This is a genomic window from Achromobacter sp. GbtcB20 (genome assembly GCF_019091095.1).
Classification (GTDB): Bacteria; Pseudomonadota; Gammaproteobacteria; order Burkholderiales; family Burkholderiaceae_B; genus Achromobacter; species Achromobacter mucicolens.
Genome location: NZ_JAGXJZ010000003.1, coordinates 1 through 57,516, shown reverse-complemented (window position 1 = coordinate 57,516; position 57,516 = coordinate 1). Strand labels below are relative to the sequence as shown.

The following is a 57,516-nucleotide window of genomic DNA, read 5'->3' as shown; positions in this document are numbered from 1 at the left end:
CGCCGCTGGCGCCGCCGTCGATCCGGCTCAGCATGGCCTGCAGGTGCGCCAGCAGCCACGGCGAGGCGTCGCGCGCCTGCACGGACAGCGCGTGGCGCAAACGCGTGTCGGCTGCGCCGTGCTGTCTGATGAGCACGGCCAGCAGCGATAGAAAGCGGATCGCCTGGAAATCGCGATACAGCCGCCACAGCAGCCAGCGGTCGAGCACGGCGCGGAGATCGCCCGTGAAGTTGGCGAGCGACCAGAGCGCCAGCATGACCGCGCCGAATATCAGGACCACCCACAGCGCAAGCCACTGCTTCAAGCCGCCCGCCAGCGCGAACAGGCCACGCGTGAGCGGCGCATAGTCTTCGGCGGGCACGGCCTGGAAAACCTGCTGCAGCCTAGGCACGCTGAAAAACGGTATGGCGCACAGCAATGCGAAAGCGACGATGGCCGCGATCACGCCCGTGGCCGCCGCCGACAGCAATGCCGACCAGGCCTCTGACGCCAACCTGACGGCGCGCGCCAGATCGCGCAGTGCAGCGGCCAGATCGCCGCCTTCCTCCTGCACGCAACTGAGCAACAGGCATTCGCCGTGCGGCAGCGTGTCCGACCACGCAACGCCCAGGTCGCCGCCTGCGCCCAGATAAGCGGCGGCCCAATGTTGGCAGAGGCGCCCGCGCACGGTGTCGGGTCCGTAGCGGCTGGCGTCGTCCTCGAAGATGTCGCGCAGGCTCTTGCGCCCTTGCGTGCCTTCGACGACATCGGCCAGGTATTCGTAATAGTCCGCACGCTGCGCGCGAAATCGCAGCGCATCCAGCCGCAGCCGGTGCTGGCCGGCCGACGACGCAGGCCAACGCGATGCGCGCGCTATGACGTCAGCCATGACGGACTCCCTGGGACACGGCCGCGCGGGTCGGCGCAGGCGCTGCGGCCAGCACTGAAACGGCCGACACCGAACCCAGCGTCGGCAAGACGGGCAGTTCGAAGCGGCGCAACAGCGTGCGCGGATCGATTTCTCCGAGGCTCGTCCGGTACAAGGCGCAATCCAGCGCCCGCGCGCCGCGCAAGGCGGCATCGCGCCAGGCACCGCCTATTGCGGGCTGGAACTGCTGCTTCAAGCCGTGGTTGTCGCGCCGCCGCACTTGCTCAAGAAAGCCCCGCACGCGATCCGGCTCGATCATTTCGGCCGCGACACTGCGTCCCGCCGTGCCGTTCAGTTCCGGCATGTGGTCGCGCCGGCACGCGGGGCAGCCTGCTTCGTTCCTGACCTTGAGCGACGCCGCGTCCAGGTCATAGGTGCCTTGCATCGCGCGCACCCAGCCGCGCCAGTCCCAACCTTGCGCCTGCCGAGCCGGGACGCCCGACCACAGGCTGTCCACCGGTAGCGCGCAGCCGGGACACAGGCGTGGCAGCAGGGTCTGGTAGATGAGCAGTTTCAGGATGCCGGGCGAAGCCAGAAACTCTCGCGACACACCGATGGCGTCGGAGGCCAGGCGCTCGGGAATCATCGCGGCCGACCCGGCGTGTGTGGTGGCGTACAGGCTCACCCCCGAACTGGCGAGGTCCATGAAGGCACGGCCCGTCTGGATATCGCGGACCTCGCCGATCAATAGGTCGTTCATGGCCGAGCGCTTGATGGTCTTGAGCTTGGCGTCCAGCGTGGGCCACGCCGCGTCCGCCAGCGCGCCGCTCAACGTGTTCTGAAGCGCGTTGCCGATGTGGTATTCCACGGGATCTTCAAGCGTGATGACCTTGCGTGTTGGCGAGATGCCTCTCATCAGCGCGGCGATGGTGGTGGACTTGCCCGAGCCGACCACACCCGCCAGCACGATGGCGCCGCCCTCGCGCTCGCGCGCCCGCAGCAACGTTTCGGCCTGCGCGGGCAGGTAACCCAAGGCCAGCAGGTCGCCGTTGACGGTCGCGTCCAGCCGCAGGATCCGCAGGCACACCGAAGGCCCCGCGTCCGCGGCCAGCGAGGCCCAGCGCAACACGATGGGCGCGGCGTCCACGGTCAGCGAAATGCGCCCCTGTTGCTCGAGCGCCGGATCGAACACCGCGCCGTTGCCGCCGCGCACGTCCATCCACGCCACGGCCAGGACCTCGAGGAGCGTGGCGCTGGAAAGACCCACGAACCGCTCGGCGCCGACATACTCGCCGTGGATGGTGTAGCGGATGTCGCCGCCGTCGCGCCGCTGGTCCACGTTGATATGCACGTCGCTGGCGCCTTGCACCACGCCCCAGCGGATGATGTCAAGGAACAACGCAGCCAGCGCCGAGGCGCGTTCGGCCGGGTTGGCCTTTGCCAGGCGCCCCGGTCCTGCCGCCGTGTACTGGCCTCGCGCGATCATCAGCAGAAGCGGCGCGGGAACGGCGTAGCGCGCGGGCCGCGCCATGCGGTAACCCGCTGCTTTCACCATCCGTTCGACCTCATCGATCGGGTCGCCAACGGTGTATTCCTTGACGGCGAAGATCGCAGCCTGGCCGCCTTCAAGCAACACCGGGCAGAGGCGGCCGGCCAGCGCCGCTAGATCGAACTGGCGGCTCAGCGCGCGCACGAAGGCCGGCTCCATGCCAGCAACGTCTTCAGGCGTATGCAGTTCGGGCGGGCAAGCGGGCAATGCCGAAGCGGGCAAGGTGTGCATCGTCATCACTGGCCCCTTGCTGCGTCCAGGCACGCCGAGCGCTCGCGACCGTCGCGCTGCAAACGCACGCAGGCGCCGTCGACGGCCAGCAGGCGATACGGCGCCATCAGCGCGCCGCCTGCCACGGGATCGGCGCGGCCGGCCCGGTAGCGCAGCAAGGTCCCGTTGACGACGATGTCTACGCTCAAGGCGCGCGCCGTGCCGAATATCGCGGTCACGCGGATGTCGTCTGCGCCGTGCGCAACGGATGGCGCCGAGGCGCTCTTCCCTTCGCCCACTCCGCAAAGGCCCGGTACCCGGCAGTCCGCCAATGCGGCCGCGGCATCCGCCCGCAACAAGGTGCGGACAGTCTCGACCTCCGGCCAGGGTTGGGGCGTCTGCGCGTGATCCGCGGCCCGGGCTTGGCCTGCCGACACCGCCGCGGCGCTCAATGCAATGCGGGCCAGCATGCGCCCGGTTGCGCGTCTGCGCTGGATGCAAAACTTATTCCTGTTCATAAAGATCCCCCTGCAATTCAGCGACAAGCGCACTCGCGACGAGGCTGGGCCGCGGTTGCGGCTGCACATTCACCACAAGGCGCGACCAGCGGGCAGCGGGCACTGGCCCCGGCAGCAACGCCATGGAGCGCAACGGGCCATGCAAGACCAGGCTGCGCCTGCGAACAAGCGGCGTTCCCCAACCGTCAGCGCTGCCGGGCGACGCAACGGCACGCGCCGCGGCAGGCAACCGCGGCATCAGCGGCACGGCCGGCGACAGCGCAACGGAAGCGAATGCGGGACGCAGCCCTTGCAGCCCCCCTGCCACCCGCGTGTCCACGTGCATCGACGTGGGCAACGCCAGGTCGGCCACACGGATGGGCGCCGACGCCACGCGCCAGGCCAGCGTGGCTTCCTCGAGCGGCTTGAACGACACCTGCCAGCCGGCGGGCAGCAGCGCGTGCAGCCCGTGATTGGTGGCAAGCGGGTGAGCCCTGGCATATACAGCCGCGCAGTCCCATTGCTGCGCGGCGGCCTCGCATTGGGCGCGGCGCAGCGCCCAGCCCTGCACCTGCACAGGCAACGCCGCCACGCTGGCGAGCAGGCGCGTGAGGTCCGTGGCGGGATGGACCGTCGTGCCTTGCAGCATCGCCTCGTACGCGTCGGCCATCGGGTCTCGAACCGCGGCTGGCGCGGATGGGGCCGCCGGTTTGCGCGCGAACGGGGCGACGCTCGCGTTCCACAAAGATGGCGCGATGGCGGCAAGACCGATGCAGGCAAGAAATAGACGCAGCGCGGCAGGCAGTTCGGCCCAACGCGAAGGCAGCACCGTCAGCGCGGCGCCAGACTCCACCATCTGCGCCAATGCCGCCCACACCCGATCCGGCGAATGTTCCGTCAGCGACGGACGCTGCGCGAGCAGCGCGCGCTGTTCCGACTGTGCATCGTCCAGCGAATCGAACACCCTGTCCGTCTGCGACAGGACTGCGCCGCCATGTGCGGCAACCAGCCAATGGCGTCCATCCGGCAGGCGAACCAGACTATGGCCGCCCTCGGGATACAGCAGGGCGAACAACTGCGCGGCCGATTGCAGCGGCGTGGCGCCCGGTAACCGCGCGCGGCGCCAGGGCCGCGCCGCCCGCCGGCCCGGACGCCCCCGCCCATACCCCGCGACCATCGCCGGCGATCCGCCCACGACGTAGTGCGTGGCGCGCAGGCGGCGCCCGCGGGATCGGGCGAGCTTGGGGACATTGGAGCCGATAAGCGCAAACCAGCGCAGGCCGAACGCCAGCATGCGATCCGCACCGGGGCATTCGATCAGCAGAAATTGAGGGGCCCGGTTCACGATCAATACCCTTCCTCGACCTGGGCTGTCACCAGGATGAGTGTGGTATGGCGTTCGGTGGCCGCGCTGTCCAGACCGCCGGCCACGAGCGGCAAGCCGGGCGCGAGCCGTTGGCGATCATGCTGATCCTGCTTGCGGTCAAAGCCGGCCACGATCATGGGTTGCCCTGGGCGCAGTTCGATCTGCTGCACCGTGCCACTGCCATCGATGGTGATCTGCTGCACCTGAACCTGATTGGCGTTTTCACCGAACGTGATCGTCTTCAAGGGCTGCGCGACTGCGTTGTCATATGCGATCGAGAGCAGGATCTGCCCGTCTTCCTGGATGTCCGGCACCAGCGTGAGGAATGAACCGACGGTTTCTTCCTTTTGGCTGATGGACACCGCAGGCAGCGACCCATTTGCGCCGTTGGACGTCATGCCGGGCATTGCCGTGCTCTGCACGCGATCGATGTACGAGAACGTGGTTCGCACGGCGTGCGAGACCGGCCGGCGGTTCAAGGTGAGAACCGGGATCTTGCTATGCCGCACGACCGCCCCCATCGTGCTGAGCGCGGAGACGATGGCCTGCGAGCCCTGGAATGGCCCTTGGGCCGATGCGGCCTGAAGCAGGCCCGCGCCGGTGATGGGCACGCCCGGCATGGCCAGTCGTGCCGTTGCGCCCGCGGCCGCATACAGCGCGTTCCAGTCCATGCCGCCGGCGGCCTCGGAGTTGGCAATGAGGGTGATCTCCTCGAAAAGGAGGCGGACGCGGCGTGTCAGCGCCTTGTTCTCGCGCTCGAGGTAGCGCGCGACCCGGTCCAGCGCGTCGGGCGTATCGGTAACCACCAGCGCGGCCGCGCCTTCCACGGGGTCTGCGATCACGCCGGATCGCGTGAGGAATGGCAGGATGTTTGCGCGCAGGATGGCCAGCGCGTTGTGCTCGCCCGCGGAGAGCGTGGTGTTGGATGTGCTTTCGAATCCCTCGCCTTCCGCGCTGCCGGACCGGCCGAGCCGCACGTCGACCTTGCTGGCCAACGTCAGCGCGCGCAGGACGAAGACACGCGTTTCGGTGCGGTAGAACTCGAGCGCGTTGTGTTCGTAACGCCAGTGCACCGAGAAGCGTGCGGCCAGCGCATCGAGCAGATCGGCGAGCGGTTGCGGATCCGCTCGCACTTCAATGCGCGCGGGCGCGGCCACGGCTACTGAGCCGCTGACGGCCAGACGCGGCAGGAAATGGTCTCGGGCCAGCAGCGCTTCCGGACGCACGCGCACCGCGATGCCGGTAGCGGCGGTCAGACGCTGTGCCAGCGTGGGCAGGTCCGCGTCGTCAGCCAGCATGAGCGTGGTTTTCACGTTCTCGCGCAATGCAGGCGGCAGCACGACCTCGCGCGCAAGCGGTTGCGGCTTGCCCGCAAGCCAGGGCGTGGCGACTTCCTGTGCGGCGATGCGCGCCTGACGATCGGTCAAGCCGTCGGCATAGGCCGCGTGTCGGGAAGCGGCATCCGCATGCTGGGCGCTGGCCGCGCGTCGCATGTCGGTGACCCGTTCAGATACCGAGCATCCGGCGAGGACGCACGAGAGCGACACGCACGCGAGAGCCCTGCATTTGCGCAAACGAGCGGTGCAGACAAACAGGCTGAGGTTCATGCCGCGGCTCCTTTGGGCGTGGCCGCGCGTGAGCACGATTGCGCAAGCGGCACCACACGCAGAACACGGTTGCCGTAGAAACAAGGTTGCAGGGGCCGGTCCGCCAGTTCGGTTGCGCCAAGCAGGCCGCGCACGGCGGTCTTGAAGTCACCGGGAAATTCGGCCGTGGCAGCCAACGGAATGTCGACGTCAACCGCCCAATGCTGCGGTTGGAACGTCCAGCCGGCCGAGTCGGCCCAGCGCGCAAGGACGGCGCGCAGCGTGGCGTCGGGCGGCGCCGCGCGGAACGGGGCGGCTTGCGGGGCCACCAGCGCGCCGGCGTTCCCGGCCTCGTGCGCGGTCGGCGGTGCGATGCCGGCGGCTTGGGTATTCAGCATCTGCGGGCCGGCCGGCGCGTGGCCGTCCGATCGCGCGGGCGTGTCAGCCGAAAGCGTGATGGCCGCGCTGGCATCTTGCGGCGGACGCTGCGATGGATCGGGTCCTGCCGCCGTGGGCAGCGCCAGGCGGGCGGCGGATGCCGGTTCGCGCGCCGGGTTGGCCGCGGCATGCGCGCGCCGCGCCCGCGCGGTCAACCTGCCGCCGCGAAAGGAAAGCCCATTCCATGCGCCAGCAACCACGACGTAGGGGTCGCGCCGTACGTACGGCAAGGGGTGCTCGCCACCGTCGCCCATGCCGAAGATGGCCGGCAACGGTTGTCCCGGCAAGAACTGCAACCAGGTCTCGCGGCCGTCGTCGAAGACCTGCAGCGGTGCAACGGCGGGATCGCCGGACAGTTGCCAATCGAAGCGGAACCCCTGAGAAGACGGGATGCCGGACTGCCAGGAAGATCCGCCCGCCGGACCGGGGCCCGACCACGAGCATGCGCCAAGGCAAGACAGCCCGGCCGCCAGAAAAAGGATTCGTACCATGCCTCACCGCGAACAAAGGGCGCATCGGAAGCGACACGCATGAGCGGCATGGTGGCCGAGCGCGGAAGGCGCCGCCAGACTGGCATGTACGTAGGGATGGAATCATCCCCACTGATGGAGCTACGAATTCAGGCGCAAAAAAACCCGGTCCGAAGACCGGGCTTTGCTTGCTGCGCGTGGCGTGCGGCTTTGCTTGCCGCACGGATGCGATCAGCGCTGCGTGGCGATGGTGCGGGCCTGCGCGGCAGCGTTGTTCAGTGCGGCAACGGGCGGCACCTTGCCGTCAAAGGCGTCGGTGAGCTCCTTGTTCAGCACGGGCTCGATGCGATCGTAGTTGGCCATGCGGAAGCCGCGGCTGTTCTGGACGGGCTTGGCGCTCATCGAGGCGACAACAGCCTGCGCGCCCGGGATCTTGCTGTAGAACGACACGTCGGAAGCGCGGAACGCGGCTTCTGTCAGCGGCAGGTAACCCGTGCGCTGGTGCCATTCGGCTGCGACGACCGGCTTGGACAGCCACGCGAGGAACTGCGCGGTGGCTTTTTCCTGCGCCTGCGGGTGGCCTTCCAGCGCCCACAATGCCGAGCCGCTGACGAAGGGCTTGCCGCCTTCCTTGGTGACTTGCTCGTAGTAGGGCAGCGGCGCGACGCCGAAGTTCAGCGACTTGGTGGCCAGGAACTGGCCAAACGCGCCCGAATTGGCCGTCAGCACGGCGCATTCGCCCTTGGCGAACAGCTTGTCGTTGGCGTTGTCGCCGGAATAGGCAGTGAACAGCAGCGAACGCTTCCAGCTCACCATCAGCGAGATGTGGCGCATGTACAGCGTGTCGAACTGCATGGCGGGGGCAGCGGACTTCTTGGTGACCGCATCCAGGCCGTTGTTGTTGCTGGTGAACTGCTGGTTGTTGATGGGCGCCAGGTTTTCAAGGTGGACCGCGACCTGGTCGCTGGACGCGTAGGGGCAGTCGATGTCGGCCACGTCGCGCAGCTTCAGCAGTTCAGCCTGCAACGCGGTCCACGTGCGCGCCGGCTTGTTGGGATCGAGACCGGCCTTCTTGTAGGCGGCGGTGTTGTAGAACATCACGGGCACTTCGGCCATCCAGGGGAAAGCCAGCAGACGGCCCTTGCTGTCGCGCGTGAAATTGCTGGTGGCCGGGATGAACCAGTTCAGGTCCTTGATCGGATACTTGGCCAGCAGTTCGTACAGCGGCAGCACCGCCTTGTGCTGAGCCACGATTTCGGGCGAATGGTTATCGGACAGTTGCAGCAGGTTCGGGCCCTTCTTGGCCTTTACCGCGGACACGGCCTCTTGTTCCAGGGCGGACGGCGAGGCGAAGCCGCGCAGCGTCACTTTGACGTCGTCCTGTTCCTTGTTGTATTGCTTGGCGAGCTTTTCGAACTCGGCCTTGTTTGCGTCTGTCAGGGTGTGCCAGACCTGGATCTCGACGGGTGCGGCATTTGCCACGCCGGCCATCGCCATCGCGGCGCCAAACACCCATGCGCGCCGGCTGGCGAACATCGCGCGGGCAACGCCCGCCAATTGCAGTTTCTTCATAGGTTCACAGACCAAGAAAAGGGAATTCCGGTTCTGGCCGCCGTCCACTGATCAGATCGGCCAATGCCCGGCCCGAGCCAACACCCATCGTCCAGCCAAGCGTACCGTGTCCTGTATTGATATACAAATTCGGAATGCGGCTGCGGCCAATGATGGGTACGTTCGAGGGGGTGGACGGGCGCAAGCCCGACCAATAGCTGACGCGCCCGAAATCGAGCGCGTCGGGAAAGAGTTCTTTGGCGAGGCGGGTCAAGGCCTCGCAACGGCCGGTATTCAGACTGCGGGAATAGCCGGACAGTTCCGCCGTGCCCGCCATGCGCAGCCGATCGCCCAAGCGCGAGAAGACGATCTTGTGGCTGCTGTCGGTCAGGCTGACGGTGGGGGTCGCACCCGGATTCAGCACCGGGAAGGTGGCCGAATAGCCCTTTGCCGGATACACGTTGCACGGGATTCCGAGGGGACGCAGCATCGCGGGGCTGAAGCTACCCATGGCGACGACATAGGCGTCGGCCGAGAGCGTGGCATACCGGCCATCGGGCTGGATGATTTCGATGCCCGTGACCGCGCCCCCCTGAGTCAGGAGCCGGGTCGCCCGCGTGTTGTATTGGAATTCGACGCCCGCGCGCGCGCAGTGTTCAGCCAGCGCGACGGTAAAGAGGTGTACGTCCCCGCTTTCGTCTTCGGGGGTGTAATCGCCGCCCACGATGGTGGCGCGATGCGGCGCCAGCGCGGGCTCGATGGCGATGACTTCGTCGGCGGTCACGACACGGCGTTCGACGCCGAAGTCGCGCATCAGGCCGGCGGCGCGCTGCGAGTTTTCGAATTCGTGGGGATCGCGGTAGAAATTCAGGATGCCGCGCTCGAGGTGGTCGTACTGGATGCCGAGTTCGGCGCGCATCCCGCGCAGCGTGGCGCGGCTGTATTCGGCCATGCGAACCATCGCCCGGATGTTGGGAGCGAGCCGGCTGGGAAGGCATTCGCGCAGGAAAGCCAGCCCCCACATCCATTGCCGCCAGTCGAGTTGCGGGCGGAACAGCAGCGGCGCGTCGTCGCGGAACATCCACCTGAGCAGCTTCATCGGCGCCTGGGGATTGGCCCAGGGTTCGGCGTAGGACACGGAAATCTGCGCGCCATTGGCAAGGCTGGTTTCCTGTGCGGGACCGGTGCAGCGGTCAATGACCACGACGTCATGACCCGCCTGGCTGAGCCACCAGGCGCTGGAGATGCCGATAATGCCGCTACCCAATACCGCTACTTTCATGCCTGCATCGCTCCTTGCATGCCGATTGCGTGCGCGGACCCGATGTCCGCGTACCCCCGGCAGGCCGCTGCCAAAGCAGTTTACCTTGCCGTTTTGCAGCCGCCTAAGTAATAAAAAAACATATTACTTACGAACCGGCCTTCGCCAGATCGGCCTCGGACGTGAACGCGTCCGCGTAGAACTCTTCGGGTGGCAGGCCGTTCTGCGCGCTGAACTCACGGCGCGCGGCATCGACCATCAGCGGGGTGCCGCAGGCATAGACCTGATGCCCGGACAGGTCCGCGATGTCTTGCATCACGGCTTCGTGGACAAAGCCGGTGCGGCCGGTCCACTTGTCTTCCTGCAGGGAGTTGGACACCACCGGGACGTAACGCAAGTTCGGCAGCTGGGCCGACCAGGACCGCGCCAGCGCGTCCATGTAAAGGTCTTGCGGACGGCGGCCGCCCCAGTACAGCGCGACGGGCCGGGTGATGTTCTTGTGGATCATGTGTTCGACGATCGCCTTGACCGGCGCAAAGCCCGTGCCGCTGGCCAGCAGCACGATGGGCTTGTCGCTGTCTTCGCGCAGGAAGAACGATCCGAAGGGCCCTTCCAGGCGCAGGATCTCGCGTTCCTTCATCTGCGTGTCGCCGGCGCCGAAGACGTGATCGGTGAAGAGCCCGCCCGGCATGTGCCGGATGTGCAGCTCCAGCGGGCTGCCGGTGTGCGGCGCGCCGGCCATCGAATAGCTGCGGCGGCGGCCGTCCTTCAGAATGATTTCGACATACTGCCCGGCGTAGTAGCGGAACTGCTCGGAGGCCGGCAGTTGCAGCTTCAGGACCGTGACGTCCGGCGCCACGCGCTCCATGGTCTGGACACGCGACGGCAGCTTGCGGATCTGGATGTCGCTGGCCAGCCGGACTTCGGTGGACTCGACCACGAGGTCGGACTCGGGGCGAGCCTGGCAGAAGAGCGTGTAGCCGTCGGCCAGTTCCTCGGGCGACAGGATCTGCGCGGGGTACTGGCCGGCGTCGAACTCCCCGGAAACCACTTTGCCCTTGCAGGTGGAGCACGCGCCGTTGCGACAGCTGTAAGGCAGGACGATGCCCGCCGCCAATGCGGCGTCGAGCACGGTCTGGCCGGGCTCGACCGGGAATTGATGCTTGCTGGGTTGAATGATGACCTGGAAGCTCATGATGAAACGGTTCAGAGGCGACGAAGCGCTATCCGGGTATGCCGGAAAGGCGCCCCGCCCGGCCCGGCGTCATGCCGGGAACTTGCGGATTTCCTTGACGCGGTTGGCGTCGTCCACCAGCACCACCTGGGGCTTGTGCGTGGCTGAATCTTCTTCGGACATGGGGCCGTACGTGCAGATGATCAGCAGGTCGCCCACCTGCGCCCGGCGCGCCGCCGCGCCGTTCAGCGAGATGGCGCCGCTGCCGCGCGCAGCCTTGATGATGTAGGTGTCGAAGCGTTCGCCATTCGTCACGTTGTAGAGTTCGATGCGTTCGAACTCGCGCATGCCGGCAGCGTCGAGGAGGTCTTCGTCGATGCCGCAAGACCCTTCGTAGTGAAGGTCGGCTTCGGTGACCGTGACGCGGTGCAGCTTTGCCCGCAGCATGATGCGTTGCATAAAAAATTCCTGGTTCCGCGGCCCGGACCGCGAAGTGTTGCATGGTTGATGCCCGGCATCCGGATTTGCCGTCGAAAGCCGGTATTCTATAATTTTTGCCGCAACGGGACGGCCCGTTGCTGCGCACAGTCAAATGGCTGGCGCGTTTTCCGGGGACGACCCCATTTATGCCGGCGGCTTGCCGGCAGCGTAACTTGGGAGTCGTGAATGACCTGGATCATCCTGGTATTGGCCGGCCTGTTCGAAATCGTCTGGGCCGTCGGCCTGAAATACACGCACGGATTCACCCGGCTGTGGCCGTCCGTTGGCACCGTGGCCGGCATGCTGGCCAGTTTCTGGCTGTTGGCCTTGGCCATGAAATCCCTGCCGCTGGGCACCGCCTACGCGGTGTGGGTAGGGATCGGCACGATCGGCGCCTTCGTGGCAGGCATCGTGCTGTTCGGGGAATCGGCGAACTGGCTGCGCATTGCCAGCGTTGCGTTGATCGTGCTGGGTCTGGTTGGCCTGAAGCTGTCCACGCCATAAGGCTCAGGCCGCTCAAGGCATAAGGCTCAGGCCTAGCCCAGGCCCATCGGGGCGGCGCGTCAGAAATCCAGTTCGATCTCGACCGCGTCGCCCACCTTTAGCCGCGCGCCCGCCGGCGCATCCAGAATGGCGTTGTGGCCGAACACCACCCCGATGTCCAGATTGCGGTAACCCGCCAACGTGCGGCCCGGCTCCTCGTACTGTCTGGCCGTGCGCTGGTCGATGTCGGGAATCGAGCAACGCGTGCACGGCTTGACGAACGCCATGCGCACGCCCGCCGCCGTGATCATGGCGGTGTGGTCTTCTTCGAAGGCTTCCCATTCGCCTTCGACCACGATGTTGGGACGGAAGCGGTCCATCGGCACCGGATCTGCCCCCTTGGCCTTCAGGCGGCCATTCAGGTCGTCCAGCGACGCCTGGTTGGCGATCAGCAGCGGAAACCCGTCGGCAAATCCGAAGCAGTGCTCGCCGACGAAAGCGTCGGCCAGGTCGGGGTGTGCATCAACCCAGCGTGACACCCAATCGGGCTTGGCGTCGCGGCGCGCCGCGGCGTCCACCTTGAGCAGGCCGCACGGGGTCTGCAGAAACTGGGACAGCCACTGGGCGGCGGCCTCGCTTTCGCGCCGGGCCGTGGTGGTGTCGCTCCAGACGCCGACCGAGAGCGCCTCGCCGTGCAGACCCGACCCGTCCAGCGGAACGTCCAGGTCCGCCATGCCGGGCGCCGACAGCCGCAGCGCGTGTGCGGTGAGCGCCGTGCGGATGAGCGCCATGGCTGGCCATTGCCGCTGCGTCATGAACTGGCCCGCCGCGTCCACCACCATCCAGCGCCGGTCATTGGCCAGCCCCGCCCGGTCGATGGGCGATTCGGTCAGGTCGATGCCCGCGCAGGATTTGACGGGATAGATATGCAGGCTGAGGATACGGGCGGGCATGGCGGCGATGGCTCAACGGGTGACGGATGCCGCAGAGAATACAAGAAATGCGGCACGCCGGGCCGCCCGAAAGAGACAAAAAAAGCCCGGGACTAGCCCGGGCCAGATCAGGTGGCGGTTGCTCAGCCGCCCACCAGCTTCAAGGTGTCAAGCGGGGTCACCGCCTTGAACCCCTTGCGCGTCGCGATGTGCTCGGGACGCGGGGTCAGCCCGTACTTGGGCGGATTCAGGGTGTTCTCCATGCTGTTGTAGACCATGAAGACGTTGGACCGCGGCCACGGCGAAATGTTGCTGTTCGAGCCGTGCATGGTGTTGCAGTCGAAGAACACCACCGAGCCGGCCTTGGCCGTCATCGTGCGGATGCCGCCCTGCTCCACCAGCAGCTGCAGGCTGACGGGATCCGGGACCCCGTACTCCTGCTTCTTCAAGGACTGCTTGTAGTGCTCGTTCGGCGTCTCGCCGACGCACGAAATGAACTGGCGATGCGAGCCGGGCACCAGCATCAGCGGGCCGTTGCACTCGTTGTTGTCGGTCAGCAGCACCGAGCAGCTGAGCGCGCGCATCGACGGCATGCCGTCCTCGACATGCCAGGTCTCGAAGTCGGAGTGCCAATAGAACTCCTTGCCCTTGAAGCCCGGTTTCATGTTGGCGCGCGACTGGTGAATGTAGACCTCGGAACCGAGAATCTGGCGCGCCACGTTGACCAGGCGCGGATCCCGCACCAGGCGGGCGAGCATGGGATTGAGCACGTGCACCATGAAGATGGAACGCACGGCGTTGCTGCCCGGCTCGGTGATGGCCTCTTCGCGGCGCACAATGGACGGGTCGCGCGTCATGCGCTCGACCTCGGCCGACAGCGCACGCACTTCGGCCTCCGAGAACAGGTCTTCCAGCAGCAGGAAACCGTCGCGGTCGTACTGGCCCACCTGCTCGGTGGTCAGCGCGCTGGCGTACTTGCCGTCTTCATAGACGACGGGGTCCTGGCGGGAAATGATGGCGGAACTGCGATCCGTACGGGAGGCGTACGGATCCTGCGCGGGTGAGATCATGCGTACCTCCTTGTTCAGGCCGCGACCGCATCGGGTAGCGCGTAGACACCTTCCTTGTCGTGCACTTCCTGGCCGGTCAGCGGCGGGTTGAAGACGCAGATGACGCGCAGCGGCTCCTTGCCGCCGCACAGCCAGTGCTCGTCGTGTTCGTTCAGGGCGTAGACCACGCCGGGGCCCAGGTCGTACTTCTTGCCGTCGGCAATGGTCTCGATCGAACCGTCGCCCTCGATGCACCACACGGCCTCGAGGTGGTTCTTGTAGTGGATGTGCGTGCGGCCGCCCGGAAAAATGGTGGTCTCATGGAACGAGAATCCCATGCCATCCTTCTTCAGCAGCACGCGGCGGCTGACCCAGGTGTCGGTACGGACTTCGTCGGCGGTGCCGATCACATCTTTGACATTACGTACGATCATTGACGTTTTCCTCCAAATTTCAGGATGCGGGCGGACTGCCCCTCATCGGCCAGCGCTTCTGCCACGCTGGCCTCGATCAGATCCAGGCCCTTGGCCAGCAGCTCTTCCTCGATCGTCAGCGCGGGCAGCAGCTTGAGCACTTCATCGTGCGCGCCCGACGTTTCGATCACGACGCCCTTCTTGAAGGCGCATTGGGCGATGCGGTTGGACAGCGCCGGATTGCCGTTGGAAACCAGACCCTGGATCAGGCCGCGGCCGCGAGCCGACAGGCCGGCGTTGGGATAGCTGTGCACCAGGTTTTCCAGCCAGTCGCCCACCAGGCGTTCCTTGCGCTGGATATCAGCGGTGAACGCGGCGTTGGTCCAGTAGGTTTCCAGCGCCTGGGTTGCGGTGACAAACGCGAGGTTGTTGCCGCGGAAGGTGCCGCTGTGGGCGCCGGGCTTCCAGATGTCCAGCTCGGGCTTCATCAGCACCAGCGACATCGGCAGGCCGAAACCGGATAGCGACTTGGACAGCGTGATGATGTCCGGACGGATGCCGGCGGTCTCGAAGCTGAAGAACGTGCCGGTACGGCCGCAGCCGACCTGGATGTCGTCCACGATCAGCAGCATGTCGTGGCGCTTGCACAGCTTTTCCAGTTCCTTGAGCCAGCGCAGCGTGGCCACGTTGACGCCGCCCTCGCCCTGCACCGTTTCCACGATGACGGCGGCCGGCTTGTCCATGCCGCTGCTCGGGTCTTCCAGCATGCGTTCCATGTAGGCCATGGTGTCCACGTCCGGACCGAAGTATCCGTCGTAGGGCATGAACGTCGTGTTGCCCAGCGCGTAGCCGGCGGCGTCACGGAACTTCATGTTGGCGGTCGCGGCAAGCGAACCGCCGCTCACGCCGTGAAAACCGTGCGTGAACGAGATCACGTTGGGACGGCCCTTGACCTGGCGCGCGATCTTCAGCGCGGCTTCGACGGCGTTGGTGCCGGTCGGGCCGGTGAATTGCAGCGTGTATTGCCAGTTGCGCGGCTTGAGCAGCACGCGATCCACCGTCTCCAGGAAACGCTTCTTCGCGCTGGTGGCCATGTCCAGGCCGTGGACGACACCGTCCGCCTGCACATACTCCAGCAGCTTTTCCTTGAGAACAGGATTGTTGTGGCCGTAGTTCAGCGTGCCTGCGCCGCTGAAGAAGTCGATGTATTCGGCGCCATCCTCATCGATGAGCGTCGAGCCCCGGGCCTGATTGAATATCACGGGAAACGACCGGATGTAGCCCCGCACCTCAGACTCCATACGGTCAAAGATCTTCAAGTCCATGATTAATCCTCCCTTTTCATCTCATAAATTGACGGACGGCCTGATCCACCCGGGTGCGGCAAGCGCACCCGGACAGCAGAATCGTCCCGGTAAACCGATAAGACCGTCAGGCCTGTACCACCCCTACGGGGATGGCAAGGCGAACGGGCCTATCCTCAAGAGCATCTCGTCGTCGTGATCCGCGCCGCCGAACAATTGCCGGTCGAAGAACGGCTGTTCGGAAACGTGGGCGCCCACCTCGGCGGCCAAGCCGGCAAAGGTGCGGCGCGAAGCCTGGTTGTCAGGCCCCACCGTGGTTTCAAGATAGCGGACGTGCGCCAGGTTCTTGCGCTGCAAGAGTTCCCGGAGCATGGCGCGGCCAAGGCGTTGGCCGCGTGCGCGGGCGTGCACCGCAACCTGCCAGACGAACAGAACGTCAGGGCGGGACGGGTCCACATAGGCGGAAATAAAACCGTTGATACGTCCTCCGGCGCTTTCAGCCAGGACGCAGGTGTCGCGAAAGTGCTCGCACAGGAGCAGGTACGCGTAGAGGGAATTCAGGTCGAGTGGCGGGCACTCGGAAATGAGGCGGTGGATCGCGGCGCCGTCTTTGCGGTCGGGCAGACGCATGGTATGGGTCTGCGCGCTGACCGCCGGCGCCACGGCACTTGAGAGTGTGGGGGTGTCCAGTTCGTTTTTCTTCATGCGACGATTCCCGATTCTGGTGGTGCCCCGCCCGTGGGCACTTCTAGGATGGGCGACGACACGTCTCCATGCGTGTCGACTGCGGCCTGACCGTCCTGTTCCATGAGCGTCACGATGCGCTCCAGGGACAGGGTGATGGTGGCCTGTTCCAATTCCGGCAAGGCATTGAGCGCGTCAGCCAGATGCTTTTGCAGCGGCGACGGCGCGCCTTGCGCCAATTCACGTCCCGCCTCCGTGGCGGTGACAAATACGATGCGGCGGTCTTCACGGCCCCGCTCGCGGCGGATCAGCGCCTTGTCTTCCAGCCGATCCAGGATGCCGACCACCGTGCTGGGGCTGACATGCATCTCGCGGCTGATCGCCGTGGCCGTCATCGGGCCATTGGCGATCACGGTGCGCAGGCACATCAGCTGCGGAGCGGTGATGTGGCTGACCGCGGACAACTGTCGCGAATGCAGCGCGATCGAACGCGTGATGCGGCGCAGGGCTCGCAAAATGCGCAGGTCGTACTGCTGAGATGTTTCGGATTTCGCGGCGTCAGTCATGGGTTGCGATGGGTTCGGACAAAATCATTTCTACACGAATGATATGCGCCCGATTTATTCGAGTCAAACAAAAACGCCGGCACGATGTAAATAAATGAACGCTGATTTGGCGAGGATGACGGCACTATGACTGGACTTGGCACCCAGCGGAGCCAACGTGGATGCGGCTCAGCGCGGGATTCAGCCCAAGTCTTACCCGGATAAAAAACATATGTTTTGTTCAAGATGTTTTATTTATCATATGTTTTTACGCGAACGAACGACGCTGCCCTCTCATGCCTCTGCCCTCCTCCCTGCTCTCTGCCCTACAGGAAAAGCTGGAACATCTGCCGCCTGAACTGCAGCGGGCGGCGAAGTGGGTAGTGGCCAATCCCGCGCAGGTGGGGCTGTGGTCGATGCGCCGGCAGTCGCAGGCGTTGGGCGTGGCGCCCGCCACGATGTTGCGATTGGCCCGTGCGGTGGGCTACGCCAGTTACGAGGATTTCCGCCGGCCGTTCCAGGACGCGCTGGCGGGACGCGACGAGCCGGGAATGCGCGACCGCGCCGCCGCCCTGCAGGCCGCGTCAAGCGACAACCCGGAACCGGGCCCGGGCACGTTGACCGACCTCCAAGTCCAGGCCCTGTCCTCGGTCTGCGCGCAGAACTCGACGCAAGCGTTCGACGCGGCCGTGCAGACCCTGCTGGACGCGCGTCAGGTCGGTTTCCTGGGAACGCGCTCGGCCTTCGGCATCGCGTTCCAGATGCGATATGCCTACCAGCTCGTGCGACGCAACAGCGTCCTCATTGACGGGCTGGGCGGCGCGCCCGCCGAGCAGGCGGACAACCTGGGCGCGGGCGACGCGCTGATCGTCATCTCGCAGGCGCCCTATCCCACGGCCACCGTCCAGCTCGCGCGCCAGGCGGCCCAGCGCGGTGTGGCGCTAGTGGCGCTGACCGACGATCCGCTCTCGCCGCTTGCGCTGGACGCCCGCCACACCCTGCGGTTTGCCCCGCCCGACCGCGACGGCGTGCGCGCGCAGCCCGCGCGCCAGGGGCCGGGCTCGTTCCTTCACACGACGGCCGGGCTCTTGGGACTGGCCGAACACCTGATCGCCCGCCTGACGGCCCGCGGCGGCCAAGCCGTGCTGGACAGGCTGGCCGAGGTGGAACAGCGCCTGCAAGCCGACAACGTTTACTGGAATGGCGCGCTCGCGCGCCGCCCGGGCCGGGCCTTCGGGCCGGCAACCTCCTCAACCTGACCCAGGAACTTCGCAGCATGAGCCAATCCCGCGTCCTGCATCGCTCCCTTCGCCATACGCCTGCCGTCGCCGTGCGCGGCCAGGGTGTCTGGATCCATGACAGCGCCGGCCGCGCATATCTAGACGGCTCCGGCGGCGCGGCAGTGTCGTGCCTGGGGCACAACCACCCCGACGTCCAGGCCGCGCTGCACGCGCAGGTGGACGCGCTGGCCTACGCCCACACCAGCTTCTTTACGACCGAGGTCGCGGAAAAGCTGGCGGCCCGGCTCGTGGCCGACGCCCCGGCAGGCACATCGCATGCCTACTTCGTGTCCGGCGGATCAGAAGCGGTGGAAGCGGCGCTGAAGATGGCGCGCCAGTATTTCGTCGAAATCGGCCAGCCGCAGCGCCGCCACATCATCGCGCGGCGGCAGAGCTATCACGGCAATACGCTGGGCGCGCTGGCGGTCGGGGGCAATGCGTGGCGGCGCGCGCAGTTCGCGCCGCTGCTCATCGAGGTCGAACACGTGTCGCCCTGCTATGCCTATCGCGACCAGCACAGCGGCGAGACCGCCGACCAGTACGGCGAGCGGCTGGGCAAGGAACTGGAAGCGGCCATCCAGCGCCTCGGCCCCGACTCGGTGATGGCATTCGTGGCGGAACCCGTGGTGGGCGCCACGTCCGGCGCAGTGACGGCCGTGCCCGGCTATTTCCGCCGGATCCGCGAGGTCTGCGACCGTCACGGCGTGCTGTTCATCGCCGACGAGGTCATGTGCGGCATGGGCCGGACCGGCACCCTGTATGCCGTCGAACAAGAAGGCGTGACGCCGGATCTCATCACCATTGCCAAAGGCCTGGGCGGCGGCTACCAGCCCATCGGCGCGGTCATGGCGCAGCAGCACATCGTGCAGGCCATGCAGCAAGGCAGCGGCTTTTTCCAGCACGGCCACACTTATCTTGGCCATGCGCTGGCCTGCGCGGCCTCGCTGGCGGTGCAGGACGTGATCCGGCGCGATGGGCTGCTGGAGCGCGTGCGGGTGATGGGCGCAAGCCTTACGCAGCGGCTGCAGGAGGCGCTGGGCGACCATCCCCACGTCGGGGACATCCGTGGCCGGGGCCTTTTCATGGGCGTGGAACTGGTCCGGGACCGCGCCACCAAACAGACCTTCGATCCCGATCTGGCGCTGCATGCGCGGATCAAGCGCGAGGCCATGGCGCGGGGGCTGATGGTCTATCCCATGGGCGGCACGATCGACGGCCGCCAGGGCGATCACGTGCTGCTTGCGCCGCCCTTCATCATTTCCGAGGACGAACTGGACCAACTGACCGAACGGCTGACCGGCGCCATCGACGCCGCCATCGCGCAATCGGGCGATTAGTCGCCGGCCGTTGAAGCGGGATCGAAAGACCCGTTTTGCGCAGGTTCGGTCAGCCTACCGCCGCGCGGCGCCAGGGGGGCCAGGCACCGATCGTAAGCGCGCGCAGGAACCATTCGACGGGTCCGTAGGCGTGGCGCCGCAACCACCATGCGGACAGCGGCAGCTGGGCGGCAAAGATGGCCACCGCGGCAAGGAATGCGGCCAGGGGCGGCACAGCGGCATACAGCCGCAAGCCCCAGGCCGTGAAGAGGAATGCGCAGACGACCGACTGCATCAGGTAGTTGCTCAGCGCCATCCGTCCCGCTGGCGCCAGCCACGCCCCCATGCGCTCGCCCGGCCCCGTGCGCAGCGCCAGCAGGAACGCCGCACCGTACGACAGGCTCAAGAGCGGAGCCGTGAAAAGGCCCACGGCCAATCCCGGCAGTTCCCACACCACGCGGGCCTGTGGCAAGGCGCTGGTCGCGTAGGCAGCGGCGCCGGCCAGGCCCGGTAAGAGGCCCAGCGCGCAGAGCAGCCCAAGCGCGCGGCGCGAGCGCCACGGGTCCGCCAGCGCATTGCGCCGCCCCAGCGCATATCCGGCCAGGAACATGGCAAAGACGAAAGGCCCCTGCACGAGCAGCACGGTGAACCAGATGGTTTCCGTGAGCTCTTTGATGTGCTGCGCGATCGTGGTGCCGATGGTGCCGCGATACGCCTCGATGGAGGCCAGCGCCTCGGCCTTGTACAGCGCGGCGTATCCAGCGGGCGCCGGATCCAGGAATGTCAGTGCGCCCAGGATCGCCCACACCGCCGACGCCAGCGCGATCAGCCACAGCGCCACGCGCAGCGCACGACCCGGATCCATGCGCCGGCACAGCAGCAACGCGAAGCCCAGCAAGGCATAGGTCACCAGGATGTCGCCCTGGTAGAACAGGATGGCGTGCGCAAAGCCCAGGACGGCCAGCCCCGCCAGCCTGCGCAGGAAGCGCGGCGCGAAGGCGGCATCGGCCTGTTCAGCGGCCGTCATCTGCAGGGTGAAGCTGTAGCCGAACAGGAAGGAAAATAGCAGGTAGAACTTGGTCTCGAATAACCAGGCGATCAGCCACCGGACCGTCACGTCGACCGGGCGCGAATAGACCGGGTCGGCCACGCCCCCGCCATAGAACGGAAAGGCGAACACGCCGATGTTGACCACCAGGATGCCGAAGAGCGCAAAGCCGCGCAGGGCATCGACGTGGGCAAGCCGCGGCCGGACGGCGTGGCCGCCGGTCATGCCCGCCCCCGGATCGCATACCGGCGGCGCAACACGCGCGCGCCGCCGGGCCTTTGCTGCGTCAGGCGGCGGGCAGGCCTCAACCCAGCACCGGAGACAGCAACGGCTGCTTGGGCCGCACGTCCAGTGCGCGCCCCTTGCGGGCCCGCTTGCCGACGTAGACCGCCAGGTCCGCACCCGCCAGGATGTCCTCGGTCATCTTGTTGCGGTAGATGCCGGTGGCGCGCAGCCCCAACGTGCCGATCGGCACGGTCTGATCGAGCTTGTCCGCGCCGTCCAGCCCCATCAGGATGGTGCCGCGTCCGCCGCCCGCCAGCGACTTCACTTCGTCCAGGCCGAAGACCAGAAACTTGCCCTTTTGCGACAGCAGCGCCAGTTGCTGGGCGCCGGCGAACAACGGCACCGGACGCAGCAGTTCGTCGCCCGTCTCAAGGGTGATGAACTGTTTGCCGGCCCGCTGGCGGCTGACCATGTCGGACAGCTTGGCCGCGAACCCGTAGCCGCCGCGCGTTGCCAGCAGCCACCGGCTGTCGGCCGAGGCCGCGATGGTGTGGACGATGCGCGTGCCCGATTCCAGGTCGATCATCGTGGTGACCGGCTGGCCGTCGCCACGCGCCGACGGCAGGCCGGACACCGGCACGGAATAGACCCGGCCGTTGTCGCCAACCGCGATCAGCGTGTCGGTGGTGCGGCACTCGAAGGCGCCGTACAGATCGTCGCCCTGCTTGAAGCCGAATTGCGCGGCGTCATGGCCGTGGCCCTGACGGGCCCGCAGCCAGCCCTTTTGCGAAACGATCACCGTGACAGGCTCGTCCAGCACCTTGGTTTCAAGCACGGCGCGCTCGGCCGTCTCGATCAGGGTGCGGCGCTCGTCGCCATATTGCTTGGCGTCGGCTTCGATTTCCTTGACCAGCAGGCGCTTGAGCGTTGTGGGGTTGTCCAAAAGTTCTTGCAGCGAGACCTGTTCCTTGCGCTTATCGGCCAGTTCCTGCTCAATCTTGAAGCCTTCCAGGCGGGCCAGCTGGCGCAAACGCATTTCGAGGATGTCCTCGGCTTGCCGTTCGGACAGCTTGAAGCGTTGCATCAACGCGGCGCGGGGCTCGTCGGATTCGCGGATCGTCTGGATGACCTCGTCCACGTTCAGGTAGACGACCATGCGCCCTTCCAGCACGTGGATGCGGTCAATGACCTTGTCCAGGCGGAAGCGCGTGCGGCGCACCACGGTGTTGGTGCGGAACGCCAGCCATTCGACCAGAATGTCGCGCAGGCCCTTCTGGCGCGGACGGCCGTCGGTGCCGATGCACACCAGGTTGACGCTGGCGCTGCCTTCCATGCTGGTCTGCGCCAGCAGCGTGTTGACGAATTCGTCGCGGTCGACCCGCGAGGTCTTGGGTTCGAAGACCAGACGAACGGCGGCGTCCTTGCCGGATTCGTCGCGCACCGCATCCAGCAGGTTCAGCATGACTGCCTTGGCCTGCGTCTGCTCCGGCGTCAGGCTCTTCTTGCCCGTCTTGACCTTGGGATTGGTGATTTCCTCGATTTCTTCCAGCACCTTCTGGCCCGAGGTGCCCGGCGGCAGCTCGTTGACGACCAGTTGCCACTGGCCACGCGCCAGTTCCTCGAACTGCCAGCGCGCGCGCACCTTCAGGGACCCGCGGCCCACACTGTAGATCTGCGCGATGTCGGCCGCCGGGGTGATGATCTGGCCGCCGCCCGCGAAGTCCGGGCCGGGGATCATGGCGTACAGCTCTTCGTCGGGCAACTGCGGCTGCTTGATGAGCGCCACGCAGGCCTGCGCGACTTCGCGCAGGTTGTGCGGGGGGATCTCGGTGGCCATGCCCACGGCGATGCCCGAGGCGCCGTTCAGCAGCATCACGGGCAGGCGCGCCGGCAGCATCTGCGGCTCTTGCTGGCTGCCGTCGTAGTTGGGCACGAAATCCACCGTGCCTTCGTCCAGTTCGTCGAGCAGCAGCTTGGCGATCGGCGTGAGGCGCGCTTCCGTGTAACGCATGGCGGCGGCGTTGTCGCCGTCGCGCGAACCAAAGTTGCCCTGGCCGTCGATCAGCGGATAGCGCAGCGAAAAGTCCTGCGCCATGCGGACCATGGCGTCGTACGCCGCCTGGTCGCCGTGCGGATGGTACTTACCAAGCACGTCGCCCACGACGCGCGCCGATTTGACGGGCTTGGCGCCGGAGCCCAGCCCCATCGCCTGCATGGCGAAAAGGATGCGGCGCTGCACGGGCTTCTGCCCGTCGCCCACGTCGGGCAGCGCGCGGCCGCGCACCACGGACACCGCGTAGTCCAGATAGGCCTGCTCCGCGTAGCGCGCCAGCGTGATGGCGGCGTTGCCATCGCCGTCGCCGCCGGGCGGAGTGGAGTCGAACAGGCCGGGTTGATTGGTGTCGGTCATGTTGTATTCAGGTAGACAATTTCATCGAAACGGCGTCAATGCGCCTCAGGCGGACGGGGCCAAAAACTGCGTGTCGGCGACATGCGCGCGCATCTGGGTGCGCACGGCCTGCAACGTGGCGGCGTCCTGCCCGCGCTTGGGGATGATCACGCCTTGCAACGTGCCCAGGATGACGTAGAGGTGCTCGGGGGTTTCCTCGACCCGCCGCACATCGGACCACGCCATGTGCCCGGAGGCGGTGGCAGTGGTGTCCGTGACGCCGTCCGGCCCGAAGTCCAGCTCGTGCCGCCCCAGGTAAAGGGTGTCGGGCTGCTTGGCCAGCATGCGGCGCGTGTTCATCTTCACGAGGCCGGGCAGCACGTATTCGTACGCCAGGGCCAGCAACGCGAGGATGCCCAGGCCCACCGCCAAGCCCTGGAAATACACCGGCAGCAGCGCGCCCCAGTTGGGCCCCTTGCCGTCCCAGGTCTGCCAGATCAGGTAGGCAAGCAAGGCCACGATCATCAGGACGCCGAAGCGCAGATGGGACCGGTAACGGCGGCGGCGCAGTTCCGGCCGTTTGTACACATAGGCGGCGAAATCCGCGTAGTCGTCGGCGGTCAGGTCGACGACCATGCGGGCTTGCCCGGGCACGGTGGCGGTCATCAGATGTCGAGCTCCGCCAGGTTGCCCTTTTCCTCGATCCACGCGCGGCGTTGCGAGGACTCGCCCTTGCCCATCAGCATGTCGAACATGCGGGTGGTGTCATCGGGCGTCTGGTCGCCATAGCCCACCGGCAGCAGGCGGCGCGTGTCCGGATTCATGGTGGTTTCCCACAATTGCTCGGGGTTCATTTCGCCCAGGCCCTTGAACCGGCTGACGGCCCACGCGCCTTCGCGCACGCCTTCCTTGCGCAGCTTGTCCTGCGCGGCCTCGAGCTCGCCTTCGTCAAGACAGTAGATCTTGCGGGCGGGACGCTTGCCCTGCGCCGGCACGTCCAGACGGAACAGCGGCGGCTTGGCGACGTAAACGTTGCCGGCCTCGACGAGCTTGGGGAAGTGCCGGTAGAACAGCGTCAGCAGCAGCACCTGAATGTGCGAGCCGTCGACGTCCGCGTCCGACAGGATGCAGATGCGGCCGTAGCGCAGGCCGGACAGGTCGGGCGTATCGTTGGGACCGTGCGGATCCACGCCGATCGCCACGGAAATGTCGTGGATCTCGTTGTTGGCAAAGAGGCGGTCGCGGTCGACTTCCCAGGAGTTGAGCACCTTGCCGCGCAGCGGCAGGATGGCCTGGAATTCCTTGTCGCGGCCCATCTTGGCCGAGCCGCCGGCCGAGTCGCCCTCGACCAGAAATACCTCGGTGCGCGTGGCGTCGCTGGACTCGCAGTCGGTCAGCTTGCCGGGCAGGACCGCCACGCCGGAACTCTTGCGCTTTTCGACCTTTTGGGCGGAACGCTGGCGCGCCTGCGCCTGCCGGATGGCCAGTTCGGCAAGCTTCTTGCCGTATTCCACATTGCTGTGCAGCCACAGATCGAGCGCGCTCTTGGAGAACCCGCCCACCAGGCGCACGGCATCGCGGCTGTTCAGGCGTTCCTTGATCTGGCCCTGGAATTGCGGATCGAGCACCTTGGCCGACAGCACGAAGCTGGCGCGGGCAAAGACGTCTTCGGGCAGCAGCTTCACGCCCTTGGGCAGCAGGCTGTGCAGCTCGGCAAACCCCTTCACGGCGCCGAACAGGCCTTCGCGCAGACCGGACTCGTGCGTGCCGCCGGCCGGCGTGGGGATGAGGTTGACGTAGGACTCGCGCACCGCGTTGCCGTCCTCGGTCCAGGCCACGACCCATTGGGCGCCCTCGCCCTCGGCGAAGTTTTCGTGGTCGGCGCCGGCGTATTGCGCGCCTTCGAAGAACGGCACCATCAGCTCGGCGCCCGCCAGGGCCTCTGCCAGGTAGCCGCGCAGGCCGTCCTGGTACTGCCAGGTCTTGGTGTCCCCGGTTTTCTCGTTGACGAGCGTGACCTTCACGCCTGGCAGCAGCACGGCCTTGCTGCGCAAGAGGTGGGTGAGCTCGCCCAGCGGAATATTGGGGCTGTCGAAATACTTGGCGTCCGGCCAGACGCGCACGCGGGTGCCGGACTTCTTGCGGCCGCCCTGATCGTAGGGTGCGAGGGGCTCGGCGACGTCGCCGCCCTTGAACACCAGGCGGTTCACGGCGTTGTCGCGCCAGACGACGACTTCCAGGCGGGTGGCCAGCGCGTTGGTGACGGACACGCCGACGCCGTGCAGGCCGCCGGAGAAGGCGTACGCGCCGCCGCCGGCCTTGTCGAATTTGCCGCCGGCGTGCAGGCGCGTGAACACGAGTTCGACGACGGGCGCGTTTTCTTCGGGATGCAGCCCGACGGGAATGCCGCGGCCGTCGTCTTCGACGGACACGCTGCCATCGGCGTGCAGCGTGACCTGGATCTGCTTGCCGTAGCCGGCCAGGGCCTCGTCTGCGGCGTTATCGATGACCTCCTGCACGACGTGCAGGGGGTTTTCGGTGCGGGTGTACATGCCCGGGCGCTGCCGCACGGGTTCCAGCCCCTTCAGGACGCGGATGGACGCCTCGTTGTAACGTGGAGTGGCCAAGTTATCCCCAACATCTGTGGAAAAAAACCGACATTTTACGGACAAGCCTAGATTCTGCGCGGCTCCGGGTGGGATGCGCACGACCTGACCAGGTCCGATTTCGGTAGGATGATGACAGTCACAACCGCCGTTCCGGACTTTGACCGCCCGGATCGCGACAGCTGCGCCGCAACATCCTACACAAAATCCTGCAAACCCTGTTGTTATTAACAGTGGTATGCCTGTTGTTATTGACAGTGGTATGCTTGAGTCCATTCCACAAACAAGAACAACGGCAAGGCGCGTCTTAACGCGCCTTTTGCTGCCGAACCGAGAATCACCATCATGAGCGACCAAATCAAGAACGTCAGTGACGCCAGCTTCGATGCCGATGTGTTGAAATCCGGCCAGCCGGTGCTGGTGGACTACTGGGCTGCCTGGTGTGGCCCCTGCAAGATGATCGCCCCCATCCTGGAAGAAGTCGCCGCCGAATACGCAGGCCGCTTGACGATCGCCAAGCTGAACGTGGATGAAAACCAGGGCACGGCCACCAAGTACGGCATCCGCGGCATTCCCACCCTTATGCTCTTTAAAGACGGCCAGGCTGCCGCCACCAAGGTTGGCGCGCTGTCGAAGTCGCAACTCACCGCATTCCTGGACGGCGCGTTGTAAATCGCGTGCTGTAACCGAGGGCGCCGCTGCATAGGCGGCGCTCATTCAGTACCGCGCGAGCCCGTCCGTGGCGCGCCGCCAGAGCCCTCCTTTACTTTTCCCCCAACACCCACCGCGATGCACCTCAACGAACTGAAGGCGCTGCACGTCTCGCAGCTGCTCGAAATGGCCGCTGGCCTGGAAATCGAAAACGCCAACCGCCTGCGCAAGCAGGAACTGATGTTCGCCATCATGAAGCGGCGCGCCAAGCAAGGCGAGCAGATCTTCGGCGACGGCGTTCTTGAAGTCCTGCCCGACGGCTTCGGTTTCCTGCGCTCGCCGGAAACCTCGTATCTGGCCAGCACCGACGACATCTACATCTCTCCGTCGCAGATCCGCCGCTTCAATCTGCACACCGGCGACTCCATCGAAGGCGAAGTGCGCACCCCCAAGGATGGCGAGCGCTACTTTGCCCTGGTGAAGGTGGACAAGGTCAACGGCGTGGCGCCCGAGGCGATCAAGCATCGCATCATGTTCGAGAACCTGACGCCGCTGCACCCGAATCGCGTCATCCGCCTGGAACGCGACATCAAGAGCGAGGAAAACCTCACTGGCCGGATCCTCGACGTCTTCGCCCCGATCGGCATGGGCCAGCGCGGCCTGATCGTCGCCAGCCCCAAGTCCGGCAAGACGGTGATGATGCAGCACATTGCGCACGCCATCACCACCAACTACCCCGACGCGGTCATGATCGTCCTGCTGGTCGACGAACGCCCGGAAGAAGTGACCGAAATGCAGCGCACGGTGCGCGGTGAAGTCGTGGCCTCGACCTTCGACGAGCCCGCCACCCGTCACGTGCAAGTGGCCGAAATGGTCATCGAAAAGGCCAAGCGCCTGGTCGAAATGAAGAAGGACGTCGTGATCCTGCTGGACTCGATCACCCGTCTGGCCCGCGCCTACAACACCGTCGTGCCGGCCTCCGGCAAGGTGCTGACCGGCGGCGTGGACGCCAACGCCCTGCAGCGCCCGAAGCGCTTCTTCGGCGCGGCGCGCAACCTGGAAGAAGGCGGCTCGCTCACCATTCTGGGCACCGCGCTGATCGAAACCGGCAGCCGCATGGATGAAGTCATCTATGAAGAATTCAAGGGCACCGGCAACTCCGAAGTCCACCTCGAGCGCCGCCTGGCCGAAAAGCGCGTCTACCCGTCCATCAACCTGAACAAGTCGGGCACCCGCCGCGAAGAGCTGCTGATCGCCCCCGACCTGCTCCAGAAGGTGTGGGTGCTGCGCAAGTTCATTCACGACATGGACGAAGTCCAGTCCATGGAATTCATCCTGGACAAGATGCGCGCCACCAAGACCAACGCCGAATTCTTCGACATGATGAAGAAGAAGTAAGCGCACCGTCCGCGCCCACGAAAAAGCCGCCTTCGAGGCGGCTTTTTCGTGGGCGGCTGGCTCAGTGCTCGATGAACTCCGGCATCCGGCGCGGCGAGGAATTGGCCGGCCGGGGCGTCTGCTTGTCCGGTTCCTTGCCCGAGGCGTCGATGGGTTCGATGCGCGGGTCGTCCCAGCTTCCCGTGACGGCGTATTCCATCGTCATCGCGCGCGCCAGCGGCTGCTTGAGGAGCCACTGCGTGACGAACGCGCCCAGGCCGATCAGCGGGTTGACCGCCAGCGCGGTGACCATTGCCGCGCCGCTGGCGTCCAGATTGGGAATCACCACCGCCTTCATGTCCCAGCGCTCCTTGACGAGGTTCACGCCGCCCGCCAGGACGATTGCGGCCACCGGACCGTTGATCTTGTAGCCTTCGGTATTCAGCGTGCCGTCGGCCACCTTGACGTTGCCGCGGATGGTGTCGAACGGAAACCCGTCCCGCAGCAGGTTCGTGGGATTGACGTCCAGCCGCGCCAGCCGCTGCAGCGACTGCAGCGACAGCAGCTCCAACAGGCGCGCCGTGCGTGAGTTCACGTGCATGAAGCGGCCGTTGTCCAGGCTGACGACCACATCGCCCACCACGTCGGCGATATCGTGCGTCCACGGCAGGTTGCGCCAGGTCGCCTTGCCCTGGATCGTTCCCTTGCCGTTGGACACGACGTTCTCGAAGCCGATGCGGCTCATGAAGTCGCCGACGTTTTCCAGCTTGAGCACGGCATCGACGGTCAGCCCCCGGTTCGGCCCTTCAAGCCCCCAATTGCCCGTGGCGTTCAAGGCCGCCGAATCATTGGTGATGGCCAGCTTGTCCAGCCGCCATTGCCGCCCCCGCTCCAGGTTGGTGCCGGTCACCTGCAGCGCCCCCAGGTTCTTGCCATACAACAAGAATTGATTGGCCTGCAGATCGATCGCGGGAATGTCGGACAGGTCGTTGCCGGAGGCCAGCGCCTTGTCGGCCTGGTTGGAGTCGCCCTCGCCCGCAATGGACAGATGCTTCAGGCGGGCGGTGATCTGCCCGGCGATGGCGCCCTGCGCCTCGCGCCATTCCAGCGTGCCCGCCGCCTGCCGCGATTCCAGTTCGACGCGCCAGCGCGCCGGCGCGGGGCGCGTGGCATACAGCGTCAGGTCATTGAGGGTGTAGCCGCTGGTGTGCAGCGCGCCGGCAGCCAGACTGATGCGCTCGGGCTGCGGCAGGATGGGCTTGGAAGGCGGCCGCCCCTTCGCGGGCGCCACGTTGAATCCCTCGGAGACGGCATCCCAGGCGTCCATGTCCAGTTCGGGCAGGCTGGCGTTGAGGCTCAGTCCGCGCTCCGGCAGGCTGGCCGGCCGCCCGATGCCCAGCGCGCCGCGCGAAAAGTAGGCGGCCGAACCCTCTGCGGGGTCCCGTTCGAACAAGGCGTTGACGTTATCGCCCAGGCTGGCCGTCAGCCAGCGCCGGTCGCGGGCGCCGCGGTCCTGCGCCGGCGACCATTGCAGCTTCAGCAACTGCGCGGACTTGGCCGGCTTGCCGGCGGGCGCCGGCATGTCGATCGCCATGCCAACCAGGTCGGACTCGGCCGATATGTCGATGGCGCCGCCCTTCAGGTAGAGCAGCCGGCCCTTGTAGGCCGCGCGGCCGGTGAAACGCGACATCGATGCGGCGCGGCTCAACTGCGCCAGCCCGGGCCCCGACAGGGTGCCGTCAAAACGCAGCGCGTCCGTGCCCTGCGCCAGCGTGCCGTAGATGTTGGCGGGTCCGCCCAGGAATTGCGCCCGGATGCCCTTGGTCTGCACGCCCTTTTCTGAAAACTCCAGGTCACCGTGGATCTGGCTGAGCGGCGGGATCTCGGGCATGAAGGTGAAGGAATTGTCCGAGAAACGGATACGCCCCTGGACCTGGGTGTCATCGGTATTGAGCAGCGGCACCTTCAGGTCGAGCGGCATGCGCCAGTCGCCGGTGCCCTGGGCCTCGTCCAAGGCCCCGTCCAGCAGTTCGCCCAACGGAGAATTCGCGGCCAGCGCCAGATAGGCCGCCACCGGCCCCGAGGTGTCGCCGGTGACCCGCAGTTCCGAGTCATGCTCCATGTTGGGAATGGCCGCCTTCACGGCGCCCAACGTGACGGTGTGCCCCTTGCCGGTGTGCGCCACCGCGCCGCCCGCGCTGTCCAGCGCCAGGCTCACCTTGTCGATGCGGAAACTGCCCGACAGGTTTTCCAGCATCGGCCAGCCCTTGCGGTTCTCGCCCGCCGGCGCGTAGTCGACCTTCGCGCCGGAATACGCGCCGGCGATGACGAATTCGCCAGGGGCGCCCGGCGCACCGAACGGGAAGTCGTCCAGATCCCCCTTGAGCGTGATGGCCGCCGAATGCATCTGGCCGGCAGGCAAACCGGTCGCCAGCCATTCACGGGCGTCGGCGTTCACCTCGAGCGGCAGATAACGGTGGATGGCGGGCATCGACCCGCGCACCATCGTGCCGCGCACGTCGGCGCTGCCCGCCGCAGTCTTGCCCTCTTTGCGCCACTGGCCTTGCAGACGCACATCCATGTCTTCATTGGCCAGGCGCATCTGGGCCACGTCCACGAACCAGTTGTCCGCATCAGGCCCCTTGACCTGGGCGTCGAGCTCCAGGTCGTCGGCACGCAGCGTCGGCGTCTCGAAGACGCCCGGCAGGGTCACGCGCAACTGGTGCACCGCGCCCTTGACCGTCACGTCGGCCGCGCCGGGGCTGCGCGCCATCGGCAAGCCATTGATCGTCAAGAAATCGCCCGGCAGCGCGGCAATGCGCAACTGGCCCGAACCGCCCTGAAAGGCGGGCCCGTCCGGCGACGCGCGCCAGGACACGCCGCGCGCGGCGACGTCGCTCGTCAATTTGGTGAACTTGCCGTGGTCGAGCTGCCACCACGCGCGCGCGGCGATGCGGCCGGCGACCCGCGGCACGTCGATCCAAGGCGCCCAGGCCAGCGGTTCCACGTCATCGACCTGGGCAAAGATCTGGCCGCTCCAGTTGGCGGGCTTCTTGGCGTCGGCGGCAAACAGGCTGCGGTTGAATTCGCCGCGCAGCTCAAGTTTGTGGGCCAGCGCCGGCCCCGCGGATGCCTGCAGCACGAACCGATGCGAGAGACTGCCGTTGCGCACCAGGAAGTCGACGCCTTCCATCGTGAGCTCAGGCGCCTGGCGCAATTCGTCCTGCCAGCGCAGCGTGGCGTCGCTGACCAGCAGCTCGCGCTGCGCCGCCAGCCAGCGCAGGCCGGGATGGTTCAGGTCGGAGGCGTGGTCGCTGGTATTCAGATCGATATTCTGGCCAGCGACCCACAGATGATTTGACGAGTCCCGCCGCAGCGTCAGTTCCGGCTTTTCGAGCCGCAGCCGCACCAGGGTGGGCGACAGGGCCAGGATGCTGCGCCATGCCACGACCGCGGACACGGACGGCAGGCTCAATACCGGATCCGTCTCGTCGTCGTAGACCTGGACGGCGGCGAGATCGAGCCGGGGATTGAGCCCTTGCCAGTTGGCCTTGATCGCGCCGATCGTTACGCGGGCGCCCAACGCCTGGCTGGCGTAGGCTTCAATCTGAGGGCGCCACTGATCCACCCGCGGGAGGACCCAGTAGCGCACGCCCAGAAACCCGATGGCGACAACGCCATAGACGGTCAGCGCGGCCCAGAACAGGCTGCGGAGCACTTTTTTTGGAACAGACACGGATCAGTGGGCAGGAGGAGATGTCTTGCAGTATCGTCCCCACTTATACCTGAAACACGTCCATCCGTCTGCCGCCCTTTGCACCATGTCGAAACCTTCACTTATCGCCCCTGCCCTCGCCTGGTCCGGCCATCTGCGCCGCCGTCTGGACGCTCACCCGGATCTGGCCGCGTGGCTGGACGAAGCGGTGAAACAACCCGTCACACCGGCGTTGATGGCGCAATGGGAGAACGAACTGGCCGGCACGGCCGTGACCGGCGCCTTGCCGGTGGATGTTTGCCGCATGGTGCTGCGCAGGCTGCGCGAACGCGTCTTCAGCGTGCTGATCGTGCGCGACCTGTCCGGGCAGGCCCCGCTTGAAGAAGTGGTGGGCGCCATGACCACGCTGGCGGACATGGCGGTGGCAGCCGCCTACCGCAGCGTGGCCGCCGAACTGGCGGCCGTGCACGGCGTGCCGCGCGACCCGGCCACGGGCAAGCCCCAGGAAATGCTGATCGTCGGCATGGGCAAGCTGGGCGGGTGCGAGCTGAACGTGTCGTCCGACATCGACCTCATCATGCTCTACGGCGAGGAAGGCGAAACCGACGGACCCCGCCGCATCAGCCATCACGAGTTCTACGGCCGCCTGACGCGCCGCATGATGCCGGTGCTGTCCGAGGTGGACGCCAACGGCCAGGTATTCCGCACCGACCTGCGCCTGCGCCCGGACGGCGACGCCGGCCCGTTGGCCTGGAGCCTGGACGCGCTGGAGCACTATCTGATCGGCCAGGGGCGCGAATGGGAGCGTTATGCATGGCTGAAGGCGCGCCTGATGCCGGCGCAAGCCTTCGAAGACAGCGACAGCACCGCGCAGGCCCGCCAACTGGAAAGCCTGCGCGTGCCCTTCGTCTACCGCAAGTACTTTGACTTCGATGCGCTGGCCGCGCTGCGCGCGCTGCGCGAACGCATCCGCCAGGACTGGCAGCGCCGCGCGTCGGCGCGCAATGGCATCGACAGCGCCAACAACATCAAGCTGGGCGACGGCGGCATCCGCGAGATCGAGTTCGTGGTGCAACTGGCGCAGCTGATCCGCGGCGGCCGCATGCCGGCGCTGCAAAAGCGCGGCTTGCTGGAAGCGCTGCATGCCGAATGCGTGGCCGGCCTGGTGCCGCAAGACGACGCCCGCCGGCTTGAAGAGGCCTACCGGTTCCTGCGCCGCACCGAGCACGCGCTGCAATATCGCGAAGACGAGCAGACGCATCTGCTGCCCGGCGACCCGGCCCTGCGCGCCGCCCTGGCCGAGGCGCTGGGCATGACGCCCGACGCCTTCGAGAGCACGTTGGCCGCGCACCGCGACTTCGTGTCGCAGACCTTCCGCAACGTGTTCCGCATGGTGGGCATGGGCGAGGAAGAAGCGGCGCCTGCCCCCACGCCGGGCGAGGCGCCGGCCAGCCAGGAAGAACCCGACAGCGAAAGCGAGCTTACCGACCAGATCCGCCAGGCGTTCGGCCAGGACGCGGACGACCTGGTGCGCCGGGCCCAGACATTGTCGGGCAGCCACCGCGTGCGCAGCCTGCCCGAAAGCAGCCGCCGCCGCATGGAGGTCCTGCTTCCGGCCGCGCTACGCGCCGCGCTGCAGACGCCCGCCCCGCGCGAGGCTGCGGTGCGGCTCTTTGACCTCATAGAAAAGATCGCGCAGCGCAGCGCGTACCTGGCGCTGCTGGCCGAATACCCGGACACGCTGGCGCGCGTGGCGCGCATGGTGGCCGCCAGCCCCTGGGCCGCGCAGTACCTGACGCAACACCCATTGCTGCTCGACAGCCTGATCGACTGGCGCACGCTCTTCGAACCGCTCGACTTCGGCCAGATTGCCCGGCAGCTGACGGCGGACCTGGACGCCTGCCGCCTGCCGGACGGCGACCCGGACATCGAGCGCCAGATGAACCTGATGCGCGACGTGCAGCGCCAGGCCAGCTTCCAGCTGCTGGCGCAGGACCTGGAGGGCGAGCTCACCGTTGAAAAGCTGGCCGACCAGTTGTCGGCGCTGGCGGACCTGCTGCTGACCGAGACCATCCGCCGCGCCTGGCCCCTCGTGAACAAGATCGAAGGCGCCGAGCCGCGCTTTGCCGTCATTGCGTACGGCAAACTGGGCGGCAAGGAGTTGGGCTATGCCTCCGACCTGGACCTCGTGTTCCTCTTCGACGACCCGCGCGACGACGCGGCGGAGGTCTATGCCAAGCTGGGCCGGCGCATGTCGTCCTGGCTGTCGACCATGACCTCGTCGGGGCGGCTGTACGAGACCGACCTGCGCCTGCGGCCCGACGGCGACGCGGGACTGCTGGCGGTATCGATCGAAGCCTTCGAGGAATACCAGCACAAGCACGCCTGGGCCTGGGAACACCAGGCGCTGACCCGCGCGCGTTTCGCGGCCGGCGACGCCAACGTGGGTGCGCGGTTTGAAAAGATCCGCGAGGACATCCTGGTGCTGCCGCGCGACACGGCGGCGCTGCGCGACGAAGTGCTGGCCATGCGCGAGAAAATCAATGCCGGCCATCCGAACACCTCGGACCGCTTCGACTTGAAGCACGACCGCGGCGGCATGGTCGACGTGGAGTTCGTGACGCAATACCTGGTGCTGTGCCACGCGGGCACGCACCCGGTGCTGGTGCGCAACCTGGGCAACATCACGCTGCTGCGCCTGGCCGCCGAAATGGGGCTGATCCCGCCCGAGCTGGCCGCGCGGTCGGGCGACGCCTACCGCACCCTGCGGCGCGTGCAGCATCAGTTGCGCCTGCAGGGCGTGGAAAAGGCCCGCGTGGCGCCCGATCAGCTCCAGCCGGAACGCGCCGCGGTGCGGGAACTGTGGACGACGGTGCTGGGGTGACGGCAACTCGTCGTAAAATAAGGGTTTTTCCGCTTTTGCCCGACCGCCATGTCTGAACTCGTCCGCCCCAAACTCGACCTGCCCGCCGGCCGCAGCAAGGTGCTGATGCATTCGTGCTGCGCGCCCTGTTCCGGCGAGGTCATGGAGGCCATGACGGCCTCCGGCATTGATTACGCGATCTACTTCTACAACCCGAACATCCATCCGGTCAAAGAGTACGAAATCCGCAAGCAGGAGAACATCCGCTTCGCGGAGCAGCACGGCATCGAATTCATCGACGCCGACTACGACATGGACAACTGGTTCGAACGCGTCAAGGGCATGGAAGACGCCCCCGAGCGCGGCGAGCGCTGCACGGCGTGCTTTGACATGCGCTTCGAACGCACCGCCCTCTACGCCCACGAGCATGGCTTTGACACCATCACCAGCTCGCTCGGCATCTCGCGTTGGAAGGACATGAACCAGATCAACGGTTGCGGCGAACGCGCCGCCGCGCGTTACGACGATCTGATCTACTGGACCTACAACTGGCGCAAGGGCGGCGGGTCGGCCCGCATGATCGAAATCAGCAAGCGCGAGAACTTCTACCAGCAGGAATACTGCGGCTGCGTCTATTCGCTGCGCGATACCAACCGCCACCGCCGCTCCCAAGGCCGCGAGCGCATTCACATCGGCGTGAAGTTCTACGGCAAGGAAGACCTCATCAACGAGGAAAAGCTCTGATCAGCGGCTGATTAAAAAAAAGCCCGGCAGTCCGCGCATCGCGCGTCCTCCAGGCCTGTCGCGGCGCCCCACGGGGCGCCGCCTTGCTTTGTGGTGCGATCAGTACTGCAATCAGTCCAGCGTCAGCACCGTCGCGCCCGTCGTCTTGCGCGACGCCAGCGCCGTCTGCGCTTCGCCCGCCTGCTCCAGCGCGTAGCGCTGGTCGATGCGAACCTTGATCTTCTTTTTCAGCACCAGGTCGAACAGCTCTTCGGAGGCCGATTGCAGCTTCTCCAGCGTGTTCACGTGGATGCCCAGCGAGGGGCGCGTCACGTACAGGCTGCCCTTCTGGTTCAGCACGGCCAGGTTCACGCCTGCCACGGGACCGGACGCGTTGCCGAAGCTGACCATCAGGCCGCGCGGCTCGATGCAGTCCAACGAGGTTTCCCACGTGTCCTTGCCCACGCCGTCATACACGACCGGCACCTTCTTGCCGCCCGTCAGTTCCAGCACGCGTTCGACCACGTTTTCGCGCGAATAGTCGATGGTTTCCCATGCGCCATTTTCGCGAGCCAGTTCCGCCTTTTCGGGGCTGGACACCGTGCCGATGAGCTTGACGCCCAGGGCCTTGGCCCATTGGCACGCAATCAGCCCGACGCCGCCGGCTGCGGCATGGAACAGGATGGTTTCGCCACCTTGCAGGCGGTAGGTCTGGCGGAACAGGTACTGCACCGTCAGGCCCTTGAGCATCAGCGCGGCCGCTTCGTCAAAGCCGATGCCCTTGGGCACCTTGACGACCTGCAAAGCCGGCACATTGCGGGCCTTGGCGTACGCGCCAATGGGGCTCTGGCCGTAGGCGACACGGTCGCCTTTCTTCAGGTGCTTGACGTCGGCGCCCACGGCGGTGACCACGCCCGCCCCTTCAAAGCCCAGGCCATGCGGCAGCGGATGGGGATACAAGCCCGTGCGGAAATAGATATCGATGAAATTCAGGCCGGCGGCGTGCTGCTCGATCGTGACTTCGTTGGCGGCCGGCGGCGGCACTTCCACCTCGACCAGCTTCAGGACTTCGGGACCACCGTGCTGCTCGATACGAATTGCCTTGACGAGATTGCTGGCCATGCTGGCCTCCTTTCATTGGAAATAACGCGAATTGACCAAAATTGCAGACTTCACCGGGGGGATTGCCTGCCGTCCTGTCCCGCGGGCGCGCGGGCGGCGCCGCCGCCCATCAACGCAAACACCCCCGCCAGCACCAGGACGGTTCCGCCCATTTGCCACACCGTGATGGGCTCGTCCAGGAACCACGACGCGAGAAACAGCACCGACACCGGCCCCACCATGCCCAGCAGCGACGCGGTAGGCGCCCCGATCAGCGAGACCGCCCACATCAGCATGAACACCGGCACCACCGTATTCAGGGTGGCGTGAATGATCGAGTAACCGTAGACCGCGGCGGGCTGGATCAGCATCGACGGCGAATGCACGACGAAGAACTGGATGATGCAGGCCACGCACGACACGAGCATGGCATAGGCCACCAGCCGCGTCGGGCCAATCCGCTTGATCAGCTCCCCGGAACAGATGAGGTACACAGAATAGCTTGCGGCCGAGCCAAAAACGAACAAAGACCCTAACAGCACCTCGCTGCCCCCGCCGAAGGACAGATCGTGCGCGAACACCAGCACCACGCCCGCGTAGGACAGCACCATGGCCAGCCATTGCCGGCGTTCGATCGGGCGCTTGAACCAGAGGGCCGACAGCAGCACGACGAGCGAGGGAGACAGAAACAGGATCAGGCGTTCGAGGCTGGCGGTGATGTAACGCAGCCCCAGGAAGTCCAGGAAGCTGGACAGGTAATAACCCAGAAGGCCCAGCACGCACACCTGCAGGCGCTCCTTCGTGGTCATCGTCACGATCTCGCCCCGCGCCGCGCGGCGCGACTGGCGCCACGCCACCACCGCGAAGAACGGCATCGCGAACAGCATGCGAAACGCGATCAGCGTGACCGCGTCGATACCGTAGCGGTAGGTGAACTTGACGACGATGGCCTTGGCGGAGAAGAGGATCGCGCCAAGCACCGCCATGGCGATCCCGGCAGCGCGGCTGGACGCCAGCGGGAGCGCCGTAAGCTTGGCAATACGATTCATGCGATGATTTTAAATTCACCGCAAAAATAATTGCACGCCTTCTCTGATGCAATCCGCTTCTTTCGCAGCATGACTCGACACCGCGCGCTCACCTATATCCATCTTGCCGCCGTGCTATTCGGCCTGACCGGCGTGTTCGGCGAACTGATCCAGGCCAGCGCCGCGGTCATCACGTTGGGACGGGCGGCGTTCGCGGTCGTGTCGCTGGGCATCTTTGCGCGGATGCGCCGCAAACCGCTGCTGGGCGCGCTTACGCCGGCTCAGTTGTTCGTGCTGGTGATCGCCGGCGCGCTGCTCGCGGCGCACTGGGTCACTTTCTTCATTTCCGTCAAGGTGGGCGGCATCGCCATCGCGACGCTCGGCTTTGCCAGCTTTCCCGCGTTCATCACGCTGTTCGAAGGGCTCCTCTTCCGCGAACGCGTCCGCCTGGCCGAATGGCTGCTGCTGGGCCTGGTGACCGCCGGCCTGGTGCTCGTCACGCCGTCGTTCGACCTTGCCGACCAGGGCACCATCGGGCTGGCGTGGGGCATTCTGTCCGGCCTGACCTTTGCCCTGCTCGCGTTGAGCAACCGCCGCTCGGCCTCCGGCATGGATCCGATGCAGGTGGCCTGCTGGCAAAACGTGGTGGTTGCGCTGGTGATGGTGCCCTTTGCCGTCGGCCAGTTGCCCGCCGTGCCTGCGCTGGACTGGTTCTGGCTGGCGCTGCTGGGGGTCTTCTGCACCGGGCTGTCCCATTACCTGTTCGTGTCCAGCCTGACCCGCCTGAACGCGCGCAGCGCGGGGCTTGTCATCGCCCTGGAACCTGTCTACGCCATCGCATTCGCCTGGATGCTCTTCAGCCAGCAGCCCACCCCGCGCATGCTGGCCGGCGCCGCGCTGATCGTGGCCGCCATCGTGTGGTCGGGACTGCGCAAGCAGGCGCCGGCGCCAGACCCGGCCCCGAAAATACAGCCTTGACAATAACTGACTAGGCAGTAAAATTCGGCGCATGACTGACGCGCCTTCCCCGCCCTCGCCCGCATCCTCCGAGCCGTCCGACGCTCCCATCCATTACCGCAACGACACGCGGTGCATGGCGGAAGACAACGCGGGCTACCTCATCAAGCTGGTCTATCACTCCCTGACCCGGATGCTCGACCAGGAGATGGCGCCGCTCGATCTCACCGCGATGCAATGGCGCCCCCTGGCCATGGTGTTCCTGGGCCGCGCCGACACGCCCGCTGAACTGGCCCGCCTGAACGACATGGACACCGGCGCCATGACCCGCGCGCTGGATCGCCTGGAAGCCAAGGGCCTGCTGCGCCGTAACCGCAGTCAGGAAGACCGCCGGGTGGTCAAGATCGAACTGACCGAACTGGGCGAGGCCAAGGCCCGCCTCATCCCCGCCAACATCGCCCGTGCGCTGAACCACCACCTGCGCGGTTTCTCCACCGACGAAGTCACCCAGCTCATGCATTTCATGCGCCGGATGATCGCCAACGGGTCCGCCTCCGGCGCCGCCCCCGAGCGCTGACGCCATACCCCGAGCGGGAGCCGGGGTTTTTATTTGGCATAATCGTTGCCTAGGCAAATACAGATCAATCAATTACTTTCAGCTAACAGTCAGGATGAAACGCCTTTTATCTATCGCATTGGTGCTCGCCCTCACCGGTTGCGCGCTGATGGAGCCGGCGCCAAAGCCCGTCGCCGAGCTTGACGCCGCCAAACTCGGGCTGACCGGGCAGGCCACCGAATGGCCCGCCGCGCAGTGGTGGGAACGCTACGGCGATTCGCAGCTCAATGCGCTGATGACCGAAGCGCTGGCAAACAGTCCGTCGATGAGCGCCGCGCAGGCGCGCCTGGCCAAGGCCAACGCCGCTGTCGGCATCGCGCGCGCGCCGCTGCTGCCGCGGGTGGACGCAGGCTACACGCTCAATCGCGAACACTTGTCCAAGGACTACATCTACCCCGCGCCGCTGGGCGGCTCGGTCGTCAGCGACAACCGGCTGGCGCTTGATTTCAGCTATGAACTGGACTTCTGGGGCAAGAACCGCTCACGCCTGCAGTCCGCGGTGTCGCAGCAGGAAGCCGCCAGCGCCGATGCGCAGGCCGCGCGCAACCTGCTCGCCAGCGCCACCGTGCGCGCCTACCTGAACCTGCAGAACGCCTTCGCGCAGCGCGACGTGCTGAACCGGGTGATCGCGCAACGCGCCGAAGTGCTGTCGCTGACGCAGGGCCGCTATTCCGCGGGCCTGGACACCCAGGTCGAGGTCAAGCAGGCGGAATCGTCGCTGGCCTCCGGCAAGGTCGAACTGACCCAGACCGACACGACGATCGCCCAACTGCGTAATCAGGTCGCCGCGCTGGCCGGCGCCGGCCCGCAGCGCGGACAGGATCTGGTTCAGGTGACGCTGACCGCGCCGGCAGGCGTCGTGCCGGCCAGCGTTCCGCTCGACCTGCTGGGGCATCGCCCCGACGTCACGGCCGCCCGCTGGCGCGCCGAGGCGGCGCGCCATACCATCGACGCGGCCAAGGCCGAGTTCTACCCCAACGTGAACCTGGTCGCCTTCGTCGGCTTCCAGGCCATTGGCACCGGCAACCTGCTGGGCGCCGACGCCCGCATGGCCGGCATCGGTCCGGCGATCACGCTGCCCATCTTCCACGGCGGCGAACTCAATGCCAACCTGGCGGGCCGCCGTGCCGACGCGGACCTGGCGGTGTCGGACTACAACCAGACCGTGCTGGACGCCGCGCACCAGGTCGCCGACGCACTGGACGGCCTGCGCCTGCTGGATCAGGAAAAAGCCCAGCAACGCCAGGCGCGCGAGGCCATCGAGGCCGCCTACGCGCTCGCCGTCGACCGCTACAAGGCGGGCATGGGCAACTACATCTCCGTGCTGATCGCCCAGACCGGCGTGCTGACGCAGGCGCGCCTTGACACGGACCTGCGCATCCGCGCCTATCAGCTCGACGCCAACCTGGCCACCGCCCTGGGCGGCGGCTACGCGGCCCCGGCCGAGCCGGCCCCGAACTCCATTCATTGAACGATCCCGGATTCAGACGTCATGAACGCTGCCACTCCCACAACCCATCCCGCCCGTAAACGCCTGCTGCTGCTCGCGACCGGAGCCTTCATCGTCATCGCGATCGCCTATGGCATCTGGTGGGCGTTGTTCGGCGCGCACTTCGAAAGCACCGACGACGCCTACGTGCACGGCAACCTGGTGCAGATCACGCCGCAGGTGCCCGGCACCGTGGTCGCCATCGAAGCCGACGATACCGAAACCGTCACGGCCGGCCAGCCGCTGGTCCGCCTCGATCCCGCCGACACCGACGTCGCCCTGCAGCAGGCGCAAGCCAAGCTGGCGCAGACCGTGCGCCAGGTGCAGACCTATTACGTGCAGAACGATGCGCTGGCGGCCGACGTCGACCTGCGCAATGCCGACATCCTGCGCGCCCAGGCCGAGCTGACCCGCGCCCAAAGCGACGTCAAGCGCCGCCAGCAGCTCGCCAAGTCGGGCGGCGTCAGCGGCGAGGAAATCCTGCACGCCGAGGTCGCGCTCAAGTCGGCCCAGTCCGGCGTCGCGCAAGCCAAGGCGGCGCTGGCCGCCGCGCAGGCCAAGCTGGCGACCAACCAGGCCCTGACGCAAGGCACCACGGTGGCGAACCACCCCGACGTGCGCCAGGCGGCCGCCGAGCTGCGCAATGCGTGGCTGGCCCAGTCACGCACCGTGCTCCCCGCCCCCGTGGGCGGCGTGATCGCGCGCCGCACCGCGCAGGTCGGCCAGCGCGTTGCTCCCGGCGCCGCGCTGATGACCGTGGTGCCGCTGGACCAGGTCTGGGTCGAAGCCAACTTCAAGGAAGGCCAGTTGCGCAAGATGCGCATTGGCCAGCCGGTCAAGATGGTGGCCGATCTGTACGGCAGCTCGGTCACCTACCACGGCACCGTCGCCGGCCTGGACGCCGGCACGGGCAGCGCCTTCGCCCTGCTTCCCGCCCAGAACGCCACGGGCAACTGGATCAAGGTGGTGCAGCGCGTCCCCGTGCGGATCACGCTGGACCCCGAAGACCTCAAGCAGCATCCGCTTCGCGTGGGCTTGTCGATGGACGTGGAAGTCGACGTGGGCAAGGACGACGGCGCCCCGCTCACGCAAGTGGCGCGCAAGGAACCGGCCTGGTCGACCCGCGCCTTCGAACCCGCCCACAATGAAGTCGATGCGATGATCGCGAAGATCATCGCCGCCAACATCGCATCATGAGCACAGCCGCCCAGCCCGCGGGCGCCGGCGCGCCCCCCGACGCCGCCCGCCCGCCGGGAACCCATCCGCCTCTGGAAGGCGCGACCCGCATCATCGGGTCTATCGCCCTGTCGACCGCGGTCTTCATGAACGTGCTGGACACGTCGATCGCGAACGTCTCCATCCCCACCATCTCGGGCGACCTGGGCGTAAGCACCAGCCAGGGCACCTGGGTGATCACGTCGTTCGCGGTGGCCAACGCCATCACGGTGCCGCTTACCGGCTGGCTCACCCAGCGATTCGGCCAGGTGCGCCTGTTCCTGATCTCCACGCTGCTCTTCGTACTGGCCTCCTGGCTGTGCGGCTTCTCGCCGTCGCTAGAGGCGCTGATCGCCTTCCGCGTGTTGCAAGGCGCCGTTGCCGGCCCGATGATCCCGCTGTCGCAGACGCTGATGCTGGCCAGCTTTCCGAAGTCCAAGGCGGGCATGGCGCTGGCGGTCTGGTCCATGACCACGCTGGTGGCGCCGGTGGCCGGCCCCCTGCTGGGCGGCTGGATTTCAGACAACTACACCTGGCCCTGGATCTTCTACATCAACGTGCCGGTGGGCCTGTTGGCCGCATGGATCAGCTGGCGCATCTACGGCAACCGGGAATCGGTCACGCGCAAGCTGCCCATCGACAAGCTGGGCCTCGTCCTGCTCGTGGTCTGGGTGGGCGCGCTGCAGATCATGCTGGACAAGGGCAAGGAGCTGGACTGGTTCGCCAGCCCCACCATCATCGCGCTGGCGGCGATCGCCTTCGTCGCCTTCGTCTTCTTCCTGATCTGGGAGATCACCGACGCGCACCCCGTGGTGGACCTGCGCCTGTTCAAGGTCCGCAACTTCACGGTTGGCGCACTGACGCTGGCGGTGGCCTATGGCGTCTTCTTCGGCAACGTCGTGCTGCTGCCGCTGTGGCTGCAAAGCAATATGGGCTACACGGCAACCTATGCGGGCCTCGTCACCGCCCCCGTGGGACTTCTGGCAATCCTGCTGACGCCCATCGTGGGCAAGATGCTGGCCACGCGCGATCCGCGGCAACTCGTCACGGTCGCCTTCCTGATCTTTGCGCTGGTCTGCTTCATGCGCTCGGGGTTCAATACGCAGACGGACGTGCGCACACTGATGATCCCGACGATCATCCAGGGTGCGGCGATGGCGGCGTTCTTCGTGCCGCTCACGTCGATCACCCTCTCGAGCATCGAGCCCTGGCGCATCCCGGCCGCGTCGGGCCTGTCGAACTTCCTGCGGCTGACGGCGGGCGCGTTCGGCACGTCGATCTCCACGACGTTGTGGGAAAACCGAGCCACCCTGCACCACGCGCAGCTGACCGAAATCGCCAAGCCCGGCCAACAGGCGTTCGACCAGACCATGAACACTTTGCAGAACGGCCTGGGCGTCTCGCACCAGCAGGCGCTTACGATGGTGGACGGGATGATCAACGCGCAGGCCTTCACCATGTCGGCGACGGACGTGTTCTATGCGTCGGCGATCATCTTCCTGCTGCTGACGGGCCTGGTGTGGTTTGCGCGGCCGCGGTCGTCCAAGGCGGGTGGCGGCGGCGCGGCAGAGGCGGCGGCGGGCGCGCACTGATCCGAGCGGCATGCCCCAATGAAAAGGCGCCTCGCGGCGCCTTTTCATTTTGGTCCATGCGGATCAGTCCCTGAGCAGCGTTTGCCAGTCCTTGCGTTCGATGATGTCGGCCGACAGCGCGCTGACCGGAGACAGATTGAACACGGACACCCCACGCTCGCGCCACAGCGGCGACGCAAAGCGGAATGACGGCTCGATGAACTTCGGAAAGTTGCGCGTCAGCCGGCTGGTCTGCGGCTTGCCGCCTTCATCGTAGAAACGCAATCCGCCCTGCACGGTCAGGTCCAGCCCATGCACGTAGACCTCGCGCGCGCCGCCGGACATCAAGACCTGCAGCGCCGCATAGGCCACGGTATCGGCATCGAACACGCCCAGCGACGCATCGAAGCTGTAACCCAGCCCCTGCTTGGCGTCCAGCAGTTCAACATCAGGCGAGGCGGCGGCAATGCGCTTGAGCACTGCTGGCGCAACGCTGCGCTCGTAGGCGCGCCGGGAGATCAGCTCGATGATGCAGATGCGGCAGCGGATTTGCTCCTGTGGAATGCCCTGCATGATGTAGCGCAGAACCTCGGGAAACACATACAGCGTCAGGTCGCGCCCGACGATATCGCGCACCAGCTCAATGCGGTCCCGCACGAAGTTCTGGTCGATGATGCAGTAATACTTGAACTGCAGGTTGAACTTGCGCGACAGCGCGATGGAGCCATTGACGCCCATCGCCACGCCGATATCCATGCGGTCATACGGGATCTCGGAGATCGAAGGGCCGCTCAGGATCAGGTGCACCACCTTGTCGGCAGGGTCGTAGCCCTGCGACAAGGGAGTGATGCGCAATGAACGGCCGAATGCACGATAGGCGCTGATCGCGCCATCCTTGTCCCGCCAGATCCGCACGAACGGCCAAAGGTGCTGATTGTGCCGCTGCGTGCGCGAACGCAGCATGCGGAAAAGCTTGCGGACAAACCGGTCGGCCCGCCCGCCGCCCACGTGATCGGAGGGAGGAGAAAACATCGAGTCGTTCATCTACTAACCAGACAGGCCTGCCCGCAACTGCACTTAACCGCCCCGGACCAGCGAAGCAATGGCGTCACCGACCTCGGCTGTCGAAGCGTTGCCTTTCATATCCCGCGTCCGCGGGCCATCGGCCAGCACGGTTTCGATTGCCTTGACCACGGCGGCCGACGCGTCGGGATACCCCAAGAAATCCAGCATCAATGCCCCGCTCCAGATCTGTCCGATGGGGTTGGCGATGCCCTTGCCATAAATGTCCGGCGCAGAGCCATGCACCGGTTCGAAGAGCGACGGAAATTTCCGTTCCGGGTTCAGGTTCGCCGACGGCGCAATGCCGATGGTGCCCGTGCAAGCCGGCCCCAGGTCGGACAGGATATCGCCGAACAGGTTGGAAGCCACCACCACATCGAACCAGTCCGGATGCTGCACGAAGTGCGCGCACAGGATGTCGATGTGGTATTTGTCCCAGCGCACATCGGGATAGTTCCCGGCCATGTCGGCAACGCGCTCGTCCCACCAGGGCATCGAGATGGAAATGCCGTTGGACTTGGTGGCGGCGGTCAGGTGCTTGCCGCGCTTTTGTGCCAGCTCGAATGCGAACTTCAGCACGCGCTCGGCGCCGATGCGCGTGAAGACGCTTTCCTGAATGACCACTTCGCGGTCGGTGCCCTCGAACAGGCGGCCGCCGCTATTGGAGTATTCGCCTTCCGTGTTCTCGCGCACGATGAAGAAATCGATCTCGCCAGGCTTGCGATCGGCCAGCGGCGAGGGCACGCCGGGCATCAGCCGCACCGGGCGCAGATTGATGTACTGATCGAATTCACGGCGGAACTTGAACAGCGAGCCCCACAGCGCCTCGTGGTCGGGCACCGTGGCGGGCCAACCGATCGAGCCGAAGAAAATGGCCTCGTGCTGGCCGATCTGGTCCTTCCAGTCGTCCGGCATCATCTTGCCGTGCTTGGCGTAGTAGTCGCAGCTCCAGTCGAAATGGTCCCACTGGAAGTCGATTCCAAACCGCGCCGCCACGGCATCCAGCACCTTCAAGCCTTCCGGCACGACCTCCTTGCCGATTCCGTCTCCTGGGAGCACTGCAATTTTGTGTTTCTTAGCCACCGTGTCTTCCTTTGGTTTTCATTGATACATCGCCCGCAATCTTAGGCATAAATGTGCGCAACACAAATACCCCGCCCCCAAATGGGTGGCGGGAATGGACGGCGGCATGGGACGATCAGCGTCCATGCGGCTCAGCGCCGGCCCTTCGATCCCAGCAACGATCCCAGAATGCCGCGCGTCAGTTCCCGCGCGATGGACTTGGCCGAGCTTTTGGCGATGGTCTGCACCACGCCGTCGCGCTTGCCGCCGCGCGGTCCGGTCGATCCGAACAGCACGTCCTTCAGACTGTCCATCAGCCCGCCGCTGTCTGAGGCTGGCGGCTCGCCTGTCTTGGGGGCCGGCTGCCCCGCCCGGGCCGGCGCGTCCTGGGCGGCGTCCTGGGCGGCGCCCGGTTCGGCGGGAACCGCCGCGCGGCCCGCCAGGATTTCATAGGCGGATTCCCGGTCGACCGCCTTTTCATACTTGGCCGCCAGGGGGTTGCCTTGGCGCAGCGCCTGCCGCTCGGCGTCTGTGGCCGGTCCGATACGGCTGCCCGGCGGCACGATATACGCCCGCTCGGTCGGCATGGGCCGCCCCTTGGCATCCAGCAGCGACACCAGCGCCTCGCCCACGCCCAGCTCCGTGATGGCGGCTTCGATATCCAGGCCCGGATTGGGGCGCATGGTCTGCGCGGCGGTCTTGACGGCTTTCTGGTCGCGCGGCGTGAACGCCCGCAGCGCATGCTGGACGCGATTGCCCAACTGCCCCAGCACGGTATCCGGGATATCCAGCGGATTCTGCGTCACGAAATAAACGCCCACCCCCTTGGAGCGGACCAGGCGCACGACCTGCTCGATCTTCGTCAGGAGCGCCTGCGGGGCGTCGTTGAACAGCAGATGCGCCTCGTCGAAGAAGAAGACGAGCTTGGGCTGGTCCATGTCGCCCACTTCGGGCAGCTTTTCGTAGAGGTCGGCCAGCAGCCACAAGAGGAAGATGGCGTACAGGCGCGGCGCCTGCATCAGCTTGTCGGCCGCCAGCACGTTGACGATGCCCCGGCCCTGCGCGTCCACGCGCATCAGGTCAGCCACGTCCAGCATCGGCTCGCCAAAGAACTTCTCCGCGCCCTGGGATTCCAGCGCCAGCAGGCCGCGCTGGATGGCGCCGACACTGGCCGCGGACACATTGCCGTAGCGGGTCTTCAGCTCTCCCGCCCGGTCGGCCACGTTCTGCAGCATCGCCCGCAAGTCCTTCAGGTCCAGCAGCAGTTGCCCTTCGTCGTCCGCCACCTTGAAAACCAGGGTCAGGACGCCTTCCTGCGTGTCGTTCAATTCCAGGATGCGCGACAGCAGCAACGGCCCCATGTCGGTGATGGTCGCCCGCACGGGCAGCCCCTGCTCGCCAAAGACGTCCCACAGCGCGACGGGGCTGGCGCCCCAGGCGGGTTCCGCCAGGCCCAGGTTCTTAAGACGTTCCTGCAGCTTGGGGCTGGGCACGCCGGCCTGGGAAATACCGGTCAGATCGCCTTTCACGTCCGCCATGAAGACCGGCGTGCCGATCCGGGAAAAGGACTCGGCCAGCACCTGCAAGGTGACGGTCTTGCCCGTGCCCGTGGCGCCGGTGATGCATCCGTGGCGGTTGGCCAGCGCCGGCAGCAGCGCCAACTCGGTCTGCGCGTTCTTGGCGATGACAAGGGGGGTGGGCATGAGCGGCTCCGGACCAGGGATCAAATGGATGCCCAAGTGTAGAGCCTGCCGCGCGGCTTGTGCGCGTGGCTATATGGACACAAGCGGCCCTCTTGCCGGACGGGAGGGCCGCCGGCACGGTAAAATGCCGTCTTTGCAGACACATTTTCCTGGGAAGCCATGGCCGGACACAGCAAATGGGCCAATATTCAGCACCGCAAAGGGCGCCAAGACGCCAAGCGCGGAAAGCTCTGGACCAAGATCATTCGTGAAATCACCGTGGCGGCGCGCGCCGGCGGCCCCGACCCGGACAGCAACCCCCGTTTGCGCATGGCCTGGGACAAGGCGACCGACGCCAACATGCCCAAGGACAACATCCAGCGCGCCATCCAGCGCGGCGCCGGCGGCGCCGACGGCGAGGCCTACGAAGAAGTCCGCTACGAAGGCTACGGCATCGGCGGCGCGGCGGTCATCGTCGACTGCATGACCGACAACCGCACCCGCACCGTCGCCGAAGTCCGCCACGCGTTCTCCAAGAACGGCGGCAACCTCGGCCAGGAAGGCTCCGTCGCCTTCATGTTCAAGCACTGCGGCCAATTCGTGTTCGCCCCCGGCACCCCCGAAGACAAGGTCATGGAAGCCGCGCTCGAGGCCGGCGCCGAAGACGTCACCACCGACGAAGAAGGCGTGATCGAAGTCGTCTGCGCCCCGTCCGACTATGCAGCCGTGCGCAAGGCCTTCGACGACGCCGGCCTGAAGGCCGAAGTCGACGGCATCGTCATGAAAGCCCTGAACGAAACCGAACTGGCCGGCGACGACGCCGTCAAGATGCAGAAGCTGCTCGACGCCCTGGAAAGCCTGGACGACGTGCAGGAAGTCTATACGACCGTCATTTTCGACGAAGCGCAGTAAATCTCCCTTTCCTGGCGCGCCGGCGGCTCCGCCCGCCTGCGCGCCTCTTCAGACTCACGCAACATGAAACTCCTGGTTATTGGCTCGGGCGGCCGCGAACATGCCCTCGCCTGGCGGCTGGCCCGCTCCCCGCGCGTACATAAGGTGTACGTCGCTCCGGGCAACGGCGGCACGCAACGGGCCGAGCAGATGGAGAACATCCCGCTCACCAATGCCGAGGAACTGGCCGACTTCGTCCAGCGCGAGGGCATCGCCCTGACGGTCGTCGGCCCCGAGGCGCCGCTGGCCGCCGGCGTCGTCGACGTCTTCCGCGCCCGTGGCCTGAAGATTTTCGGCCCCACCAAGGCCGCCGCGCAGCTTGAAAGCTCCAAGGATTACGCCAAGGCCTTCATGGTCCGGCACAACATCCCGACCGCGCGCTACGAAACCTTTACCGACCCGGCCAAGGCCCACGCCTACATCGACCAGGAAGGCGCGCCCATCGTCATCAAGGCCGACGGCCTGGCCGCCGGCAAGGGCGTCGTGGTTGCCGCCACCCTCGAAGAAGCACACGCCGCCGTCGACGCCATGCTGGGCGACGGCTCCATGGGCGAAGCCGGCGCGCGCGTCGTCATCGAGGAATGCCTGGTTGGCGAAGAAGCCAGCTTCATCGTCATGTGCGACGGCCGCAACGTGCTCGCCCTGGCCACCAGCCAGGACCACAAGCGCCTGCAGGACGGCGACCGCGGTCCCAACACGGGCGGCATGGGCGCCTACTCGCCCGCGCCCATCGTCACCCCCGAACTGCATCACCGCATCATGCGCGAAATCATCCTGCCGACCGTGCAGGGCATGACGCGCGACGGTATTCCGTACACGGGCTTCCTGTACGCCGGCCTGATGATCGCCCCGGGCGACGATCCCGACCGCGAAATCAAGACGCTGGAATTCAACTGCCGCATGGGCGACCCCGAAACCCAGCCCATCATGATGCGCGTCAAGAGCGACCTGCTCGACGCGCTCGAGCACGCCGTCGAAGGCACGCTCGACCAGGCCGACATCGTCTGGGACCGCCGCACCGCACTGGGCGCCGTGCTGGCCGCCCACAACTACCCCAACACGCCGCGCACCGGCGACGTCATCCGCGGCCTGCCCGCCGACGCCGAAGACTGCATGGTCTTTCACGCCGCCACCCAGCTCGACGGCGAAGACATCAAGACCACCGGCGGCCGCGTGCTGTGCGTCACCGCGCTGGGCGACTCCGTCAAGATGGCGCGCGATCGCGTCTACGAAGCCATCGACCGCATCCACTTCGATGGCCGCCAGTACCGCACCGACATCGGCTGGCGCGCGCTCAAGCCCTCGCAGCAAAAGCCCAAGTCCAACGCATAACCGGAACCGCCCATGACCGCTCTGCCCGTCTCCGCCGTCCGGGACTACCTCACCGGCCTGCAAGCCCGCATCGTGGGCGCGCTGGAAACGGCCGAAGGCGGCCCCTTCCGCGCCGACGAATGGGTGCGGCCGGAAGGCGGCGGCGGGCTGTCGCGCCTGCTCGAAGGGGGCCAACTCTTCGAGCGCGCCGGCGTGCTGTTCAGCCACGTCAAGGGCTCCAAGCTGCCGCCGTCCGCCAGCGCGCATCGCCCGGAACTCGCGGGCCGCTCGTGGGAAGCCATGGGCGTGTCCATGGTGCTGCATCCGCGCAATCCGTACGTGCCCACCACACACATGAACGTGCGCATGTTCGTCGCGGCGGCGCGGCCCGGCCATGACGAGGCCGACGTCTTCTGGTTCGGCGGCGGCATCGACCTCACCCCGTACTATCCGTTCGAAGAAGACGCGCGCCATTTCCACACGGTATGCCGGGACGCGCTGGCGCCCCACGGCCCCGATTACTACCCGCGCTACAAGCGCTGGTGCGACGAATACTTCTTCCTCAAGCACCGCAACGAAACCCGCGGCATCGGCGGCGTATTTTTCGACGACCTGAACGCCCCCGGGTTCGACGCGTCCTTTGCGCTGACCCGGTCAGTTGGCGACGCTTTTCTGAACAGCTACCTGCCCATCGTCGACAAGCGCCGCGGCATCGCCTACACCGAGCGCGAACGCGATTTCCAGGCCTACCGCCGGGGCCGTTACGTCGAATTCAACCTGGTCTTTGACCGCGGCACGCTGTTTGGCCTGCAATCGGGCGGCCGCACCGAATCGATCCTGCTGTCCATGCCGCCCATCGCGCAGTGGCGCTACGACTGGCAACCGCAGCCCGGCACGCCCGAAGCCGAACTGGCCGACTACCTGAAACCGCGGGACTGGGTTTGAAACGCATCGGCCTCTTGGGCGGCAGCTTCGACCCCGTCCACGTCGCGCATATCGCGCTGGCCCAGAACGCCTTGCAGTCGCTCGGGCTGGCCCAGGTGCAGCTCATTCCCGCCGCCAATCCCTGGCAGCGCGCCGCGCTGAACGCCACCGGCGAAGAGCGCCGCGCCATGCTGGATCTGGCCATCGCCGGCCATCCGGGGCTGGCGGTCAACCCCATCGAAATCGAGCGGGGCGGCGCCACCTATACCATCGACACGTTGCGCGCGCTGCCGCAGGACGCGCGCTACGTGTGGCTGCTGGGCGCCGATCAGCTTGCCAACTTCTGCACCTGGCGCAATTGGCGCGACATCGCCAGCCTGGTCGACCTGGCCGTGGCCACCCGCCCCGGCACAGCCCTCAGCGCGCCGCCGGAACTGGCGCAGTGGCTGCGCGAACAGGGTCGCGTCCTGCAAGAGCTGCCATTTCCCCCCATGCCGGTATCGGCTTCCGAGGTCCGCCGGCGCCTGTCGCAAGGCGAATCCACTGACGGGCTGCTCGATCCATCCGTCGCGGCTTATATTGCGGCGCACAAACTCTACCGATAAACCCTCCCCGCCCGGCGCCACCGGCAAGCCGCCGTTGCCACTGCGCGGGTTATATTTGCAGCTATGGATATACAGAAACTCCAACGCGCCGTCATCGACGCCCTCGAAGACGTCAAGGCGCAAGACATCAAGGTCTTCAACACCACGCATCTGACCAGCCTGTTCGATCGCGTCGTGATTGCAAGCGCCACCTCCAACCGCCAGACGCGCGCCCTCGCGTCCAGCGTCGCCGATCGCGGCCGCGCCATGTCGCTCACCGGCATCACCATCGAAGGCGAAGACACCGGCGAATGGGTCGTCGTCGACCTGGGCGATGTCGTCGTGCACATCATGCAGCCGGCCATCCGCCAGTACTACAACCTCGAAGAAATCTGGGGCGGCAAGCCGGTGCGCGTGAAGCTCCTACCCGAATCGACCCGTCCCGCTCCTGTCGCCAGCGACAGCGGCAACGGTTACGACGACAACGAAGACTGAACGCGCCGTGAAGCTGATCGTCGTCGCGGTGGGCACGCGGATGCCGGACTGGGTGCAGACCGCCTGGGACGACTACGCCAAACGCCTGCCGGCCGACTGCGCGCTGGAGCTTCGCGAAATCAAGCCCGAGCCCCGCACCACCGGCAAAACGCCTGCCCAGATGATGGCGGCCGAGGCCAAGCGCATCGAGGCGGCCCTGCCCGCCAATGCGCTGCGCCTGGCCCTGGACGAACGTGGCCGCGACCTCACCACGATGGCGCTGTCGCAAAAGCTGGAACAATGGCGCGCCGGGGGGCAGGATGTCGCGTTTCTCGTGGGCGGCCCCGACGGGCTGGATCCCGCGCTCAAGGCATCCGCCAGCGGGCAGTTGCGCCTGTCTTCCCTCACGCTGCCTCACCCCATGGTGCGTGTGGTTCTGGCCGAACAGCTCTACCGCGCCTGGGCCATCATGACCAACCACCCCTATCACCGCGCCTGACCGCCGCCCCGCGGCGCCTGGCCTGCTCCGCATGACCGACACCGCCCACTCCCCCAGTTCGTCCCCGCGCCTGTATCTCGCCTCCGCCAGCCCGCGCCGCCGCGAGTTGCTGACGCAAATCGGCCTGGCACACGAAGTCCTGCGCGTGCCCGCCCCGCCCGGCGAGGACGAGCCGCAACACCTCGGCGAAAGCGCCGCCGACTACGTACAGCGCACCGCTCGTGACAAGGCCTTGCGGGGCCGCGATTGGATGCGCGCGCAAGCGCTGCCCGAACTGCCGCTGCTCGCGGCCGATACGACCGTCATCCTGGCCGGCGAGGTTCTGGGCAAGCCCGCCGACCGCGACGACGCCATCCGCATCCTGCGCGCGCTGTCCGGCGCCGCGCACGAGGTCCATACCGCGGTCGCGGTCTGGAGCGGCGACCGCCTGCTCGAAGCGGTCTCCATCACCCATGTCCGCATGCGCGCCTTGCAAGAGGACGAAATTGGCCGCTACTGCGATAGCGGCGAGCCCTTCGGCAAGGCCGGCGCCTATGGCATTCAGGGCCTGGCCGGCACTTTCGTCTCGCACATCGCCGGCAGCTACACCGGCGTCATGGGTCTGCCCCTCTTTGAAACGGCCAACCTGCTGCGGGAGGCGGGCATCCAGGTGCCCTGATCTCCGTCCGCATCCCCAAGAAAAATCCCCCGTGCCACGAGGCATCGGGGGATTTCTTTTTGACCCTGCGCATTGCCGCGCGCGGATCAGGCACGGGCGCGCTGGCGGAAATCCGCACAGCGCGCCCAGACGATCAGCTTTGCCGCGCAGGCTCGCCAAGGGCAACCTGGGTCTGCGGCGTGGCGGGTGTGCTGGCGCTGTCCAGCGCGGCATGCAACTGCTCCTGGTCCAGCTCGCCTTCCCAACGCGCGACGACCACCGTCGCGGTGGCATTACCCACCAAGTTGGTCAGGGCGCGGCATTCCGACATGAAACGGTCCACGCCCAGGATCAGCGCCATGCCGGCAACCGGCACCGACGGCACCACCGACAGCGTCGCCGCCAGCGTGATGAAACCCGCACCGGTCACGCCGGCCGCGCCCTTGGAGCTGAGCATCGCCACCAGCAGCAGCAGGATCTGGTCGCCCAGCGACAGCGGAATGTCGCAGGCCTGCGCAATGAACAGCGCTGCCATCGTCATGTAGATGTTGGTGCCGTCCAGGTTGAACGAATAGCCGGTGGGCACCACCAAGCCGACGACCGACTTCGAACAGCCGGCGCGCTCCATCTTCTGCATCAGCGTGGGCAGCGCCGCTTCCGACGAACTCGTGCCCAGCACCAGCAGCAGTTCTTCGCGGATGTAGCGGACCAGCTTGAGGATCGAGAAGCCGTTGTAGCGGGCAACCAGGCCCAGCACGACCACGACGAACAGCACCGACGTGGCGTAGAACGTGCCCACCAGCATCGCCAGGTTCACGACCGACTTGATGCCGTACTTGCCGATGGTGAACGCCATCGCGCCAAAGGCGCCGATGGGTGCGGCCTTCATCAGGATCGCCACCATCTTGAAGATGGGCTGCGCCAACGCCGTCATGAAGTTCAGGATCGGCTTGCCGCGCTCGCCCACGATGGCCAGCGAAATGCCAAACAGCACCGCCACGAACAGCACCTGCAGGATGTCGCCACCCACGAACGGGCTGAAGATGGTCGTGGGAATCACGTTCATCAGAAAGCCGGTGATGGTCGAGTCATGCGCCTTCGCGACATAGCCGGACACGGCTTTCTGGTCGAGCGTCGACGGATCGATGTGCATGCCGGCGCCGGGCTGTACGATATGGCTGACCACCATGCCGACGACCAGCGCCAGCGTCGAGAACACCAGGAAATACAGCATGGCCTTGCCGGCCACGCGCCCGACCTTCTTCAGGTCGCTCATTGCCGCGATGCCCGTGGCCACCGTAAGGAAGATGACCGGCGCGATGATCATCTTCACCAGCTTGATGAACGCATCGCCCAGCGGCTGCATCTGCTGGCCCAGCTCGGGTTTGAAGGCGCCAAGCAAGATACCCACCACGATGGCGAAAATCACCTGCACATACAGGATTTGATAGAACTTGAGCTTGCGCGCGGGCGCGCTTTGATCCACTTCGATCATTGGGATTGTCCCCACCAGGGCCCCTTGCTCCGCGCAGCGTGGCGCGTGCGACGTCGGGGCGTTTTCTCTTTTATGGCCACGCGATCCTGCCGCCAGCCGATTTCACCGCGCGTGATGCGTCGCGCGGCTTGGCGGTATATATGCAATACCCATGCCAGGCGGGAGCCAGCGTCATCGCCGCACATAAGCCATTGAAATTAAATATCTTTTGAAATCGCAGCCGGAATCTTCGGTCACTTAAAGCGGCGAAACTTCGCACAGAAACCCGCTAAAATGTGCGGAAAACCGCACACCATGACCGGCTCCACCTCCTCCCCCCTTTCCCCGCCCGCTGGACCGCGCAGGTTGCCCTGGCCGTGGCGCGTGGCCCTGGCGCTGCTGGCTGTCGCCGTGGTCACGTTCACGCTGCACGCGGCAACGCAGTGGGCGCGTGACGGCGCCCTTCGCGAGGCCGCCATCCAGGCGCGCAGCACGGGCCAGATAAATGCCGCTTTATTGCGCAACAACCTCGACAAATTCCGGGCACTGCCCTTCGTGCTGACTCAGGACGTCGACTTGCGCGCCGCACTGCAAGGCGGCAGCACCAGGCAAATCGAGGCCCTGGACGAGAAACTCGAATCCCTGAGCCGCGGGGTTGGCGCCTCCGCCATCTACGTTCTGGACAAGAAAGGTCTGGCCATCGCCGCCAGCAACTGGCGCGAGCCCGCCACTTTCGTCGGAATCGGCTACGAATTCCGCCCTTACTTTCAAGGGTCGGTCGCGCACGGCGCCGCCGAACATTTCGCGCTCGGCACGGTCAGTCACGAAGCCGGCCTGTATCTGTCGCGTCGGGTCGACGACGCGCAGGGCGCGATGCTGGGCGTGGTGGTCTTGAAGGTCGACTTCCGGGATCTCGAAGCCGACTGGCGTCAGGCCAACGCCGTCATCTTCGTCACCGACGAGCACGGCGTGGTGCTGCTCGGCAATATTCCGGATTGGCGTTTCAGAGTCCTGTCGCCGCTGCCGCCTGCGCTGGCGCAAACGCTGCGCACCAGCCTGCAGTTTGGCGACGCCAAGTTTCAGCCGCTGCCTGTGTCGCCGCGCCTGCAAGCCGCCAGCAGCGGGCAACTCGTACGCACCGACGACGCCTTGCCCCGCGCCGCCGCTGGCACCCCGTTGCTGCACACCACCCTGCCGGTCACCGAATCGCCCGGCTGGACACTGCACCAGTTGTCCCCCATCCAGGCGGCCATGAACCAGGCCAGCGCCAATGCCCAACTCGGGGCATTGCTCACCCAAGGCGTGCTCGCGGCGCTGATCGGCGTAGTGCTTTACCGCCGCCACCGCAACCAGGAGCGGGCCGAGCAGCAAGCAGCCGTCCAGCAACAGCTCGCGGCATTGGTCGACGAGCGCACCGCGCAATTGCGCGACGTGAACGCCAAGCTAGTCGGCGAAATGGACGAGCGCCAACGCGCCGAAACGCAGCTTCACACCATGAAGGACGAACTGGTGCAGGCCAGCAAACTGGCATTGCTGGGCCAGGTGGCCGCCGGCGTCGCGCACGAAGTCAACCAACCCGTCGCCGCCATACGCGCCTACGCAGACAACGCCACCGAATTTCTGCGGCGCCACGACGAAGGCGCCGTCCGGGAAAACCTCGGCACCATCGCGGCATTGACCGATCGCATCGGCCACATCACCGGCGAGCTACGTGCCTTTTCGCGCAAGGCCGGTGCGACTGTCGGCCCGACGGATCTGATGGAGGCGCTCGAAGGCGCAATCCTGCTCGTTGGCCCGCGTGCCCGGCGCCAGGGCGTCACGCTGCAAAGCCCGCCCCGCAACCACAACTGCCGCGTCCAGGCGAACCGGGTCAGGCTTGAACAGGTGCTGGTCAATCTTTTGCAGAACGGGCTCGAGGCCCTCGAAGGCACGGAAAACGGCCGGATTGTCATCGCCCTGCAAGACCTGGGCGAATCCGTTCAGATACAGGTTCACGACAACGGTCCCGGACTCTCCGACGAGGCCCGCGCCCGCTTGTTCACCCCGTTTCACACGACCAAACCAGATGGCCTGGGCCTGGGCCTTGTCATCAGCCGCGACATCGTCGCCGAGTTCGGCGGCGAACTGCGCGCCGCGCGCGCAGGCGACGCCAGCTTGTCGTCTCCCCATGCGCCCGGCAGCGGCGCCTTGTTCATCCTGACCCTGCGCAAGGCGCCGGACCAGACCCACCGCACCGAGCACTCCACATGACGCGCGCCCCTGATCTCCAGCTCCCCGCCACGATCGTCTCCGACGACCCCATGCAGCGGCCAGTGGCCCCTCACGCCGTCTTCATCGACGATGACGACGAACTGCGCCGCGCCGCGCTCCAAACCCTGAAGCTGCACGGCATCTCGGTGGCGGCCCACGGCAGTGCCCGCGCCGCGTTACCGGCGTTGGACCGCAACTTCGATGGGGTGGTGGTCACCGACATCCGCATGCCGGACATGGACGGACTCGAACTCTTCCAGCGGCTGCGCAACATTGATCCCGATATCCCGGTCATCCTGATCACCGGCCATGGCGACATCGCCACAGCCGTTCAGTGCATGCGCGAAGGCGCGTATGACTTCCTGTCCAAGCCCTACCCCGCCGACCGCCTGGTCGCCGCCATCAGCCACGCCGCCGAAAAGCGGCGGCTGGTCCTCGAAAACCGCCGTCTCCGCGAAGCCGCTTTCAACGTCGAGGCCGACGAGGTGCCGTTCATCGGCACCACGCCCGCCATGCAACGCATCAAGCAGACGTTGCGCCATATCGCGGACGCCGACGTCGACGTGCTCGTCGAAGGCGAAACCGGCACCGGCAAGGAAGTCGTCGCCACAGCCCTGCACCGCCTGAGCCGCCGCCGGCACCGGCCGCTCGTCGCCATCAACTGCGGCGCCTTGCCAGAAAGCGTCATCGAAAGCGAACTCTTCGGCCACGAGCCTGGCGCTTTCACCGGCGCACAAAAGAAACGCATCGGCCGCATCGAACACGCCAGCGGCGGCACCTTGTTCCTCGACGAGATCGAAAGCATGCCGCTCGCCGTCCAGGTCAAGCTGCTGCGCGTGCTCGAATCCCGCCAGATCACCCCGCTTGGCAGCAACGAAGTCCGCAATCTCGACCTGCGCGTGGTCGCCGCCACTAAAGAAGACCTGGGCAGCCCCGCCATCCGCGCCAAGTTCCGCGAGGACCTCTTCTACCGCCTGAACGTCGTCACGATCCGGCTGCCCCCGCTGCGCGAGCGCCGCGAAGACATCCCGCTGCTCTTCGCACACTATCTCGGCCACGCCGCGCGCCGCTTTCATCGCGACATCCCTGACATGCCCGCCTCGATCCGTCAGCACCTCATGACGCACGACTGGCCCGGCAACGTGCGTGAACTCGCTCACTTCGCAGAACGCTTCGTGCTGGGCGTCCTCAATGGCCCGGCACCTGATACGGCTCCGGCGCCCGCCGGCTCGCTCAGCCTTCCCGAACGCATGGAAAACTACGAGGCACAGATCATCCGCGATGCCCTCGCCGCACACCGCGGCGACATCAAAGCCACGCTCGACACCCTGGGCATACCCCGCAAAACGTTCTACGACAAACTCCAGCGCCACGGCATCGACCGCCAGGAATACGTGGCCGCGCCTCGCGGCGCCGTCTAGCGCAAGTCCCACACCGCAATCGCCCTCAAGACCCGCGCGGCGCACAGATCCCTTACGACACCAAAAACAAAACCCCCTCGCGGCGCCAGCCGCGAGGGGGGTTTTAATAAATTCCGATCCTGCATTCCCTTTGCAGCATTCCCTTTGCTGCATCCTGATACCGCATTTTCGATACG

Annotated in this window: 49 protein-coding genes (1 of these 49 only partly in view); 21 read left to right on the top strand and 28 right to left on the bottom strand. The window is 66.3% G+C overall.

From position 1 onward, the window contains the following. The 10 genes from KVT32_RS05520 to panD form a co-directional block, all read right to left on the bottom strand. Positions 1-868, bottom strand: the 5' portion of a protein-coding gene (locus KVT32_RS05520; RefSeq protein WP_193725271.1) for a general secretion pathway protein. 269 nt of this gene lie to the left of the window's left edge; only the first 868 of its 1,137 coding nucleotides appear in the window; it begins with the start codon at positions 866-868; its stop codon lies off the left edge, out of view. Further along, positions 861-2,633 (bottom strand): ATPase, T2SS/T4P/T4SS family, encoded by a 1,773-nt coding sequence (locus KVT32_RS05515; protein WP_254636777.1) that lies wholly within the window; start codon positions 2,631-2,633, stop codon positions 861-863. Before KVT32_RS05515 ends, KVT32_RS05520 begins: the two co-directional genes overlap by 8 nt. Then, positions 2,633-3,076 carry a hypothetical protein gene (locus tag KVT32_RS05510; protein WP_227741198.1) on the bottom strand — a complete coding sequence of 148 codons (444 nt, stop codon included), beginning with the start codon at positions 3,074-3,076 and terminating at the stop codon, positions 2,633-2,635. Before KVT32_RS05510 ends, KVT32_RS05515 begins: the two co-directional genes overlap by 1 nt. Before the next feature lie 34 nt (positions 3,077-3,110). Continuing rightward, on the bottom strand, positions 3,111-4,448 hold the full coding sequence (locus KVT32_RS05505; protein WP_371825568.1) for a hypothetical protein: 1,338 nt from the start codon (positions 4,446-4,448) through the stop codon (positions 3,111-3,113). A gap of 2 nt (positions 4,449-4,450) precedes the next feature. Next, the gene (locus KVT32_RS05500) at positions 4,451-6,076 is read right to left on the bottom strand and encodes a hypothetical protein (RefSeq protein ID WP_254636776.1); all 1,626 of its coding nucleotides are present in this window, start codon (positions 6,074-6,076) and stop codon (positions 4,451-4,453) included. Beyond that, positions 6,073-6,984 carry a TcpQ domain-containing protein gene (locus tag KVT32_RS05495; RefSeq protein ID WP_152383913.1) on the bottom strand — a complete coding sequence of 304 codons (912 nt, stop codon included), beginning with the start codon at positions 6,982-6,984 and terminating at the stop codon, positions 6,073-6,075. The genes KVT32_RS05500 and KVT32_RS05495 overlap by 4 nt, the downstream gene beginning before the upstream one ends. 210 nt (positions 6,985-7,194) lie before the next feature. Beyond that, positions 7,195-8,535, bottom strand: coding sequence for an extracellular solute-binding protein (locus tag KVT32_RS05490; protein ID WP_152383912.1), 1,341 nt, complete (start codon positions 8,533-8,535; stop codon positions 7,195-7,197). Positions 8,536-8,539: 4 nt separating this feature from the next. Further along, complete coding sequence (locus KVT32_RS05485; protein ID WP_152383911.1) at positions 8,540-9,796, bottom strand: D-amino acid dehydrogenase; 1,257 nt, start codon at positions 9,794-9,796, stop codon at positions 8,540-8,542. A gap of 127 nt (positions 9,797-9,923) precedes the next feature. Beyond that, positions 9,924-10,970 carry a CDP-6-deoxy-delta-3,4-glucoseen reductase gene (locus tag KVT32_RS05480; RefSeq protein WP_152383910.1) on the bottom strand — a complete coding sequence of 349 codons (1,047 nt, stop codon included), beginning with the start codon at positions 10,968-10,970 and terminating at the stop codon, positions 9,924-9,926. Positions 10,971-11,039: 69 nt separating this feature from the next. Beyond that, the gene (gene panD, locus KVT32_RS05475) at positions 11,040-11,408 is read right to left on the bottom strand and encodes an aspartate 1-decarboxylase (RefSeq protein WP_050446262.1); all 369 of its coding nucleotides are present in this window, start codon (positions 11,406-11,408) and stop codon (positions 11,040-11,042) included. 207 nt (positions 11,409-11,615) lie between these two features. Here panD and sugE point away from each other — a divergent pair, with 207 nt between their 5' ends. Further along, positions 11,616-11,933, top strand: coding sequence for a quaternary ammonium compound efflux SMR transporter SugE (gene sugE, locus KVT32_RS05470; RefSeq protein WP_152383909.1), 318 nt, complete (start codon positions 11,616-11,618; stop codon positions 11,931-11,933). Positions 11,934-11,992: 59 nt separating this feature from the next. Here sugE and KVT32_RS05465 read toward each other — a convergent pair whose 3' ends face one another. The 6 genes from KVT32_RS05465 to KVT32_RS05440 all read right to left on the bottom strand — a co-directional run bounded on the left by KVT32_RS05465 (position 11,993) and on the right by KVT32_RS05440 (position 16,860). Next, complete coding sequence (locus KVT32_RS05465) at positions 11,993-12,865, bottom strand: MOSC domain-containing protein (protein ID WP_152383908.1); 873 nt, start codon at positions 12,863-12,865, stop codon at positions 11,993-11,995. Positions 12,866-12,987: 122 nt separating this feature from the next. Then, positions 12,988-13,914 carry an ectoine hydroxylase gene (thpD, locus tag KVT32_RS05460; protein WP_056315639.1) on the bottom strand — a complete coding sequence of 309 codons (927 nt, stop codon included), beginning with the start codon at positions 13,912-13,914 and terminating at the stop codon, positions 12,988-12,990. A gap of 14 nt (positions 13,915-13,928) precedes the next feature. Next, complete coding sequence (locus KVT32_RS05455) at positions 13,929-14,327, bottom strand: ectoine synthase (RefSeq protein WP_008165124.1); 399 nt, start codon at positions 14,325-14,327, stop codon at positions 13,929-13,931. Beyond that, positions 14,324-15,631 (bottom strand): diaminobutyrate--2-oxoglutarate transaminase, encoded by a 1,308-nt coding sequence (ectB, locus tag KVT32_RS05450; RefSeq protein ID WP_128827927.1) that lies wholly within the window; start codon positions 15,629-15,631, stop codon positions 14,324-14,326. Before ectB ends, KVT32_RS05455 begins: the two co-directional genes overlap by 4 nt. Before the next feature lie 123 nt (positions 15,632-15,754). After that, complete coding sequence (gene ectA, locus KVT32_RS05445) at positions 15,755-16,315, bottom strand: diaminobutyrate acetyltransferase (RefSeq protein ID WP_056315633.1); 561 nt, start codon at positions 16,313-16,315, stop codon at positions 15,755-15,757. Beyond that, positions 16,312-16,860, bottom strand: coding sequence for a MarR family winged helix-turn-helix transcriptional regulator (locus tag KVT32_RS05440; protein WP_056315630.1), 549 nt, complete (start codon positions 16,858-16,860; stop codon positions 16,312-16,314). The genes ectA and KVT32_RS05440 overlap by 4 nt, the downstream gene beginning before the upstream one ends. A 275-nt stretch (positions 16,861-17,135) precedes the next feature. Between KVT32_RS05440 and KVT32_RS05435 the strand changes: the two genes are divergently transcribed. Both KVT32_RS05435 and KVT32_RS05430 read left to right on the top strand, forming a co-directional pair. After that, positions 17,136-18,098 (top strand): MurR/RpiR family transcriptional regulator, encoded by a 963-nt coding sequence (locus KVT32_RS05435; protein ID WP_152383907.1) that lies wholly within the window; start codon positions 17,136-17,138, stop codon positions 18,096-18,098. Between the two features lie 17 nt (positions 18,099-18,115). Further along, positions 18,116-19,456 carry an aspartate aminotransferase family protein gene (locus KVT32_RS05430; RefSeq protein ID WP_175157088.1) on the top strand — a complete coding sequence of 447 codons (1,341 nt, stop codon included), beginning with the start codon at positions 18,116-18,118 and terminating at the stop codon, positions 19,454-19,456. A 49-nt stretch (positions 19,457-19,505) separates the two neighbouring features. Here KVT32_RS05430 and KVT32_RS05425 read toward each other — a convergent pair whose 3' ends face one another. The 4 genes from KVT32_RS05425 to parE form a co-directional block, all read right to left on the bottom strand. Next, a complete protein-coding gene (locus KVT32_RS05425; protein WP_175157087.1) occupies positions 19,506-20,708 on the bottom strand; it encodes a DUF418 domain-containing protein in 1,203 nt (400 codons plus the stop codon). 79 nt (positions 20,709-20,787) lie between these two features. Beyond that, on the bottom strand, positions 20,788-23,118 hold the full coding sequence (gene parC / locus KVT32_RS05420) for a DNA topoisomerase IV subunit A (RefSeq protein ID WP_217617803.1): 2,331 nt from the start codon (positions 23,116-23,118) through the stop codon (positions 20,788-20,790). A gap of 45 nt (positions 23,119-23,163) precedes the next feature. After that, on the bottom strand, positions 23,164-23,763 hold the full coding sequence (locus tag KVT32_RS05415) for a YcxB family protein (RefSeq protein WP_062842054.1): 600 nt from the start codon (positions 23,761-23,763) through the stop codon (positions 23,164-23,166). Further along, a complete protein-coding gene (gene parE, locus KVT32_RS05410) occupies positions 23,763-25,724 on the bottom strand; it encodes a DNA topoisomerase IV subunit B (protein WP_062842055.1) in 1,962 nt (653 codons plus the stop codon). The genes KVT32_RS05415 and parE overlap by 1 nt, the downstream gene beginning before the upstream one ends. A gap of 324 nt (positions 25,725-26,048) precedes the next feature. Here parE and trxA point away from each other — a divergent pair, with 324 nt between their 5' ends. Both trxA and rho read left to right on the top strand, forming a co-directional pair. Continuing rightward, on the top strand, positions 26,049-26,375 hold the full coding sequence (trxA, locus tag KVT32_RS05405) for a thioredoxin TrxA (RefSeq protein WP_056315616.1): 327 nt from the start codon (positions 26,049-26,051) through the stop codon (positions 26,373-26,375). 117 nt (positions 26,376-26,492) lie between these two features. Continuing rightward, a complete protein-coding gene (gene rho, locus KVT32_RS05400) occupies positions 26,493-27,752 on the top strand; it encodes a transcription termination factor Rho (RefSeq protein ID WP_043541410.1) in 1,260 nt (419 codons plus the stop codon). 61 nt (positions 27,753-27,813) lie between these two features. Here rho and KVT32_RS05395 read toward each other — a convergent pair whose 3' ends face one another. Next, complete coding sequence (locus KVT32_RS05395; RefSeq protein WP_217617802.1) at positions 27,814-31,449, bottom strand: YhdP family protein; 3,636 nt, start codon at positions 31,447-31,449, stop codon at positions 27,814-27,816. A gap of 103 nt (positions 31,450-31,552) precedes the next feature. Here KVT32_RS05395 and glnE point away from each other — a divergent pair, with 103 nt between their 5' ends. Beyond that, entirely contained in the window at positions 31,553-34,330 is a 2,778-nt protein-coding gene (gene glnE, locus KVT32_RS05390) for a bifunctional [glutamate--ammonia ligase]-adenylyl-L-tyrosine phosphorylase/[glutamate--ammonia-ligase] adenylyltransferase (protein ID WP_217617801.1), read from the top strand. Positions 34,331-34,378: 48 nt separating this feature from the next. Beyond that, positions 34,379-35,053, top strand: a complete 675-nt coding sequence (locus KVT32_RS05385; protein ID WP_128827921.1) for an epoxyqueuosine reductase QueH — start codon at positions 34,379-34,381, stop codon at positions 35,051-35,053. Between the two features lie 111 nt (positions 35,054-35,164). Here KVT32_RS05385 and KVT32_RS05380 read toward each other — a convergent pair whose 3' ends face one another. After that, entirely contained in the window at positions 35,165-36,154 is a 990-nt protein-coding gene (locus KVT32_RS05380) for a quinone oxidoreductase (protein ID WP_056315608.1), read from the bottom strand. 50 nt (positions 36,155-36,204) lie between these two features. Beyond that, positions 36,205-37,182, bottom strand: coding sequence for a DMT family transporter (locus tag KVT32_RS05375; RefSeq protein ID WP_152383899.1), 978 nt, complete (start codon positions 37,180-37,182; stop codon positions 36,205-36,207). A 69-nt stretch (positions 37,183-37,251) separates the two neighbouring features. Here KVT32_RS05375 and KVT32_RS05370 point away from each other — a divergent pair, with 69 nt between their 5' ends. From KVT32_RS05370 to KVT32_RS05350, 5 genes are all read left to right on the top strand, one after another. Next, the gene (locus tag KVT32_RS05370; RefSeq protein WP_152383898.1) at positions 37,252-38,139 is read left to right on the top strand and encodes a DMT family transporter; all 888 of its coding nucleotides are present in this window, start codon (positions 37,252-37,254) and stop codon (positions 38,137-38,139) included. Between the two features lie 31 nt (positions 38,140-38,170). Further along, positions 38,171-38,695, top strand: coding sequence for a MarR family winged helix-turn-helix transcriptional regulator (locus tag KVT32_RS05365; protein WP_152383897.1), 525 nt, complete (start codon positions 38,171-38,173; stop codon positions 38,693-38,695). A 94-nt stretch (positions 38,696-38,789) separates the two neighbouring features. Then, on the top strand, positions 38,790-40,205 hold the full coding sequence (locus tag KVT32_RS05360; protein ID WP_152383896.1) for an efflux transporter outer membrane subunit: 1,416 nt from the start codon (positions 38,790-38,792) through the stop codon (positions 40,203-40,205). 21 nt (positions 40,206-40,226) lie between these two features. Further along, positions 40,227-41,420: an efflux RND transporter periplasmic adaptor subunit gene (locus KVT32_RS05355; RefSeq protein WP_152383895.1), complete on the top strand. Its 1,194-nt coding sequence runs from the start codon at positions 40,227-40,229 to the stop codon at positions 41,418-41,420. Then, entirely contained in the window at positions 41,417-43,030 is a 1,614-nt protein-coding gene (locus KVT32_RS05350; protein ID WP_253858129.1) for a DHA2 family efflux MFS transporter permease subunit, read from the top strand. Before KVT32_RS05355 ends, KVT32_RS05350 begins: the two co-directional genes overlap by 4 nt. Positions 43,031-43,093: 63 nt before the next feature. Here KVT32_RS05350 and KVT32_RS05345 read toward each other — a convergent pair whose 3' ends face one another. From KVT32_RS05345 to KVT32_RS05335, 3 genes are all read right to left on the bottom strand, one after another. Then, positions 43,094-44,053, bottom strand: a complete 960-nt coding sequence (locus KVT32_RS05345; RefSeq protein ID WP_175157082.1) for a hypothetical protein — start codon at positions 44,051-44,053, stop codon at positions 43,094-43,096. A gap of 33 nt (positions 44,054-44,086) precedes the next feature. Next, a complete protein-coding gene (locus tag KVT32_RS05340; RefSeq protein ID WP_056315592.1) occupies positions 44,087-45,154 on the bottom strand; it encodes a tartrate dehydrogenase in 1,068 nt (355 codons plus the stop codon). Between the two features lie 131 nt (positions 45,155-45,285). Continuing rightward, complete coding sequence (locus KVT32_RS05335) at positions 45,286-46,836, bottom strand: helicase HerA-like C-terminal domain-containing protein (RefSeq protein ID WP_217617800.1); 1,551 nt, start codon at positions 46,834-46,836, stop codon at positions 45,286-45,288. Between the two features lie 159 nt (positions 46,837-46,995). Here KVT32_RS05335 and KVT32_RS05330 point away from each other — a divergent pair, with 159 nt between their 5' ends. From KVT32_RS05330 to KVT32_RS05300, 7 genes are all read left to right on the top strand, one after another. Further along, positions 46,996-47,727 carry a YebC/PmpR family DNA-binding transcriptional regulator gene (locus tag KVT32_RS05330; RefSeq protein ID WP_056315585.1) on the top strand — a complete coding sequence of 244 codons (732 nt, stop codon included), beginning with the start codon at positions 46,996-46,998 and terminating at the stop codon, positions 47,725-47,727. Positions 47,728-47,790: 63 nt separating this feature from the next. Beyond that, positions 47,791-49,098: a phosphoribosylamine--glycine ligase gene (purD, locus tag KVT32_RS05325; RefSeq protein WP_056315584.1), complete on the top strand. Its 1,308-nt coding sequence runs from the start codon at positions 47,791-47,793 to the stop codon at positions 49,096-49,098. A gap of 12 nt (positions 49,099-49,110) precedes the next feature. After that, complete coding sequence (gene hemF, locus KVT32_RS05320; protein WP_217617799.1) at positions 49,111-50,022, top strand: oxygen-dependent coproporphyrinogen oxidase; 912 nt, start codon at positions 49,111-49,113, stop codon at positions 50,020-50,022. Beyond that, positions 50,019-50,606 (top strand): nicotinate (nicotinamide) nucleotide adenylyltransferase, encoded by a 588-nt coding sequence (gene nadD, locus KVT32_RS05315; RefSeq protein WP_217617798.1) that lies wholly within the window; start codon positions 50,019-50,021, stop codon positions 50,604-50,606. Before hemF ends, nadD begins: the two co-directional genes overlap by 4 nt. A 63-nt stretch (positions 50,607-50,669) precedes the next feature. Beyond that, positions 50,670-51,080, top strand: a complete 411-nt coding sequence (rsfS, locus tag KVT32_RS05310) for a ribosome silencing factor (protein WP_056315579.1) — start codon at positions 50,670-50,672, stop codon at positions 51,078-51,080. Positions 51,081-51,087: 7 nt separating this feature from the next. Then, on the top strand, positions 51,088-51,558 hold the full coding sequence (rlmH, locus tag KVT32_RS05305) for a 23S rRNA (pseudouridine(1915)-N(3))-methyltransferase RlmH (protein ID WP_056315576.1): 471 nt from the start codon (positions 51,088-51,090) through the stop codon (positions 51,556-51,558). A 31-nt stretch (positions 51,559-51,589) separates the two neighbouring features. Further along, positions 51,590-52,216: a nucleoside triphosphate pyrophosphatase gene (locus KVT32_RS05300; RefSeq protein WP_152383891.1), complete on the top strand. Its 627-nt coding sequence runs from the start codon at positions 51,590-51,592 to the stop codon at positions 52,214-52,216. A 133-nt stretch (positions 52,217-52,349) separates the two neighbouring features. Here KVT32_RS05300 and KVT32_RS05295 read toward each other — a convergent pair whose 3' ends face one another. Continuing rightward, positions 52,350-53,690 carry a dicarboxylate/amino acid:cation symporter gene (locus tag KVT32_RS05295; RefSeq protein ID WP_217617797.1) on the bottom strand — a complete coding sequence of 447 codons (1,341 nt, stop codon included), beginning with the start codon at positions 53,688-53,690 and terminating at the stop codon, positions 52,350-52,352. Positions 53,691-53,984: 294 nt separating this feature from the next. Between KVT32_RS05295 and KVT32_RS05290 the strand changes: the two genes are divergently transcribed. Both KVT32_RS05290 and KVT32_RS05285 read left to right on the top strand, forming a co-directional pair. Beyond that, positions 53,985-55,919 carry an ATP-binding protein gene (locus KVT32_RS05290; RefSeq protein ID WP_254636775.1) on the top strand — a complete coding sequence of 645 codons (1,935 nt, stop codon included), beginning with the start codon at positions 53,985-53,987 and terminating at the stop codon, positions 55,917-55,919. Positions 55,920-55,969: 50 nt separating this feature from the next. Then, a complete protein-coding gene (locus KVT32_RS05285; protein WP_152385447.1) occupies positions 55,970-57,340 on the top strand; it encodes a sigma-54 dependent transcriptional regulator in 1,371 nt (456 codons plus the stop codon). Here KVT32_RS05285 and KVT32_RS05280 read toward each other — a convergent pair. After that, the coding region (locus KVT32_RS05280; protein WP_217617795.1) for a hypothetical protein at positions 57,337-57,516 on the bottom strand (180 nt) is incomplete at its 5' end. The genes KVT32_RS05285 and KVT32_RS05280 overlap by 4 nt on opposite strands.

Excerpts from the sequence above, each read along its gene's own strand:
- KVT32_RS05515 (WP_254636777.1), bottom strand. The coding sequence starts at position 2,633 with ATGACGATGCACACCTTGCCCGCTTCGGCATTGCCCGCTTGCCCGCCC.
- KVT32_RS05510 (WP_227741198.1), bottom strand. The coding sequence starts at position 3,076 with ATGCTGGCCCGCATTGCATTGAGCGCCGCGGCGGTGTCGGCAGGCCAA.
- KVT32_RS05500 (WP_254636776.1), bottom strand. The coding sequence starts at position 6,076 with ATGAACCTCAGCCTGTTTGTCTGCACCGCTCGTTTGCGCAAATGCAGG.
- KVT32_RS05495 (WP_152383913.1), bottom strand. The coding sequence starts at position 6,984 with ATGGTACGAATCCTTTTTCTGGCGGCCGGGCTGTCTTGCCTTGGCGCA.
- KVT32_RS05490 (WP_152383912.1), bottom strand. The coding sequence starts at position 8,535 with ATGAAGAAACTGCAATTGGCGGGCGTTGCCCGCGCGATGTTCGCCAGC.
- KVT32_RS05485 (WP_152383911.1), bottom strand. The coding sequence starts at position 9,796 with ATGAAAGTAGCGGTATTGGGTAGCGGCATTATCGGCATCTCCAGCGCC.
- KVT32_RS05480 (WP_152383910.1), bottom strand. The coding sequence starts at position 10,970 with ATGAGCTTCCAGGTCATCATTCAACCCAGCAAGCATCAATTCCCGGTC.
- panD (WP_050446262.1), bottom strand. The coding sequence starts at position 11,408 with ATGCAACGCATCATGCTGCGGGCAAAGCTGCACCGCGTCACGGTCACC.
- sugE (WP_152383909.1), top strand. The coding sequence starts at position 11,616 with ATGACCTGGATCATCCTGGTATTGGCCGGCCTGTTCGAAATCGTCTGG.
- KVT32_RS05465 (WP_152383908.1), bottom strand. The coding sequence starts at position 12,865 with ATGCCCGCCCGTATCCTCAGCCTGCATATCTATCCCGTCAAATCCTGC.
- thpD (WP_056315639.1), bottom strand. The coding sequence starts at position 13,914 with ATGATCTCACCCGCGCAGGATCCGTACGCCTCCCGTACGGATCGCAGT.
- KVT32_RS05455 (WP_008165124.1), bottom strand. The coding sequence starts at position 14,327 with ATGATCGTACGTAATGTCAAAGATGTGATCGGCACCGCCGACGAAGTC.
- ectB (WP_128827927.1), bottom strand. The coding sequence starts at position 15,631 with ATGGACTTGAAGATCTTTGACCGTATGGAGTCTGAGGTGCGGGGCTAC.
- ectA (WP_056315633.1), bottom strand. The coding sequence starts at position 16,315 with ATGAAGAAAAACGAACTGGACACCCCCACACTCTCAAGTGCCGTGGCG.
- KVT32_RS05440 (WP_056315630.1), bottom strand. The coding sequence starts at position 16,860 with ATGACTGACGCCGCGAAATCCGAAACATCTCAGCAGTACGACCTGCGC.
- KVT32_RS05435 (WP_152383907.1), top strand. The coding sequence starts at position 17,136 with ATGCCTCTGCCCTCCTCCCTGCTCTCTGCCCTACAGGAAAAGCTGGAA.
- KVT32_RS05430 (WP_175157088.1), top strand. The coding sequence starts at position 18,116 with ATGAGCCAATCCCGCGTCCTGCATCGCTCCCTTCGCCATACGCCTGCC.
- KVT32_RS05425 (WP_175157087.1), bottom strand. The coding sequence starts at position 20,708 with ATGACCGGCGGCCACGCCGTCCGGCCGCGGCTTGCCCACGTCGATGCC.
- parC (WP_217617803.1), bottom strand. The coding sequence starts at position 23,118 with ATGACCGACACCAATCAACCCGGCCTGTTCGACTCCACTCCGCCCGGC.
- KVT32_RS05415 (WP_062842054.1), bottom strand. The coding sequence starts at position 23,763 with ATGACCGCCACCGTGCCCGGGCAAGCCCGCATGGTCGTCGACCTGACC.
- trxA (WP_056315616.1), top strand. The coding sequence starts at position 26,049 with ATGAGCGACCAAATCAAGAACGTCAGTGACGCCAGCTTCGATGCCGAT.
- rho (WP_043541410.1), top strand. The coding sequence starts at position 26,493 with ATGCACCTCAACGAACTGAAGGCGCTGCACGTCTCGCAGCTGCTCGAA.
- glnE (WP_217617801.1), top strand. The coding sequence starts at position 31,553 with ATGTCGAAACCTTCACTTATCGCCCCTGCCCTCGCCTGGTCCGGCCAT.
- KVT32_RS05385 (WP_128827921.1), top strand. The coding sequence starts at position 34,379 with ATGTCTGAACTCGTCCGCCCCAAACTCGACCTGCCCGCCGGCCGCAGC.
- KVT32_RS05380 (WP_056315608.1), bottom strand. The coding sequence starts at position 36,154 with ATGGCCAGCAATCTCGTCAAGGCAATTCGTATCGAGCAGCACGGTGGT.
- KVT32_RS05375 (WP_152383899.1), bottom strand. The coding sequence starts at position 37,182 with ATGAATCGTATTGCCAAGCTTACGGCGCTCCCGCTGGCGTCCAGCCGC.
- KVT32_RS05370 (WP_152383898.1), top strand. The coding sequence starts at position 37,252 with ATGACTCGACACCGCGCGCTCACCTATATCCATCTTGCCGCCGTGCTA.
- KVT32_RS05365 (WP_152383897.1), top strand. The coding sequence starts at position 38,171 with ATGACTGACGCGCCTTCCCCGCCCTCGCCCGCATCCTCCGAGCCGTCC.
- KVT32_RS05360 (WP_152383896.1), top strand. The coding sequence starts at position 38,790 with ATGAAACGCCTTTTATCTATCGCATTGGTGCTCGCCCTCACCGGTTGC.
- KVT32_RS05355 (WP_152383895.1), top strand. The coding sequence starts at position 40,227 with ATGAACGCTGCCACTCCCACAACCCATCCCGCCCGTAAACGCCTGCTG.
- KVT32_RS05350 (WP_253858129.1), top strand. The coding sequence starts at position 41,417 with ATGAGCACAGCCGCCCAGCCCGCGGGCGCCGGCGCGCCCCCCGACGCC.
- KVT32_RS05345 (WP_175157082.1), bottom strand. The coding sequence starts at position 44,053 with ATGAACGACTCGATGTTTTCTCCTCCCTCCGATCACGTGGGCGGCGGG.
- KVT32_RS05335 (WP_217617800.1), bottom strand. The coding sequence starts at position 46,836 with ATGCCCACCCCCCTTGTCATCGCCAAGAACGCGCAGACCGAGTTGGCG.
- KVT32_RS05330 (WP_056315585.1), top strand. The coding sequence starts at position 46,996 with ATGGCCGGACACAGCAAATGGGCCAATATTCAGCACCGCAAAGGGCGC.
- purD (WP_056315584.1), top strand. The coding sequence starts at position 47,791 with ATGAAACTCCTGGTTATTGGCTCGGGCGGCCGCGAACATGCCCTCGCC.
- hemF (WP_217617799.1), top strand. The coding sequence starts at position 49,111 with ATGACCGCTCTGCCCGTCTCCGCCGTCCGGGACTACCTCACCGGCCTG.
- rsfS (WP_056315579.1), top strand. The coding sequence starts at position 50,670 with ATGGATATACAGAAACTCCAACGCGCCGTCATCGACGCCCTCGAAGAC.
- KVT32_RS05300 (WP_152383891.1), top strand. The coding sequence starts at position 51,590 with ATGACCGACACCGCCCACTCCCCCAGTTCGTCCCCGCGCCTGTATCTC.
- KVT32_RS05295 (WP_217617797.1), bottom strand. The coding sequence starts at position 53,690 with ATGATCGAAGTGGATCAAAGCGCGCCCGCGCGCAAGCTCAAGTTCTAT.
- KVT32_RS05290 (WP_254636775.1), top strand. The coding sequence starts at position 53,985 with ATGACCGGCTCCACCTCCTCCCCCCTTTCCCCGCCCGCTGGACCGCGC.
- KVT32_RS05285 (WP_152385447.1), top strand. The coding sequence starts at position 55,970 with ATGCAGCGGCCAGTGGCCCCTCACGCCGTCTTCATCGACGATGACGAC.